This window comes from Hymenobacter edaphi (assembly GCF_003258365.1).
GTDB classification, from domain to species: Bacteria; Bacteroidota; Bacteroidia; order Cytophagales; family Hymenobacteraceae; genus Solirubrum; species Solirubrum edaphi.
Window position 1 is genome coordinate 687960 of sequence record NZ_QHKM01000001.1, and the last position, 55421, is coordinate 743380.

Annotated in this window: 54 protein-coding genes (1 of these 54 only partly in view); 23 read left to right on the forward strand and 31 right to left on the reverse strand. The window is 65.3% G+C overall.

Annotated features, from left to right (window positions below):
* Positions 1-89: 89 nt before the first annotated feature.
* The 5 genes from DLM85_RS02745 to DLM85_RS02765 form a co-directional block, all read right to left on the reverse strand.
* On the reverse strand, positions 90-1277 hold the full coding sequence (locus tag DLM85_RS02745; RefSeq protein ID WP_243635850.1) for a 3-deoxy-D-manno-octulosonic acid transferase: 1188 nt from the start codon (positions 1275-1277) through the stop codon (positions 90-92).
* A 274-nt stretch (positions 1278-1551) separates the two neighbouring features.
* On the reverse strand, positions 1552-2184 hold the full coding sequence (locus DLM85_RS02750) for a peroxiredoxin (protein WP_111476527.1): 633 nt from the start codon (positions 2182-2184) through the stop codon (positions 1552-1554).
* Positions 2185-2327: 143 nt separating this feature from the next.
* Positions 2328-2759, reverse strand: coding sequence for a Fur family transcriptional regulator (locus tag DLM85_RS02755; protein ID WP_165821984.1), 432 nt, complete (start codon positions 2757-2759; stop codon positions 2328-2330).
* Positions 2760-3082: 323 nt separating this feature from the next.
* Positions 3083-3856, reverse strand: a complete 774-nt coding sequence (locus DLM85_RS02760; RefSeq protein WP_111476529.1) for an enoyl-CoA hydratase-related protein — start codon at positions 3854-3856, stop codon at positions 3083-3085.
* Positions 3857-3937: 81 nt separating this feature from the next.
* Complete coding sequence (locus tag DLM85_RS02765) at positions 3938-5236, reverse strand: aspartate kinase (protein WP_111476530.1); 1299 nt, start codon at positions 5234-5236, stop codon at positions 3938-3940.
* Positions 5237-5316: 80 nt separating this feature from the next.
* Here DLM85_RS02765 and fbp point away from each other — a divergent pair, with 80 nt between their 5' ends.
* Positions 5317-6351, forward strand: a complete 1035-nt coding sequence (gene fbp / locus DLM85_RS02770; RefSeq protein WP_111476531.1) for a class 1 fructose-bisphosphatase — start codon at positions 5317-5319, stop codon at positions 6349-6351.
* A 123-nt stretch (positions 6352-6474) separates the two neighbouring features.
* On the opposite strand, the gene DLM85_RS02775 is transcribed toward fbp, so the two are convergent.
* From DLM85_RS02775 to yihA, 3 genes are all read right to left on the reverse strand, one after another.
* Entirely contained in the window at positions 6475-7023 is a 549-nt protein-coding gene (locus DLM85_RS02775; RefSeq protein ID WP_111476532.1) for a DUF5606 family protein, read from the reverse strand.
* Between the two features lie 36 nt (positions 7024-7059).
* Positions 7060-7536 (reverse strand): energy transducer TonB, encoded by a 477-nt coding sequence (locus tag DLM85_RS02780; protein ID WP_111476533.1) that lies wholly within the window; start codon positions 7534-7536, stop codon positions 7060-7062.
* A 78-nt stretch (positions 7537-7614) separates the two neighbouring features.
* Positions 7615-8232 (reverse strand): ribosome biogenesis GTP-binding protein YihA/YsxC, encoded by a 618-nt coding sequence (gene yihA / locus DLM85_RS02785; RefSeq protein ID WP_111476534.1) that lies wholly within the window; start codon positions 8230-8232, stop codon positions 7615-7617.
* Between the two features lie 484 nt (positions 8233-8716).
* Here yihA and DLM85_RS02790 point away from each other — a divergent pair, with 484 nt between their 5' ends.
* From DLM85_RS02790 to DLM85_RS02805, 4 genes are all read left to right on the forward strand, one after another.
* A complete protein-coding gene (locus DLM85_RS02790; RefSeq protein WP_165821985.1) occupies positions 8717-10993 on the forward strand; it encodes an OmpA family protein in 2277 nt (758 codons plus the stop codon).
* A gap of 133 nt (positions 10994-11126) precedes the next feature.
* Entirely contained in the window at positions 11127-11852 is a 726-nt protein-coding gene (gene ubiE / locus DLM85_RS02795; protein ID WP_111476535.1) for a bifunctional demethylmenaquinone methyltransferase/2-methoxy-6-polyprenyl-1,4-benzoquinol methylase UbiE, read from the forward strand.
* The gene (gene porT, locus DLM85_RS02800) at positions 11801-12601 is read left to right on the forward strand and encodes a type IX secretion/gliding motility protein PorT/SprT (protein WP_111476536.1); all 801 of its coding nucleotides are present in this window, start codon (positions 11801-11803) and stop codon (positions 12599-12601) included. The genes ubiE and porT overlap by 52 nt, the downstream gene beginning before the upstream one ends.
* Positions 12602-12698: 97 nt before the next feature.
* Entirely contained in the window at positions 12699-13451 is a 753-nt protein-coding gene (locus tag DLM85_RS02805) for an SDR family NAD(P)-dependent oxidoreductase (RefSeq protein WP_111476537.1), read from the forward strand.
* Between the two features lie 144 nt (positions 13452-13595).
* Here DLM85_RS02805 and DLM85_RS02810 read toward each other — a convergent pair whose 3' ends face one another.
* Positions 13596-14252, reverse strand: a complete 657-nt coding sequence (locus tag DLM85_RS02810; RefSeq protein WP_111476538.1) for an alpha/beta hydrolase — start codon at positions 14250-14252, stop codon at positions 13596-13598.
* Positions 14253-14300: 48 nt separating this feature from the next.
* Complete coding sequence (locus DLM85_RS02815) at positions 14301-14801, reverse strand: cytidine deaminase (protein ID WP_243635851.1); 501 nt, start codon at positions 14799-14801, stop codon at positions 14301-14303.
* Positions 14802-14994: 193 nt separating this feature from the next.
* On the opposite strand from DLM85_RS02815, the gene DLM85_RS02820 reads away from it, so the two are divergent.
* From DLM85_RS02820 to DLM85_RS02830, 3 genes are read left to right on the forward strand one after another with little or no spacing between them, the layout of a single operon-like run.
* Entirely contained in the window at positions 14995-16350 is a 1356-nt protein-coding gene (locus DLM85_RS02820; protein WP_111476540.1) for a saccharopine dehydrogenase family protein, read from the forward strand.
* Between the two features lie 23 nt (positions 16351-16373).
* Positions 16374-17315: a hypothetical protein gene (locus tag DLM85_RS24875; RefSeq protein ID WP_133256855.1), complete on the forward strand. Its 942-nt coding sequence runs from the start codon at positions 16374-16376 to the stop codon at positions 17313-17315.
* On the forward strand, positions 17308-18009 hold the full coding sequence (locus DLM85_RS02830; RefSeq protein WP_111476542.1) for an ATP-binding cassette domain-containing protein: 702 nt from the start codon (positions 17308-17310) through the stop codon (positions 18007-18009). Before DLM85_RS24875 ends, DLM85_RS02830 begins: the two co-directional genes overlap by 8 nt.
* Positions 18010-18390: 381 nt before the next feature.
* Here the strand turns inward: DLM85_RS02830 and DLM85_RS02835 are convergent, their stop codons facing one another.
* From DLM85_RS02835 to DLM85_RS02870, 8 genes are all read right to left on the reverse strand, one after another.
* Complete coding sequence (locus tag DLM85_RS02835; RefSeq protein ID WP_111476543.1) at positions 18391-18711, reverse strand: DUF6686 family protein; 321 nt, start codon at positions 18709-18711, stop codon at positions 18391-18393.
* 156 nt (positions 18712-18867) lie between these two features.
* Positions 18868-19911 carry a hemin-degrading factor gene (locus DLM85_RS02840; protein WP_111476544.1) on the reverse strand — a complete coding sequence of 348 codons (1044 nt, stop codon included), beginning with the start codon at positions 19909-19911 and terminating at the stop codon, positions 18868-18870.
* A 21-nt stretch (positions 19912-19932) separates the two neighbouring features.
* The gene (locus DLM85_RS02845) at positions 19933-20751 is read right to left on the reverse strand and encodes a heme ABC transporter ATP-binding protein (protein ID WP_111476545.1); all 819 of its coding nucleotides are present in this window, start codon (positions 20749-20751) and stop codon (positions 19933-19935) included.
* A 191-nt stretch (positions 20752-20942) separates the two neighbouring features.
* The gene (locus DLM85_RS02850) at positions 20943-21293 is read right to left on the reverse strand and encodes a VOC family protein (protein ID WP_207890946.1); all 351 of its coding nucleotides are present in this window, start codon (positions 21291-21293) and stop codon (positions 20943-20945) included.
* 103 nt (positions 21294-21396) lie between these two features.
* On the reverse strand, positions 21397-22500 hold the full coding sequence (locus tag DLM85_RS02855; RefSeq protein WP_111476546.1) for a FecCD family ABC transporter permease: 1104 nt from the start codon (positions 22498-22500) through the stop codon (positions 21397-21399).
* Between the two features lie 82 nt (positions 22501-22582).
* Positions 22583-23422, reverse strand: a complete 840-nt coding sequence (locus tag DLM85_RS02860; RefSeq protein WP_111476547.1) for a heme/hemin ABC transporter substrate-binding protein — start codon at positions 23420-23422, stop codon at positions 22583-22585.
* Positions 23423-23581: 159 nt separating this feature from the next.
* A complete protein-coding gene (locus DLM85_RS02865; RefSeq protein ID WP_111476548.1) occupies positions 23582-24220 on the reverse strand; it encodes an HmuY family protein in 639 nt (212 codons plus the stop codon).
* Between the two features lie 53 nt (positions 24221-24273).
* Positions 24274-26406 (reverse strand): TonB-dependent receptor plug domain-containing protein, encoded by a 2133-nt coding sequence (locus DLM85_RS02870; RefSeq protein WP_111476549.1) that lies wholly within the window; start codon positions 26404-26406, stop codon positions 24274-24276.
* A 281-nt stretch (positions 26407-26687) separates the two neighbouring features.
* Between DLM85_RS02870 and DLM85_RS02875 the strand changes: the two genes are divergently transcribed.
* Entirely contained in the window at positions 26688-27209 is a 522-nt protein-coding gene (locus DLM85_RS02875; protein ID WP_243635852.1) for a hypothetical protein, read from the forward strand.
* Between the two features lie 98 nt (positions 27210-27307).
* Here DLM85_RS02875 and DLM85_RS02880 read toward each other — a convergent pair whose 3' ends face one another.
* The 6 genes from DLM85_RS02880 to aroQ form a co-directional block, all read right to left on the reverse strand.
* Entirely contained in the window at positions 27308-28030 is a 723-nt protein-coding gene (locus tag DLM85_RS02880; RefSeq protein ID WP_243635853.1) for a tRNA1(Val) (adenine(37)-N6)-methyltransferase, read from the reverse strand.
* Positions 27970-29127 carry an acyltransferase family protein gene (locus tag DLM85_RS02885; protein ID WP_111476552.1) on the reverse strand — a complete coding sequence of 386 codons (1158 nt, stop codon included), beginning with the start codon at positions 29125-29127 and terminating at the stop codon, positions 27970-27972. The genes DLM85_RS02880 and DLM85_RS02885 overlap by 61 nt, the downstream gene beginning before the upstream one ends.
* A 174-nt stretch (positions 29128-29301) precedes the next feature.
* Positions 29302-29769, reverse strand: a complete 468-nt coding sequence (gene rnhA / locus DLM85_RS02890; protein WP_111476553.1) for a ribonuclease HI — start codon at positions 29767-29769, stop codon at positions 29302-29304.
* Between the two features lie 151 nt (positions 29770-29920).
* Positions 29921-30484: a MarC family protein gene (locus DLM85_RS02895; protein WP_111477483.1), complete on the reverse strand. Its 564-nt coding sequence runs from the start codon at positions 30482-30484 to the stop codon at positions 29921-29923.
* Positions 30485-30727: 243 nt separating this feature from the next.
* Positions 30728-31792 carry an aminotransferase class V-fold PLP-dependent enzyme gene (locus tag DLM85_RS02900; protein ID WP_111476554.1) on the reverse strand — a complete coding sequence of 355 codons (1065 nt, stop codon included), beginning with the start codon at positions 31790-31792 and terminating at the stop codon, positions 30728-30730.
* A gap of 128 nt (positions 31793-31920) precedes the next feature.
* Positions 31921-32373, reverse strand: a complete 453-nt coding sequence (gene aroQ, locus DLM85_RS02905) for a type II 3-dehydroquinate dehydratase (RefSeq protein ID WP_111476555.1) — start codon at positions 32371-32373, stop codon at positions 31921-31923.
* Positions 32374-32601: 228 nt separating this feature from the next.
* Between aroQ and DLM85_RS02910 the strand changes: the two genes are divergently transcribed.
* The 3 genes from DLM85_RS02910 (at position 32602) to DLM85_RS02920 (ending at position 34956) form a co-directional block, all read left to right on the forward strand.
* Positions 32602-33192: a Riean_0653 family protein gene (locus DLM85_RS02910; RefSeq protein ID WP_111476556.1), complete on the forward strand. Its 591-nt coding sequence runs from the start codon at positions 32602-32604 to the stop codon at positions 33190-33192.
* Between the two features lie 216 nt (positions 33193-33408).
* The gene (gene xerD / locus DLM85_RS02915; protein ID WP_111476557.1) at positions 33409-34314 is read left to right on the forward strand and encodes a site-specific tyrosine recombinase XerD; all 906 of its coding nucleotides are present in this window, start codon (positions 33409-33411) and stop codon (positions 34312-34314) included.
* 138 nt (positions 34315-34452) lie between these two features.
* On the forward strand, positions 34453-34956 hold the full coding sequence (locus DLM85_RS02920; RefSeq protein WP_133256856.1) for a hypothetical protein: 504 nt from the start codon (positions 34453-34455) through the stop codon (positions 34954-34956).
* 123 nt (positions 34957-35079) lie between these two features.
* On the opposite strand, the gene DLM85_RS02925 is transcribed toward DLM85_RS02920, so the two are convergent.
* On the reverse strand, positions 35080-35502 hold the full coding sequence (locus tag DLM85_RS02925) for an STAS/SEC14 domain-containing protein (RefSeq protein WP_111476559.1): 423 nt from the start codon (positions 35500-35502) through the stop codon (positions 35080-35082).
* Between the two features lie 101 nt (positions 35503-35603).
* Between DLM85_RS02925 and DLM85_RS02930 the strand changes: the two genes are divergently transcribed.
* The 9 genes from DLM85_RS02930 (at position 35604) to DLM85_RS02970 (ending at position 47387) form a co-directional block, all read left to right on the forward strand.
* The gene (locus DLM85_RS02930; RefSeq protein WP_133256857.1) at positions 35604-37328 is read left to right on the forward strand and encodes a DUF6044 family protein; all 1725 of its coding nucleotides are present in this window, start codon (positions 35604-35606) and stop codon (positions 37326-37328) included.
* A gap of 199 nt (positions 37329-37527) precedes the next feature.
* A complete protein-coding gene (locus DLM85_RS02935) occupies positions 37528-40536 on the forward strand; it encodes an FtsK/SpoIIIE family DNA translocase (RefSeq protein ID WP_111476561.1) in 3009 nt (1002 codons plus the stop codon).
* Between the two features lie 114 nt (positions 40537-40650).
* Positions 40651-41298 carry an outer membrane lipoprotein periplasmic chaperone LolA1 gene (lolA1, locus tag DLM85_RS02940; protein ID WP_111476562.1) on the forward strand — a complete coding sequence of 216 codons (648 nt, stop codon included), beginning with the start codon at positions 40651-40653 and terminating at the stop codon, positions 41296-41298.
* Positions 41299-41414: 116 nt separating this feature from the next.
* Positions 41415-41954 (forward strand): hypothetical protein, encoded by a 540-nt coding sequence (locus DLM85_RS02945; RefSeq protein WP_111476563.1) that lies wholly within the window; start codon positions 41415-41417, stop codon positions 41952-41954.
* A gap of 34 nt (positions 41955-41988) precedes the next feature.
* Entirely contained in the window at positions 41989-43296 is a 1308-nt protein-coding gene (locus DLM85_RS02950) for a DUF2851 family protein (RefSeq protein WP_111476564.1), read from the forward strand.
* A complete protein-coding gene (locus DLM85_RS02955; RefSeq protein WP_111476565.1) occupies positions 43293-44573 on the forward strand; it encodes a hypothetical protein in 1281 nt (426 codons plus the stop codon). The genes DLM85_RS02950 and DLM85_RS02955 overlap by 4 nt, the downstream gene beginning before the upstream one ends.
* An 87-nt stretch (positions 44574-44660) precedes the next feature.
* Entirely contained in the window at positions 44661-45293 is a 633-nt protein-coding gene (locus DLM85_RS02960; RefSeq protein WP_111476566.1) for a NeuD/PglB/VioB family sugar acetyltransferase, read from the forward strand.
* Positions 45294-45406: 113 nt separating this feature from the next.
* Positions 45407-46363 carry an oxygen-dependent tRNA uridine(34) hydroxylase TrhO gene (gene trhO, locus DLM85_RS02965; RefSeq protein WP_111476567.1) on the forward strand — a complete coding sequence of 319 codons (957 nt, stop codon included), beginning with the start codon at positions 45407-45409 and terminating at the stop codon, positions 46361-46363.
* Positions 46364-46514: 151 nt separating this feature from the next.
* Positions 46515-47387 carry a nucleoside phosphorylase gene (locus tag DLM85_RS02970; protein WP_111476568.1) on the forward strand — a complete coding sequence of 291 codons (873 nt, stop codon included), beginning with the start codon at positions 46515-46517 and terminating at the stop codon, positions 47385-47387.
* Between the two features lie 248 nt (positions 47388-47635).
* Here the strand turns inward: DLM85_RS02970 and DLM85_RS02975 are convergent, their stop codons facing one another.
* Entirely contained in the window at positions 47636-47935 is a 300-nt protein-coding gene (locus tag DLM85_RS02975; protein WP_111476569.1) for a hypothetical protein, read from the reverse strand.
* A gap of 111 nt (positions 47936-48046) precedes the next feature.
* A complete protein-coding gene (locus DLM85_RS02980) occupies positions 48047-49063 on the reverse strand; it encodes an aldehyde dehydrogenase family protein (RefSeq protein WP_111476570.1) in 1017 nt (338 codons plus the stop codon).
* Between the two features lie 175 nt (positions 49064-49238).
* Between DLM85_RS02980 and DLM85_RS02985 the strand changes: the two genes are divergently transcribed.
* Positions 49239-49589 carry a 4Fe-4S dicluster domain-containing protein gene (locus DLM85_RS02985; RefSeq protein WP_111476571.1) on the forward strand — a complete coding sequence of 117 codons (351 nt, stop codon included), beginning with the start codon at positions 49239-49241 and terminating at the stop codon, positions 49587-49589.
* A 244-nt stretch (positions 49590-49833) separates the two neighbouring features.
* Here DLM85_RS02985 and DLM85_RS02990 read toward each other — a convergent pair whose 3' ends face one another.
* Complete coding sequence (locus DLM85_RS02990) at positions 49834-51054, reverse strand: adenine nucleotide alpha hydrolase family protein (protein ID WP_133256858.1); 1221 nt, start codon at positions 51052-51054, stop codon at positions 49834-49836.
* 61 nt (positions 51055-51115) lie between these two features.
* Positions 51116-52078, reverse strand: coding sequence for a carbon-nitrogen hydrolase family protein (locus tag DLM85_RS02995; protein ID WP_111476573.1), 963 nt, complete (start codon positions 52076-52078; stop codon positions 51116-51118).
* 234 nt (positions 52079-52312) lie between these two features.
* Between DLM85_RS02995 and DLM85_RS03000 the strand changes: the two genes are divergently transcribed.
* A complete protein-coding gene (locus DLM85_RS03000) occupies positions 52313-54943 on the forward strand; it encodes a valine--tRNA ligase (RefSeq protein ID WP_111476574.1) in 2631 nt (876 codons plus the stop codon).
* Between the two features lie 77 nt (positions 54944-55020).
* On the opposite strand, the gene DLM85_RS03005 is transcribed toward DLM85_RS03000, so the two are convergent.
* Both DLM85_RS03005 and DLM85_RS03010 read right to left on the reverse strand, forming a co-directional pair.
* A complete protein-coding gene (locus tag DLM85_RS03005) occupies positions 55021-55239 on the reverse strand; it encodes a hypothetical protein (RefSeq protein WP_111476575.1) in 219 nt (72 codons plus the stop codon).
* 143 nt (positions 55240-55382) lie between these two features.
* Positions 55383-55421: the final stretch of a dihydrolipoamide acetyltransferase family protein gene (locus tag DLM85_RS03010; protein WP_111476576.1), read on the reverse strand. It continues 1341 nt past the right edge of the window; the window shows 39 of its 1380 coding nt (coding positions 1342-1380); its start codon lies off the right edge, out of view; the stop codon is at positions 55383-55385.

Below are 55421 nucleotides of genomic sequence, written 5' to 3' on the forward strand. Positions count from 1 at the left end.
AGTGAGTTGGTGAGGTGGTGAATTGGTGAAATGGTGAGTTTGATGGTCGGGAGGTGCGGAGCTGCACAGTCAGAAAGACACTCACCATCTCACCAATTCACCAGCTCGCCGAGGATGCGCCCGGTGGCCCCGGCTTCGTGCTGTACGTAGGCGCGGGCCCGCTGGCCCAGCTCGGCGCGCCGGGCGGCATCCGTCAGCAGCGGCGCCAGCCGGGCTTCGGCTTCGGCGGCCGTGGTTACTACGAAGGCGCTGCCGCCAGCCACCAGGTCGCGGGCTTCGCGAAACTTCGCGTAGCGCGGGCCGAAGAGCAGGGGCAGGCCGAAGGCGGCGGCTTCCAGGGTGTTGTGCAGGCCCTTGCCGAAGGCCCCGCCCACGTAGGCCAGGTCGCCGGCGCGGTATAGCTCGCGCAGCAGGCCGATGTTGTCGATGAGCAGCACGCGGGCCTGGGCCACGGTGGCCGCATCGGCGCGGGAGTAGCGCACCACCCGGCCGGGCAGGGCGGCTTCCACCTGCGCCAGGTGCGCCTCGCTGATTTCGTGGGGCGCCACGATGACGCGCAGCTTGTCGGCGTGGCGCTGCAGGCTGGGGGTAAGCACGTCCACGTCGGGCGGCCACACCGAGCCGGCCACCAGCACCGGGGCTGCATCGGCCGTGAAAGCCGCCACGATGGGCAGCTCGCGGGCCGGAGCGGCAGCCGTGGCCGCCACCGTATCGAAGCGGGTGTCGCCGGCCACCGTCACCTGCGAAATACCAATGCCGCGCAGCAGCCGGGCCGAGGCCTCGTCCTGGGTGAAGATGTGCGTCAGCTGGCGTAGCACCCGGCGGAAAAAGCCGCCCCAGGGCTTGAAAAACGCTTGCTCGGGCCGGAAGATGGCCGACACGCAGACGGTCGGCACCTGCTGGCGCTTCAGCTCGGCCAGGTAGTGGTACCAAAACTCGTACTTAACGAAAATGGCCAGCTCGGGCCGGACCGCCGCCACGAAGGCGCGGGCGTTGCGGGCCGTGTCGAGCGGGAGGTAGAACACGTAGTCGGCGCCGGGCCAGTCCTTGCGTACCTCGTAGCCCGAGGGCGAGAAGAACGTCAGCACCAGCCGGTGGCCGGGGTACTGCTGGCGCAGGGCCTCCAGCAGCGGCCGGCCTTGCTCAAACTCGCCCAGCGAGGCGCAGTGCAGCCAGAGGCGCGGGGCGGCATCGTTGGCCAGGCGGGCCTGCAGGCGCGGCAGCCAGTCGCGGCGGCCGTTCACCCACTGCCGGGCTTTGGGCACGAAGGGCGCCACGAGCCGCAGTAGCAGACCGTAAAGGTGAAGGGCGAGGGAATAAAGGAAAACCAATGTGTGTAGGGCCTGGGCGAACGGGTGACGGACAATCAGACCGCGAAATTAGCAGGTACGCGCGGCCGATGTGTAGCGCGGGCTTCAGCCCGCGTCCGTTCGCGCCTCTGGGGCGGCATTTAAATGCAATAGCGCGGGCAAATGCGGGCCGAAGCCCGCGCTACAGCAAAAAAGCTCCGGCCGCAACGACCGGAGCTTTTCAACGTGTATCAGCTTATTACTAAGCGTGCTTGGCCAGGTAGCTGGCTACGCCTTCGCGGGTGGCCGACATGGCGTCTTTGCCTTCTTCCCAGTTGGCGGGGCACACTTCGCCGTTTTTCTCGAAGTACTGCAGGGCATCCACCAGGCGCATGGCCTCGTCGATGCTGCGGCCCAGCGGACCGTCGTTCACCAGCTGGTGGCGCACGATGCCGTCCTTGTCGATCAGGAACAGGCCGCGGTAGGCTACGGGCGAGCCCACGAAGGTCATTTCGCCGGCTTCGTTGTAGTCGTAGTGGCCGCCGAGCACGTCGTAGTTGGCCGCAATGGTCTTGGTTGCGTCAGCCACCAGCGGGTAGGTGACGCCTTCGATGCCGCCCTTGTCGCGCGGGGTGCTCAGCCAGGCGAAGTGCGAGAAATGCGAGTCGGTGGAGCAGCCCACGATGGCTACGCCTTTGGCCTCAAACTCGGCCAGACGGTCTTCGAACGCAATGATTTCGGTGGGGCAAACGAACGTGAAGTCGGCCGGGTAGAAGTAGAAGATAACGTGCTTCTTGCCCAGGTAACGGTCGAGCGAGAACTCCTCTTCGAATTCGCCGTCGATAACGGCGGTAGCTTTGAACGAGGGGGCACGCTTGCCTACGAGAACTGCCATGATTATGGGGTTGAGTGAAAAAGGGTTGTTTGCGGTTGGTTGGTGGGACAGTTATTCGGGTGCAGTCGGTTGCGGGGTATACGCAGCGAAGGGCGCGCCGGCCATGCCGGTGGGGCGCCCAGCCGGTGGGGCGGCCAGCGGGGTTACTTGCGCACCCCGGTGATGTGCAGCGAGAAGGACTGGGGCTGGAAATGCTCGAAGCCCTTGGTGGCGAAAAACTCCTGCAGCAGCTGGTCCAGCTTCGGGTCGCAGTAATCGATGATTTCCTGCGTGTCCTGGCAGACGAGGTGGTGGTGATTGGTGCAGTCCGTGTCGTAGCGGCGGCGGGTACCGTCGGCGTCGGCCACGCGCTTGAGCAGCCCGGCTGCCACAAACGAGTCCAGCGCCTTGTACACCGTGCCCAGCGAAATGGTGGGGTTGGCCGGCCGCACCGAGCGGAACACCTGCTCGGCCGTGGGGTGGCCCGGCAAGGTCAGCAGGGCTTCCAGAATGCCCAGGCGCTGCTGCGTGGCCCGCAGCCCGGCCTGGGTCAGGCGCAGGTACAGCTGGTCACGGTCGGGAACGGGCAGATTCAAAGGCGTACTCACAGATAGGAATGATTCTCCGCAGCAAAAGTACGCCTATAAGCCGAACCGGCCCAAAAAGGTTTGACAGATGGAAGAAGAGCGGTGCCGGTGGCCGTCATAGTGAGCCTAGCGCGGCAGTCGGTTCTGGACAACGCGCTGCCCCAAAATGAGCCCCGCCCGAAACCAGCATCAGCGGTTTCGGGCGGGGCCGTTTTAGGTTGGGCGTGCTGCGGCGGCGGTGCTACTGAAGGAAGGATTGCCGCCGCTTGATGCACGCAACGTCGTGCCTACCCGCAATGACGGCCGGTGAGCCGCCTGCCGGTACTGCCGTGCTACCGCCCCTTAAACTGCGGCTTGCGCTTTTCTACGAAGGCCGCCATGCCTTCCTTCTGGTCCTCGGAGGCGAAGGTGAGGTAGAAGTTCTTGCGCTCGAAGTGCAGGCCTTCGTCCAGGTGCGTTTCAAACGCCCGGTTCACCGATTCCTTGGCCAGGCGCGCCGCTACCGGCGACATTTCGGCAATGCTGGCGGCGAGGCGGAAGGCTTCTTCCAGAAACTGGCCCACCGGCACCACGCGGTTGACCAGGCCCGCCCGCTCGGCTTCCAGCGCCGAAATCGGCCGGCCGGTCAGCACCATTTCCATGGCGCGGGCCTTGCCCACGGCGCGGGTCAGGCGCTGGGTGCCGCCGGCCCCCGGCATCACCCCGATTTTGATTTCAGGCTGGCCGAACTGGGCCGTTTCCGAGGCCACAATCATGTCGCAGGTCATGGCCAGCTCGCAGCCGCCGCCCAGCGCAAAGCCCGATACGGCCGCAATGAGCGGCTTTTTGGTTTTGCGGATCTGGTCCCACACCGTGAACTGGTCCACGATGAGCATGTCGATGGCCGTGCGGCCGGCCATCTGCTTGATGTCGGCCCCGGCGGCAAAGGCGCGCTCCGAGCCTGTCAGCACGATGGCGCGCACCGACTCGTCGTCGTCCAGCGCCTTGAGGGCCGCGGCTACTTCCTGCATCAGCTGCAGGTTCAGCGCGTTCAGCTCTTTGGGGCGGTTCAGCTCAATCAGGGCCACCTGGGGCCGGGCGTTGGGAGTTACGCGGATAAATTCCATCGGGAAAGGGGAGGAGTGGGAGAATCGAAGAGGCCAGGCGACAAAGAACGGCAGCGGACGCGCCGCCGCTGCCAGGCCGCGCTATTTGGCCGGCGTGCGGGCCACAAACTGAAACGTCTGCCGGGTGCGCTGCTCCAGCAGCAGGTCGCGCCCCCGCGTCAGCTCGCTGATGGCCTCGGGCGTGTAGTTCTTGATGGTGTACAGCTCCAGGCCGGTGTTGTAGTAGATGGTAAACTGCTCGCGCAGCTGCTTCAGCAGCTTGCGCAGCCGGTACTCGTGCCAGTCGGTGCACACCGAAAAGCTGATGGCCGAGTTCTGCATCAGGTTGATTTTCAGCCGCACCTGGGCCAGCGTGCCGAAGATAACCTCCAGGTTTTCCTCGGAAATGAATGTGAGGTCCTTCGACTCAAAGGAAATCAGGCATTGATCGGTCTTGCGGATCAGCGCCGGGGCCAGCAGGCCGTGCTTGCAGTCGTGAATCTTGGTGCCCTCGGCCGCGGGGTCCACAAACGACTTCACGTACAGCGGAATGCGCCGCACGGCCAGGGGCTTGATGGTTTTGGGGTGAATCACCGAGGCCCCGTAGTACGCCATTTCGATGGTTTCCTGATAGCTGATTTCGGGGTAGCGCACCGTGTCGGGGAAGATTTTTGGGTCGGCATTGAGCAGCCCGGCCACGTCCTTCCAGATGGTCACCGACTCGGCCCCGAGGCAGTAGGCGAGGATGGCGGCCGTATAGTCGCTGCCCTCGCGGCCCAGCGTGGTCGTCTGCCCGCTGGCGGTGCCGCCCAGGAAGCCCTGCGTGAGCACCACCCCGCGCTGCAGCATGGGTAGCACCTGCTCGCGCAGGTTGCGCTCGGTGGTGGCCCAGTCCACGCGGGCCTCGCGCCAGGCGTGGTCGGTGCGGATGAGCGGGCGTACGTCCAGCCACTGGGCGCCCACGGCCGCCGCCACAATGCAGGTAGCCAGCAGCTCGCCGAAGCTCACCACCTGATCGTACTGCCGGTCGTACTCGCCCTTCGCGAGCGTGGCCAGCCGGTCGCCCAGCTCCTGCAGCAGGTGATGCAGGGCGCCGCTGCCTTCGCCGCAGGCCGGCACGCCGCCGGCGTTCAGCGCAGCGTCGGGCAGCAGGCCCTGGGCTACCTCCAGGTGGAAGCGGCGCAGCTCGGCCAGCGGGGCGGAATAGTCCTCGCCCGAGTGCGCCAGATGGAAAATGTGCTCCAGCGCGTTGGTGGTTTTGCCCATGGCCGAAACCACCACCAGAAGCGGTTGGCCGTCAGGATTCTGTCCCAGGATATGTTGCAGATTTTTTATCGCGGCGGCGTCCTTGACGGAGGCGCCACCGAACTTATACACGCGGAGCGGGTGCGAAGATTGCATGCGTCAAAAGTAGAAAGCGGGTCGAAAAGGCGTAGTTTTGTTACCCCCTGTTCCCGCTTTTTTCTCACTTTCCCACTGCTATGGATCATAATCAGGACCGCCTCGCGCTGCCGGTCGGCACCACCCTCGACCGGTTTATCATGCGCAAGCAGGAGGACTTTCCCTACGCTACCGGCGAGCTGTCCCAGCTGCTGCGCGACATTGCGCTGGCGGCCAAAATCGTCAACCGCGAAATCAACCGCTCCGGCCTGATTGACATCACCGGCGCCTACGGCCAGCAAAACGTGCAGGGCGAAGAGCAGCAGAAGCTCGACGTCATTGCCAACATCCGCTTCATCCGCGCCCTGCGCAACGGCGGCGAGGTCTGCACGGTCATTTCCGAGGAAGACGAGGACATGATTCAGACCGGCAAAAACCAGGGCAAGTACGTGGTGGCCATCGACCCGCTGGACGGCTCCTCGAACATCGACGTGAACGTGAGCATCGGCACCATCTTCTCGATTTACCGCCGTCAGTCGGCCATCGGGCAGGAGGGCACCCAGGAAGACTGCCTGCAGAAGGGCGTGCACCAGGTGGCCGCCGGCTACGTGATTTACGGTTCGAGCACCATGCTGGTGTACACCACCGGCAACGGCGTCAACGGCTTCACCTACGAAGCTTCGCTGGGCGAATTTTTCCTCTCGCACCCCAACATCACCACGCCGCCGTCGGGCAACATCTACTCCATCAACGAGGGCAGCGCCAACTCCTTCCCCGAGGGCGTGAAGCAGTTTGTGCAGTACTGCAAGGACAGCAGCTTCTCGGCCCGCTACATCGGCTCCCTGGTGGCCGATTTTCACCGCAACCTGCTCAAGGGCGGCATCTACATCTACCCGGCCACGGCCAAAAACACCAACGGCAAGCTGCGCCTGATGTACGAGTGCAACGCCCTGGCCTTCATCGTGGAGCAGGCCGGCGGCAAGGCCAGCAACGGCCAGAAGCGCCTGATGGAAATTGAGCCGACCTCGCTGCACCAGCGCTGCCCGCTCTACATCGGCTCGACGGAACTGGTCGACAAGGCCGAATCCTTCCTCTCGCCCGAGCCCGCCGAAGCCGTGGCCGCCCGCGAAGCGTAGAACGGCAACAGCGCAATCAGCCCGCCAGGACAAGCTTGTGCCCGACCTGACGTTCCGGAATAAGCCACAACTAAAAAGCCCCGCTGAGCAATCAGCGGGGCTTTTTCGTGCGAATCAGGCCGATTACTCCGCCTTCTTGCTTTTGCGCTTGGGCTTGTCTTCCGTAGCGGCTTCGGGGCTGCCGGCAGCATCATCAACCTCGGTCGTTTGCGCGGGCACGGCGCCGCCGGTGCTCAGCTCATCCGTCGAGGCAGCAGCGGCTTCGGCTTCCTCCGCGGCCTGGTAGGGCAGGCGGCTGCTCACGGCTGCGTACCACGATACCAGTTTCTTGATATCGGAGAGGTACACGCGCTGGCGGTCGAAGTCGGGAATGATGTCGCCTAGGAAGCCGGTCAGCTCCTTGTCGGTCGACTTGTTGGTCACGGGCAGCTGCTCCCCGTGCTTCTGGTAGATGCGGTCAAACACCTCCGTCAGCGGCACCGTGTAGTCCGGGTCTTCGGTGTAGATGCTGATTTCGTGCAGCAGCGAAACTTTGTTGCGGGCCGAAGCTACGGAGCGGCGGGCCTGCGGGTCCAGGGTTTCCACCAGCACACCGTTGTTGGCGGGGCGCACGAGGCGGTAGAGGCCGGGCATACCGCTGATGGCGGCAATTTCCCTCAGGTCGTAGGGCATAAAGAGCGGGGAATGGGAAGTGAGAAAAAAGCGGGGTTATTCGGCCACCGTGTTGGCGCCGGCCGCGCCCAGCTTGAAGCTGATGGGCAGGCTGGTCAGGATGGGGTACTCGGGCTTCTTGAATTGCAGCAGCTTCACCAGGCGCAGGGCCTCCTCGCCGGTGCCGCCGCCTACCTGCTTTACGAGCTTCACGCCGCTCATGGTGCCGTCCGGCGTCAGGGTGAAGCTCACGATGCAGGTACCCTGAATGCGGTTGCGGCGGGCCAGCAGCGGGTACTTCATTTCCTTGTAGATGAAGTCGTACATGGCCTGCTGCCCGCCTTCGTAGTACTCGGCCACGGGAATGGATTTCGGGGCCGCCGTGGCAATTTTGGTAACCGGGTCCTGCGCCGGGGCCACTTCGGGAGCCGGCGCGGTGCCTTCGGTTTTCACTTTCACTTTCTGCTGGGCCAGGGCGGGCAGCGCAACCAGCGCCGACAGGGCCAGGGCCAGCGTGAAGGTGGTCTTTTTCATGGAGAGGAGGGGTGGAAAAGAGAAGGAAACAAAACGAGTGCGCAGCGCGCGTTCCGGCATGGCAATTACGCTGCCAATCTACGCATTCCCTTCCGTTTCGTGCATCTGCCCGTTCACCTCGTCGATGAAGGCCAGCACCGCGTCGCGCCCTTCCCGGGCCGAGGCCGAGGTGATAAACCAGCGCGGCAGTTCGTCCCAGGTTTCGCTCATCTTGGCCAGGAACCCGTCCACGTTCTGCTGGGTTTTGCCGGCCGACTGCTTATCGGCCTTGGTGAAGGCCAGCACGAACGGCACGCCCCGCTCCCCCAATTCGCTAATAAACTCCAGGTCAACGGGCTGCGGCGGCAGACGCGAGTCGATGAGCACAAATACGCAGGTCAGATTTTCGCGCTTCGACAAATAAGCCCAAATCATTTTGCGCCATTTAGCGCGCGACTCCTTGCTCACGCGGGCGTAGCCGTAGCCCGGCAAATCAACCAGGTACCACTGGTCGTTAATAATGAAATGGTTGATCAGCTGCGTTTTGCCCGGCAACGACGACGTTTTGGCCAGCCCGGTACGGTTGGTCAGCATATTGATCAGCGAGGATTTGCCCACGTTGGAGCGCCCGATAAAGGCATATTCGGGCAGCGCAGCCGGCGGGCACTTGGCCACCTCGGTGTTGCTGGTCAGAAAACGGGCGTCACGAATGTGCATATTTACCGGGCCTTGAATGGAGTGAATTACGCCCGCAAAAGTACGGGGCTGCGGATTAGGGATTAGAAGTCCTATTTTTTCTAGGTTCGTATTAAATTTTCGGCCAGTCCCCTTGCTATTATTATTGTGCGTCTATATTTGTGCGGCTCCTAGTGGGTTTTTCACACTTTTTTGCAAGCGGCAAAATCACGAAACTCTTGGGTGTCAGCTTGCCAGCGGATTGGATACGGCGAAGGTCGTATTATAAAATTTTTATCTTTGCCCGTAGCAAACCCGTTTTCGGGCGTTTCTGCGGGGGTTAGAAAGAAATCAGCTCTGAACTGAAGAGCGGGCTTCTGCGCAAAATTACCCGGCGGCAAACTAACCTTAAGGCAGCTTTTGAGTATATAGGGACGCTTTTGCTAACCCTAGCCCCGTTTTTCGGGAGTACGCAAAGCACCGCACAACCCTTCTCTGCAACTCCATATTCCAAACTCCCCTTCCAATGGACAACTTCGTCAGAAGGTTACTACAGGCTTCGGTGGCCATGGCCCTGACTGCTGCGGTGGCTCAGCCTTCGATGGCCCAAGGCACCCGAAAGCAACTCAAGACCGCCAATAAGTTCTTTGACCAGGAGAACTACCGTGCCGCCATTCCCTACTACGAGCAAGTACTGGCCAAGGACCCCAACAACGCGCTGGCGCTGTTCCGGGCGGGCATCTCGTACATGTCGTTCGACAAAGAAAAGGCCAGCGACTACATCTACAAGGCGCAGAAGCTGAAGCCGAAAGTCTCGAAAGACGTAGAGTACTGGCTCGGCCGCGTCGACCACCTGAACTATAACTTTGACGAGGCCATTGCCCACTTCCAAGCGTACAACGCCACGCTGAAGAAGAAGGACACCCGCAAAGCCCAGCTGGCCCAGCTGATTCAGCACGCCAAAAACGCCAAGATCCAGTTCAACTCGCCCAAGGATATCTTCGTCAAGAACCTCGGGCCGACGGTGAATACCTCGTATTCGGAGCACAGCCCGGTAATTTCGGCCGACGACAAAGTGCTGCTGTTCACTTCGCGCTCGGGCGAAGCCCGCGGTGCCGACCCGAACAACACCACCCCCAGCGGCAAGCAGAAAGTAGCCGCCGACGGCGAGTACTACGAGGACATCTACGAGTCGAAGCGCCTGGGCGAAGACGAGTGGGAAAAGCCCCGCTCGCTGTCGGGCGCGCTCAACGGCAAGGGGCACGACGCCTCGATTCAGGTGTTCGACAACGACACCAAGCTGCTGATGTACCGCAACGACGAGAACGGCGACATCTTCTACTCGGAGAAGACGGGCGCCGACTGGTCGGAGCCGAAGAAGCTGAACGGCAACATCAACTCGAAAGCTTTCGAGTCGGATGCCTACATCACCCCGGACGGGCTGACCATCTACTTCTCGACCAGCAAGTACTCGGAGGATAACACCCTCGACATCTACTACGCTACCCGTCAGCCCGGCGGCGACTGGGGCCCGGCCAAGAGCATCGGTAACCAGATCAACACCAAGTACGACGACGACAGCCCCTACATCAGCCGCGACGGCAAGACGATGTACTTCGCCTCGCGTGGCCACAACACGATGGGCGGCTACGACATCTTCAAGTCGAGCTGGGACGAGGCGGCCCGCGCCTGGGGCCGCCCCGAGAACATGGGCTACCCGGTGAACACGCCGGACGATGACACCTACTACCGCCTCTCGCCCGACGGTTCGTACGCCTACCTCTCGTCTTACCGCATCGGCGGCTACGGCGAGAAGGACATCTACACCATCAACTACATCAAGAACGTCAACATCAAGGGCAAGGTCTTCTCCTCCCGCGACTCGACGACGGTCATTCCCGGGGTAGAGCTGGTGTTCAACGGGCAGACGGCTTCGAAAGAGGTTATCAGCTTCCGCGACGTGACCAAGCCCGACTCGGGCAACTACCAGGTGAATGTGCTGTCGGGCCGTTCGTACCAAGTGGCCTTGTCGAAAGACGGTAAGAACATTACGACGGAGGAGTTTGCCGTGCCGGTGGTAACGAACGATTCGACCACCATCACCAAGAATTTCTACATCCCGTACGTAGACACGACCTCCCTGGCGGGCGTGAACATGAAGCCGATCTACTTCGATACGGACAAGTACAACCTGCGTCCGGAATCGGTGAAGCAGCTGAATAATGTGGCCGGCATCATGAAGTCGAACCCCGGGCTGAACATCTCCATCGAGGGCCACTGCGACTCGCGTAACACCGACGAGTACAACATGGTGCTCGGGCAGAACCGCGCCAACTCGGCCTTCAACTACCTGAAGAAGAATGGTGTGGGCGATACCCGCATGGTGACGGTTAGCTACGGTGAGCGTCGCCCGGCCGCCCCGAACGATTCGCCGGAGAACATGCAGCTCAACCGCCGCGTGGAATTCAAGCCGATTCTGAAGGAAGGCCAGACCATCAACGATGTGATGACGGCCCCCGGCGGCGGTGCCAGCACCAACACCACCACGACCGGTACGACCACGACGACCACCGGCACTTCGACCCGCACCACGGCCCCGCTGCAGCCCGGCAAAACCAAGGCTAAAACGGCCGACGGTACCAAGGTGAAAACCAAGGTGGACGAGGACAGCGACAAAGTGAAGGTGAAAACCAAAGGCGCCGACGACTCGAAAACCAAGACCACGACCAAAAACGGGGAATTGGACGGCAAAGCCAAGGACGCCGCCGGCGACAAGACCAAAGTGAAAACCAAAACCGAGTAGTACCCCCGGTTTTGGCACCCTGAAAAGCGGGTCGGACCAGTGGTCCGACCCGCTTTTTTTTAACAATATGCGGGCGGCTCCGTTCTAATTGGGCAATTTGCGGCCCCTTTGGCCGTTTGTACGCCCACCGCCCATGACCGTAGTACCCTACAAAGACGACCCCACCGGCAAGAAGACGCAGGTCGCGCAGATGTTCAACAGCATCGCGGGGAAGTATGACTTCCTGAACCACTTCCTGAGCGCCGGCACCGACATCTACTGGCGCCGCAAGGCCGTGGGCGAACTGAAAGCCCTGCACCCGAGCCGTATTCTGGACATTGCCACCGGCACCGGCGACTTCGCCTTCGAAACCCTGAAGCTGGGCGAGCAGGCCCACGTGACGGGCGTCGACATCTCGGAGGGCATGCTGGAAGTGGGCCGCCGCAAGGTGCGCGACCGGGGCCTGGGCCACCGGGTGGAGCTGCAGCTGGGCGACTCCGAGAACCTGCCCTTCGAGGACAACACCTTCGACGCGGTGACGGCTTCGTTCGGGGTGCGTAACTTTGAAAACCTGCGGCAAGGGCTGGCCGAGATGCAGCGCGTGCTGCGGCCGGGCGGCAAAGTGGTGATTCTGGAGTTTTCCAAGCCCCGCAAGTTTCCCTTCAAGCAGGCCTACAACTTCTACTTCCGGCACATCCTGCCGGTATTCGGCAAACTGATTTCCAAGGACCGCGCGGCCTATACTTACCTGCCCGAATCGGTGCAGGCCTTCCCCGACGGTCCGGATTTTCTGACCATCCTGCGCGAGGTCGGATTTACTTCTCCCCAATGGCAACCGCTCACCTTCGGCATCAGCTCCATCTACACCGCCACCAAGTAACGCTGCGCCTGCTGGCGCTGCTGCTGCTGGCCCTGCCCACGGCGGCCCTGGCCCAGAATAAAAGCTACACCAAAGCCAAGCGCGGCAAGAACGGACAGGTGAAATCGGTGACGGTGAACAACCTGCCGGGCTACGACGAGCGGTGGTACCGCCCGGGCTTCTGCATCGGGCTGAACATGTCGCGCTACCGGCTGGAACACTCGCAGTACTACGTGGACCGCATCAAGGGTGGCACCGGCATTGCGGCCAACGCCAAGGTGAGCCCCGGCTTCGCGGTGGGCTTCGTCAACGACGTGCGCCTGGCCGACCACTGGAACCTGCGCTTTATTCCCGGCGTGTCGTTTCTGACGCGGCAGGTGGAGTTTACGCCCGTCGGGAGCGTGTCGGAGGAAATCAACGACCAGGAAATCGGCTCGACGCAGCTGGACGTGCCGCTGCTGATCAAGTTCAAGTCGGACCGGCGGCGCAACACGCGCGTGTACATGGTGGGCGGCGTGCGGCAGAGCTTCAACATCGGCAACCGCCGCCGCGACCCGGAGCGCAACCAGATGCAGGTGGGCACCTCGGACTTTGCCATCGAGTACGGGGTAGGGCTGGACCTGTTCTACCCGTTCTTCAAGTTCGCGCCCGAGCTGCGCTTTTCGCACGGCCTGACCAACCTGGCCCAGCCGGGCGCCCCCGACCTGTACTCGCGCAGCTTTCAGCGCATCCGCAGCAACACGGTGACGCTGTACTTCACGTTTGAATAAGTTTTGATTGCTCGATTGCTGCATTGCTTAATTGTTGACTGTTCTCATCCGAACGACCAACAATTAAGCAATGCAGCAATTTAACAATGCAAGAAAGATGAAAACAGCACTTGTAACCGGCGCTTCGTCGGGTATCGGGCGGGCTACGGCGGTGGCGCTGGCGCAGGCGGGCTTTCGGCTGGTGATTACGGGGCGGCGGCGGGAGCGGCTGCAGGAGCTGGCCGCCGAGCTGGCCCCCGCGCCGGTGCACATTCTGACCTTCGACGTGCGCGACCGGGCCGCCGCCATTGCGGCCGTCAAGAGCCTGCCGGAGGCGTTTCGGCAGATTGACGTGCTCATCAACAACGCCGGCAATGCCCACGGGCTGGCCCCGATCCAGGAGGGCGACCCGAACGACTGGGACCTGATGCTGGACAGCAACGTGCGCGGCCTGCTGAACGTGACCCACGCGGTGCTGCCGCTGATGCAGGAGCGGCGCAGCGGCTTTATCGTCAACATCGGCTCCATTGCCGGGCACGAGGCCTACGCCAACGGCAACGTGTACTGCGCCTCCAAGGCGGCCGTGGCCTCGCTCAGCAAGGGCATGCGCCTGGACCTGATCAGCCTGGGCATCCGGGTGGCGGAGGTAAACCCCGGGGCCGTGGAAACCGAGTTTTCGGCGGTGCGCTTCAAGGGCGACGCGGAGCGCGCGGCCAAGGTGTACCAGGGTTTTGAGCCGCTCAAGCCCGAGGATGTGGCGGAGGTTATCCAATTCATGGTGACGCGCCCGCCGCACGTGACGATTTCGGAAGTCACCATTCTGGCCGGGGCCCAGGCCGCCGCTACGACCATCGTCAAGCAGCCGGTGTAGCGTCGACTTTAGCTACGGTTGGTTCAGCTCGCGTGTGGGTGCGCGGTTGACGGGTAGACGTATATTGTTCTGGTAGACGCGAACTGAAAGTCTGCGCTGCAACGCAACGGCCCGCTGAGTAGCGGGCCGTTTGCTTTTCCGTGCTTACTGCTGCGCCAGCTGATGCAGAATGGGCGGCTTCATTTCGTGGCGGCCCTCAAACCAGATCATGTGCGGCTGAGCCCCCAGCTGGCGCAGCAGGGCCAGTTGCTCGTTGACGCGCTCCTCGGGCAGGTAGCTGTCGGAGTCGCCGCAGACGACGGTGAGGCGAGGAATGCGGGCCAGCAGGGCAGCGGCTGCGGCCGGGTCGACGTCGTTGGGGAAGGTGCCGGCCCAGAGGACCAGATGGACCGGCGTGAAGCGGCTGCGCAGCAGCCAGCGGCTGACGGTGGTGGCACCCTGCGAAAAGCCCAGCACCGTTACTTCCACATCGGCAGGGCAGGCGGCCCGCAGCTGGTGCAGCAGGGTGTCGAGGTAGGCCGAGAAGTCCTCGATTTCGGTGAGGCGGTCCTCGCTCGTCATCCAGGTAGCGCCCACGCGGCCGCCGTTGCCCTGCAGGTAGAACCTGGAGAGGCCCTCGGGTGCTACGACCACCGTGCCGGGCACGTGGTCGACGGCCAGGCGAAAATGGCGGATGAAGTAGCTGGCCAGCTGGCCGTAGCCGTGGCAAACCACGAAGAGCTGGTGGGCGGTGGCCAGCTCGCCGAGCTGGTAGTAGCGGGCGGTGCGGGGCACCTGCAGACGGTGTTCGTGGGCTTCCATGGCGGGCAACTGAGCGGGCGGGCGAATAACCGCCGCCCGCCCGTTTGGTTAGCCGCGGGCTGGTAGCACGTCCGACATAAATTGGAAGGGCAGCAGGTCAGCCAGGCTGCGGAAGCGCCAGATGGTGCCGTTGGGGCCGGGCAGCAAGAGCGGAATCGGCTGGGCCTGCCGGCTTTCGGACTCGGCCATCACCTGACGGCAGGCGCCGCAGGAGGTGACGGCCACAAATTCGCCGTTTTGGGGACGGGCGGCCACGGCCATCAGCTTGACGGTGCGGCCGGGCTGGCCGTTCAGGCCGAAGAGCACGGTGCGCTCGGCGCAGAGGCCCGACGGGTAGGCCGCGTTTTCCTGGTTGGTGTTCCAGGCGATGCTGTCGTCGTCGAGCAGCAGGGCGGCGCCGACGTGAAAGTGGGAGTAGGGCGCGTAGGCGTGGTCGGTGGCGGCCTGGGCGGCCTGCCAGCAGCGGGCCTCGTCGGCGGAGAGTTCGGCCGGCGTCAGCACGTCGGCGGTAATGGTCAGGTTCAGGGTTTGGGCCATCAGACGGCTCAAAAACGGCGGGAAAAAGAAGGGAATGCAGCCACCTGACGGCGGCCCCCGTTGGGCCACGGGGGACGAAAATAGTACATTTCGGGCAGGAATCAGTTGTCGGTTGCCAGTTGCGAGTTGTCAGTGAATAGAAAATTCGCAACTAATCAGGCCTGACAACTGAGGCCTGACAACGGATAACCCCATTCCCACCCGCATGACCCGCATCCTCCTGCTCGGCGCCGGCCGCTCGGCTTCGTCCCTGATTCAGTACCTGCTCCGCCACCTCGCCGCCGAAGACTGGCAGCTCACCATTGCCGACGTGAACCCCGAGCCGCTGCGCGCGGTGGTGGCTGCGCACGGCGAGCGGGCCCGGGCCGTGGCCTTCGAAATCGGGCAGACGGAGCGGCTGCACGAGCTGGTGGCCGCGCACGAGGTGGTCGTGTCGATGCTGCCGGCGCTGTTTCACCCGCTGGTGGCCCAGGCCTGCCTGCACCACGGCCGGCACCTGGCCACGGCTTCGTACGCCACCGAGGAAATCCGCGGCTTCGACGCCCCGGCCCGGGCGCAGGGGCTGACGTTTCTGATGGAATGCGGGCTCGACCCGGGCCTGGACCACATGTCGGCGCTGCCGGTGATTGAGGAAATCCGGGCCCAGGGCGGGCGGCTCACGTCCTTCAAATCGTACTGCGGCGGGCTGATGGCGCCCGACTCGGAGGGCGACAATCCGTGGCGCTACAAATTCACCTGGAACCCGCGCAACGTGGTGGTGGCCGGGCAGGGCACGGCCCGCTACATCGAGGGCGGCCACCCGCGCTTTATTCCCTACCAGCAGCTGTTTCGGCGCACTGAGCGGCTGGCCGTGCCCGGCTACGGCGAGTTTGAGGGCTATGCCAACCGCGACTCGCTCAGCTACCGCCCGCTCTACGGCCTCGACGACATTCCGACCATGCTGCGCGGCACCCTGCGCCGCCCCGGCTACTGCGCCGCCTGGGCCGCCCTGGTGGCCCTGGGCCTCACCGACGACTCCTACCACCTCGGCAACGCCGCCGAGCTGCCCTGGGCCGAGCTGATTGAATCATTTCTGCCGCCGGCGGCCTCGGATGCGGCCCTGCCCGCGCGCGTGGCCGCCTGCCTCGGCCTCGACCCCGCCGGCGCGGAAATGCAGCGCCTGCGCTGGGCCGGCCTGTTCGGCCCCGCGCCGGTGGGCCTGCCCGACGCCACGCCCGCCCAGCTGCTAGAGCGCCTGCTGACGGCCAAGTGGCAGCTGCTGCCCCACGACCACGACATGATTGTGATGCAGCACCTGTTCGAGTACGAGCCGGCCGACGGCGGCCCCGCGCAGCAGCGCACGTCCTCCCTGGTGGTCATCGGCGACGACGCGGTGCACACGGCCATGGCCAAGACCGTGGGCCTGCCGCTGGGCATGGCCGTGCGGCGCCTGGCCCGGGGCGAGGTGGCCCACCGCGGCGTGGTGGTGCCCCTCCACGCCGATTTGTACCAGCCCATCCTGCAGGAGCTGGCGGCCGACTACAACATTCATTTTGTGGAGACGGCGCACGCGCTGGCCTAGCCCCGCCGCGTTACCAGGGCCTGATGAAAAACTACCTGCTCCTGCGCCTGCGCACCCAGACCCGGCAATGGGCCGAGCTGGGCTGGTGGCGGGCCGGGCTGCTGCTGCTCATCCTGGCGGGTGCCGCCTCGCAGCTGCTGCGGCTGCTGCTGCTGCACCCCGCCGCGCAGTGGGCCCTGCCGCCTGTGCTGCTGCTGAGCGTGGCCGGCGCGCACCGGCAGCGCCAGGACCTGGCATTTCTGCAGCTGACGGCCCCGCAATACCGCCGCTGGCTGGCGGGGGAGTACGCCCTGGCGGGCCTGCTGGGGGCGGCGTTTCTGCTGCCCGGTGGCTACTGGCTTAGCGCCGCTCTCTCGGTGGTGCTGCCCCCGCTGGCCGCCGCCCTGCCGGCCACCACTGAGCGCACGGCCCGCAACCGCCGCAGCCTGGTGCGGGCCGAAGCCTTCGAGTGGGTGAGCGGGCTGCGGCGGCGCCTGGGCTGGCTGCTGTGGCTGCTGCTCGTGGGCCTGACGGCGGGCCTGCGCCAGCACACGGCCGCGCCGGCGCTGGGCCTGGGCGCCTGGCTGCTGGTAACGGTCAGCTTCTACGACGTGCCCGAGCCGGTGCCCATGCTGCTGGGAGCCGCCCGCAGCCCCGGCCAGTGGCTGCGCGGCCGGCTGGGCTGGGCCGGGCTGTACTTCGGGCTGACGGCGGCTCCGTTTCTGACGCTGCTGGTCCTGGGCCCGGCCGGCTGGGGCGGCGCCGCCCTGCTGCTGGTCTGGGGCCTGACGGTGCTGACGCTGGTGGTGCTGGCCAAGTACACGTTCTACCCGCACGCCACCACCATGCGCTACGCCCAGGCCGGGGTGGTGGCGCTGGGCTTCCTTATCCTGGCCGACTCGGTGTACGCTTCGCTGCTGGCCGCTGCGCTGCTGGGCCTGGTCTGGCGCAGCCGCTACCGCCTTCGTTTCTACCGCTATGATTAGCATCCGCGACCTGCACTACCGCTACGGCTCCCACGAAGTGCTGCGCGGCGTGAGCCTGGCGCTGCGGCCGGGCGCCATTCACGGCCTGGTGGGGGCCAACGGCGCCGGCAAAACCACCCTGCTCAGCTGCCTCTACGGCCTGCTGGCCGATTACCAGGGCTCGGTGCAGGAATCCGAGGGCCGGCCCATCCGCGAGTGCGCCGGCCTGCTGCCCTACGAGCCGTTCTTCTACCCGCGCCTGACCGGCCGCGAGTACGTGGCTTTCTGCCTGCAGGCCCGGGGCATGCCCGTGCGCGGCCTCGACGGGTGGAACGAGCTGCTGGAGCTGCCCCTCGATCAGTACGCCGAAACCTACTCGGCCGGCATGAAGAAAAAGCTGGCCCTGTTGCCGCTGCTGGTGCAGCCCTTCCGCTACCTCATCCTCGACGAGCCCTTCAACGGCCTCGACCTGGGCACCAACCTGCTGCTGATGGAGATGCTGCGCCGCCTGCGCCGGCAGGGCACGGGCCTGCTGCTGACCTCGCACCTGCTGGGCTCCCTCACCGAGCTCTGCGACGAAATAACTGTGCTGGCCGACGGCCAGGTGCTGCGCCACTACGGCCAGCCCGAGTTCGGCGCCCTCGCCACCGACCTGCTCGACAACCTGCACCAGCACAAGCTGCAACGGCTGCGCACGCTGCTGCCGGAACGGTAACCGGGTGCTGAGAAAAGGCCGTGGCCAAACCCTGGCTGACCCGCTCATCGAACCGTGCGCCCCGGGCACTTGCTTCCCGCGCTACCGGCCCCTTTCGGGTAAAAAAAGCCGCAGAGCTGCCTCGCAGAACTTCGCAGGGGTACTTGGGAAACATCGAAACGCCATTTTGGGGCACAGTCCCTTGATGCTAATAACCGCTGCTAGAGTGGGTAGAAGAGGTTGAGAAATGGTAATTATGCTTCTACCTGAACGGGGTAGAAGCTGCTGTACAAACTAGATGTGCTTTCTACCTAAGCTTGGTAGCGGCTAGCAAAGAAAAGAGGGCCGGCTGCTACCTGGGAAGGTAGCAGCCGGCCGAAAAATCATCGTTGGCAAACCCGCTTACGAAGCCTCCAGAATCTGCTCCACGTCCAGCAGCAGCTTGGTGCTGGTCAGCAGGTCGTTCAGCCACACCAGCTCGTTCAGGCTAAAGAGCAGCGTGAGGTTGTCGACGGGGCTGCGCAGGCTGATGCGGCGCAGGTCGGGCTCCGCAGCCGCGGCCAGGGCGTGGCCGTTGTAGAGGCGGTGAACCGTATCGAGCCAGGGCGCCAGCTCGTGGGGCTGCAGGGCCAGGGCCACGTTGCCGAAGTACAGGTGCAGGCAGCAGCCGCCCGGGCAGCGCATGGCGCAGCCGAACTCGTTGGAATGAAGGCACCGGTGCATGGTTGGGGAAGAGGGGTTTAGTTGTCAGTTGCGAGTTGTTAGGAGCCGGTTGTCAGGTCTTTCCGCAACCTGCCGCTGATGCGTCAGCGTACTCACTGACAACTGACAACTGACAACTGACAACTGACAACTGACAACTGACAACTGACAACTGGCTTACAGCTTGCTGATTAGTTCGCGCCAAGCCTGCTGCTCGGGAATGCCGGGCTTGCGCTTGCCGAAGAACAGCAGCAGGTTGCGGCCCTGCGCGTCGTAGAGCTCCAGGCTGTGCACCACGCCGTCGGCGGTGGGCTTTTTCACCAGCCAGGTTTGGGCCACGTCCTCCAGCTTCAGGTGCAGGTTGAAGTCGGGGTCGAGCACGTTGAACCAGGGACCAGTGACCACCAGGCGCTGCACCGGGCCGGTGTGAATCTGGATGCAGCCGCGGCTGGCCACGAACAGCATGATGCTGAGCTGCGCGGCCGCCGCCGCCTGCAGACCCCGCACGATGGCGTCGTTGTCGAGGCGCTGCACCAGTTCGGGCGGGCCCAGGCGCAGGGCCTGGGTGCGGCTCACGCCGAACTGGCGCAGCAGGCCAAAGAAGTCGTGGGTGTCTTGGAGGGCGCGCCAGCCGGCGCGGAAGCCCTCCACGTCGATAGCGGCGTCGGGCGTTTCGGGCTGGGGCGCCGGGGCGGGCTGGGTGGCCAGTTCGAGGCTCTGCTCCGGGGCGCGGTAGCGGGCCAGCAGCTGGTCGTAGGCGGCGGCGTGGCTGTCCTCGGTCAGGTAGATTTTGTGCACCGCCTCGCCGTCTGGGGCGAAGAATTGCAGGCTGCGGCGGCCGTTTTCCGTTACCGCGAAGCCGAAGTGCCAGTGCTGCATAAACAGACGCAGGTCGATGTCCTCGCCCAGGGTCAGGCCCATCGGGCCCTGAAACGAGGTCTTGAGGTAGGGCCCTTTCCGCTCGTGCACCACGCTGTCGTTGCGAGTCAGGGCCATCACGCGGCCCAGGCCCGATACGTCCTTGAGGATGGCCTGGAAGTCGTTGGTCAGGCGCAGCACGGGGGCGTCGGGCTGCCCGGTGCAGCGGGTGGCCAGCAGGGCGGCTTCGCTGCTGCCGAGCTGGCGGGCGGCGTCGCGGATGCGGGTTGTGGGGTTAGTGAGCTGGAGCTGGGCCCAGCGTTCGGCCAGCGGCGCGGGGTGCAGGTCGGCAGTGACGGACATAAGCAAAAGGAAAAACGGTGGTTACAAAGCAGGAGTCGGCCAGCAGCCGGGGGCCACGGCCGCCGGGCGCGGCACGGGCACGATAAGCGGGCAGCCCAGCGTGGGGTGCGGCAGCAGCTCCACGTCGAGGTCGAAGGCGTGGCGGATGTGGGCCGGGGTGAGTACCGCGGCGGGCGGACCGCCGGCCACCACTTCGCCCTGGCGCAGCAGCAGCAGCTGGTCGGCGTACTGCGCCGCCAGGTTGAGGTCGTGGAGCACGGCCACCACCCCGAAGCCGCGGCGCACCAGGGCGCGGGCCACTTCCAGGGTGTGGTGCTGGTGGTTGAGGTCGAGGCCGGTCAGGGGCTCGTCGAGCAGCAGAAAGCCGGCTTCGGCCTCCCACACCTGGGCCAGCACCCGCGCCAGCTGCGCCCGCTGCTGCTCCCCGCCCGAGAGCGTGGGGTAGCTGCGCCCGGCCAGCGGCGCGAGGCCCACCAGCGCCAGGGCCTGCTGCACCACGGCGTGGTCGGGCGGGGCGGGCTGGCCGCGGAAGTGGGGGTAGCGGCCCATCAGCACCAGCTCGCGCACCGGGAAGGCCAGCGCCAGGGGGTGCTGCTGGGTGAGCACCGCCCGGCGCCGGGCCAGCACGGCGGGCGGAATGGAGCGCAGCGGCCGGCCCTCAAACTGCACCGTGCCGGCGCTGGGCGTCAGGTCGCCGCTGAGCAGGCGCAGCAGGGTGGACTTGCCGGCCCCGTTGGCGCCCACCACGGCCAGCAGCTCGCCCGGTCGGGCCCGCAGCGTGACGTCGCGCAGCAGGGGCCGGCGGCCGGCCAGGTAGCTCAGGTTCTGAACGTCGAACATAGGCGGTAAAGTGGAGAGGTAGTGAAACGGGGAGGGCCGGTCGGTGTGGCGCGGGCCTGGCCACGCCTTCCTGCGGGTTAGCCCGCGTCCGAACGAAATCTGCCCGACGGCGCCTGCCAAACGCGGATGCCGTTCAGCGCGGCGGGGTGGACTGGTCGGGCATTCCTGTTATCAGCGGGTTATCAGCGACGTCAGTGGTCCGTTCGCCGCGCTTGAGCAGGTTGCCGTCCGGGTCGTGGAGGTAGCACTCGGTCATGCCCCGGGAGCAGGCCCGGGGGGCGGCGCGCGGGTGCTGCCGGCTGGCCGGCAGCACCCGCGTAAAAGGCGTGCAGGCCGCTGATGCGCAGGTAGCAGGAGCTGTTCTGGCACAGGTTTCGGTCGTCGGTCAGCCAGAAATGCAGCTCGTGGCCGCTCAGCGCCAGGATCAGAAATTCAGCGAAGACGCCGACCTCGCGGAAGCCCAGCTGCTGGTAACACCGGCTGGTGCGCCCCAGGTCCAGGCTGGGCAGCTGCGCCACGATGGCGTTAAGGGGAAAAGTCATGGGGAGTTGCCGGGGGCCAGTTGCCGGTTGTTCGTACGATGAGTGTTGTCATACCAAGTGATGACGCCAGCACAAACTCACAACTCGCAACTGGCAACCGAGCTCACGCCAGCCGGCGGCGTTTCTCGCGCAGCAGAATCCAGAGAAACACCGGGGCGCCGAGCAGGGCCGTGAGGATGCCTATCGGCAGCTCGGCCGGGGCCACGGCGGTGCGGGCCAGCGTATCGGCCAGGGTGAGGACCAGCGCCCCGCCCAGGGCCGAGGCGGGCAGCACCGTGCGGTGGTCGGGGCCGGCGGCGAGGCGCATCAGGTGGGGCACCACTAGGCCCAGAAAGCCGATGCTGCCCGCCACGGCCACCGAGGTGCCCACGGCCAGGGTGGCCAGCACGATCAGCTGCCGCTTCAGCCGCGTGACGGGCAGGCCGAGGTGGGCGGCCTGGTCTTCGCCCAGGGCCAGTAGGTTCAGCGGCTTGCCCAGGCGCGGCAGTAGCAGCAGCGGCCCGGCCAGCAGCGGCAAGGCGCCGAGCACCGTGGGCCAGGAGGCGCCGCCCAGGCTGCCCAGGCCCCAGAAGGTGATGCTGCGCAGCTGCTCGTCGGTGGCGGCGTAGGTGAGCACGCCGGTCAGCGCCCCGGCCAGGGCATTGACGGCAATGCCGGCCAGCAGCATGGTGGCCACCACCGCCCGCCCGGCTTCCTTGGAGAGCTGGTACACCAGCAGCGTGGTGCCGCAGGCCCCGGCAAAAGCCGCCGCGGCCAGCGCGTAAAAGCCGAGCTGCGCGCGCACGGCCGCCAGCAGGGTGGCTTCCAGCACGATGGTCGCCACGGCCGCCAGCGAAGCCCCGGCCGACACGCCAATCAGGCCCGGATCGGCCAGGGGGTTGCGAAACAGGCCCTGCAGGCTGGCACCCGCCAGCCCCAGCGCCGCCCCGATGAGTACGCCCAGGCACACCCGCGGCAGCCGAATGGCCCAGAGCACGGCCTCGTGCTGCGGCTCGAAGCCCAGGCCGGTGGCCAGGCCCAGCCTCTGCAGCAGAATGCCCACCACCGCTGGCACCGGAATGCGCATGGCCCCGGCCCCGGCGCTCAGCAGCACCGCCCCGAGGAGCAGCGCCGCCAGCGCCGGTAGCAGCAGGCGCCGCCGCCGGTCGGCGGCCGGGGCGGCGGGCGTAATGGGCGGGGGCGAAGGCAGGTCGGCTACGGCGGGCATGGGGGCGGTAAATGAGTGATTGGGTGATGAAGGCAGACGGGAAGGAGGAGCAGGCAAGCCTTGGGCTACTTCACTCCTTCACTCACTGACTTAGCTGCCGGGCCAGCTCGGCGGTGGCCTGGCCCAGGCGCGGGCCGAAGCCCGAGAGCAGCTGCCCGTCCATTTCCACCACGCGGCCGGTGCGGCCGGCGGTGGTCTGGGCCACGCCGGGCACTTTCAGCAGGCCGGCCTTGCCGCCCAGGCTCTGCAGGCCGCTGTCGAAGAGCAGCAGCACGTCGGGGTTGGCGGCCACCAGGGCTTCGGCGGTCAGGGGCCTGAAGTCCGCGAAACCGGTGGCGGCGTTCTGCCCGCCGGCCAGCCCGATGACGTTGGCCAGCGGGGTGTTTTCGCCGGCCACCATCAGGGTGCCGGCACCGCGGGCGTAGATGAAGAGCACCTTGGGCGCCCGGGCGGGCTTGCGGGTTTTGGCCAGGTCCGCGTCGAGCTGCCGGAGCAGGGCCGGGGCTTTGGCCGAGGCCTTGAACGCGGCGGCGACCTGCTGCACCAGCTGCTTGGTGCCCGCCACCGAGTACTGCTGCTGAAACAGCTGCACCACCACGCCCGCCGATTTCAGCTGGGCCGCTACTTCGGGCTTCAAGGACTCGGTGGTGCCCACCACGATGGTCGGGGCCAGGGCCAGCACGCCTTCGGCCGAGATGTTGCGGTTGTGGCCCACCTTGGGCAGCTTGGTCAGGGCCTCGGGGAAGGTGCTGGTCACGTCGACGCCCACCAACTGGCTTTGCAGCCCCAGCTGGCAGATGATTTCGCTGACCGTGCCGCTCAAGGACACGATGCGCGCGGGTGCGGCGGCAATGCCGCGCAGGGGCCCTAGCACCAGCAGGGCCAGCAGCGCAGTCTGAAAAAAGGAAAAACGCAGGTTCATATGCTCAGAAAGGAGAAGCGGGAAATAGTGCCGACGGCGGGCTACCCGGGGTTCAACCACCCACTCACCGGGTCCGGGCGGCCCGCGTCGGGCTTAATTGGGGCGTCACCGGGCCGGGGCCGCGCCTGGGGAAAGGCTTCCCGGGCCGATGACGGCGGGTTACTGCAGGTTCTTGCTGCCGTCGGGCTGGTACACGTAGCGGAACGAGTAGTAGCCGCTGGGCTCGGTGCCGGTGGGCGTGGCCGGGGCGCCCTGGTAGTAGTTGGTAATTTCCAGCTTGGCAAATTTGCCGGTGGCGGTGCGGAGGGCCAGGACGCGGCCGGCAATGGGCGAAATCACGTGCGTGGCGGAGTTATAGGTGTACCAGCCGTTGCCCGAGCCCGTCGGAATGGCTTTGGTGGGGCCGTCCACGGCGTAGCCGTCGGCGGGGGCCGTGGTCAGCTCCCCAAACAGGCCGGTTTTCACCTGGGCGCCGCCCTGGCCGGGGCCGCTGGAGCCCCCGTTGATGAGCACGGTGGTGCCGCGGAAGGCCACGTCCCACTTGGTCGAAGCCGAGTCGGCGTAGGGCACTTCCCGGGCCTCGGCCAGGCTGTAGAAGGTGTAGTGCCGGGGCGTGCCGGGCTGGCCGGTGCCGCTCGGGGCGGCGGGCTGCGGCGCCAGGCTGCTCACCGTCCGGGTTTCCAGCGCGGGCTTCACCGGGTCTGCCTGCTGGTCGTCGTCGTTGTTGCAGGAAGAGGTCAGGCCGAGGCTCGAAAAAGCCAGCGCGGCCAGGGCGGGGCGAAGAAACAGGTGGTTCATGTTGGGTTTGGAAAAAGAAAAACGGTTGAAATCAAGGGGCCGGGCCGGCCGGCTCAGCGGAGCTTGCCCAGCGCCACCTGCAGGCTGGCGTAGTACTGCCGGCCGGGCAGGGAGCTGATGTAGAGCGGGTTGGTGTAGTCGAGCAGGTTGTCGACGCCGGCCTGCAGGGTCAGGCGCCGGCGCAGGGTTTTGGCCGCCGCCAGGTTCAGCAGCCAGTAGCCGGCCACGTACTCGTTGTCGGCGTCGAGCAGGGCGTTGCCGTTCACGTCGCCGAAGCCGTAGCGGCCCCGGTACACGCCCCGGGCGCTGGCCGACCAGCCCTTCGGCTGGTTTTCGTAGAAGGCCTTCAGGTTGAAGCTGTGGCGGGAGCGGTTGTAGAGCCCGCCGTAGTCGCGGAGCTGTACCCGCTGGGTTTCCTGGGTTTGCGGGTCTTTGCGGTACACCTCGCCGGCGGCCAGGCGCTTTTCCGCGGCCTTGTCCCGGGCGAAGAGCAGCTGGTAGCCGCCGCTCAGCGTCAGGCCCGGCAGCAGGCGGTAGCGCGCGTCGGCCTCCGCGCCCTGGGTGTAGGCCCGCGTCACGTTGCGGTAAGAGTACACCGACTGCCCGTTGCTTTTCAGCGCCACCGCGGCGGTTTCGATCAGGTTGCGCAGGTCGTTGCGGAAGCCGTTCACCGTCACTTGCAGCCTGTCCGTGGGGTCGAGCTGCAGCCCCAGGTTGTAGGCCAGGGAGCTTTCGGCCCGCAGGCTGCTGGCCTGGGCCAGCACGGCCTCGTACACCACCGGCACCCCGGTGCCGGGGTCGGTGGCCAGCTGGCCCTGCGCCGCCAGCTGAGCCACTTTGGCGCGCACCTGGCCGGTGCCAAACACGCTGTAGCCCACCACCGGGTTGGCGAAGTTCAGGTAGAGCTGGCGGAAATCGGGGGCCCGGTAGCCGCGCCCCGCCGAGCCGCGCACGGCCAGCCAGGGCCGCAGCTGGTAGCGCGCCGACAGCTTGGGGCTCAACTGCCCCGCGTACTGGCTGTGCCCGTCGAAGCGCGCCCCAAACACTAGGTTCAGCCGCGCCGTGGGCGTCCAGTCGTACTGCCCGAACAGGTAGCCGGCGCGCTGCCGCTTCCGCGCGTCGTAGCGCGTGGCCGCCACCGATTCGAGGATGTAGCCCGCGCCCGTGGTCAGCACGTGGCCGGGGCGGCGCTGCCAGTCCAGCTGCAGCTCGGGGCGGGTGTAGTACTGGTGGAAATAGGCGCGGTCGTAGGGGCGGCCGTCGGCCTGGTAGGCGTAGTCTTCGCGGGTGCGGTAGCCGCTGTGGTAGAAGCGCGCCGTGGCAAACAGCCGGTCGGAGAAGCGGTGCGTCAGCACCGGGCTCAGGTTGTAGTCCTGCTGCCGCGACTGGTACCGCACCGCCGCCGGGGTGCCGGTTTCGCCCGTCACCGTCAGCTGGCTGGCCTGGCCTTCGGTGAAGTAGCGCCCGCTCAGGCTCAGCCCGGTTTGGGCCCCGAGCCGGTAGCTGAGGCGGGTCTGCGCGGTGTAGGAGCTGAACGGGGCCACCGTCGGTCCGTCGGCCGCCGGGGTGCCGCTCAGGGTGTAGCCGGCCGAGCTGTAGCGGTTCACGAAGGCCGTCAGCCCGAGGGCGGTGCCCTGCGCGCCGAAGCTGCCGCCCAGGTCGGCAGTGCGGTTCGAGCCGTAGCGCAGGCGCAGCGTGCCGCTGGTGCCCGGCTCGGGCTTGCGGGTGATGATGTTCACCACGCCGGCCAGCGCCTCCGAGCCCCACAGGGCCGAGGCCGGGCCCTTCACCACTTCCACCCGCTCGATGTTGCCCACCGCAATGCGCGCGAGTTCCAGCGTGCCGGCCGTGCGCCCGATCAGCGGCTCGCCGTCCACCAGAATCAGGGTGTATTCGGGGTTAAGCCCTTGCAGCTGAATACCCTGCCCGTGGTTGTTGACGGTCGTCAGGCCGGTTTGCTCGCGCAGCACGTCGCCCAGGCGCAGCGCCCCCATGGCCCGGATCTGCTGCTGACTGACCACCGTCACCGGAATCGGCACGTCGGTCAGGCTGCGCGCGGTGCGCGTGGCCGTCACCACCACTTCCCCGAGCTGCTGGCGCCGCAGGGTGTCGGGGCCGGCGGCCGGGGCCTGGGCCAGCGCGGGGGCGGGCAGGCAGAGCAGAAAGCAGAACGAAGCGTGGCGCATGGCGGGGCAGCAGAGGGCAGGAGCGGGCGGGTTGGGGGCCGCCGCCGGCTCGAATGACCGGCGGTGGCCGCACCGCTGTTCCCGCAGCCTTGTTTAGATACTTTCTAAACAGTGCCCAAAAGTAAGCCGCGCTCCTGGCGCCGCAAGGCTTATTTAGAATAATTTCAAATAAACTTGCTTTTACTGGCCGGCCGCCTCTACCTTCGCCACCATAACCCTCATTCCAGCCTGGATTCGCGGTTTGTGAATTGCGAATTGCCTGCTGCCAGCCCCGTTTCTGCATGCGAAAGCACAACGGTATGCGGCCCCAGGATGTGGTAGTGCTGCTGAAGATTACGACCCTCGGCGCCTTGCCCTGGCAAGGCAAAGACCTCGCCGCCGCCCTCCTGATCAGTCCCGCCGAAATTTCCGACGCCCTGCGCCGCTGCCGCTACGCCGGCCTGCTGCTCGAGGACGGCCGCACCGTGGACCGGCGCGCCCTGCTGCGCTTGCTCGTTCACGGCTTGCCCTACGTGTTTCCGGCCCGGCCCGGGGCCCTGGCGCCCGGCGTGCCCACGGCCCACAGCGCCGTGCCCGCCCTGCAAGGGCCCGCGGCCGCGCTGCCGCCCCACGTGTGGCCCAGCCCCGGCGGCCCGCTGACCGGCGCCGCCATCGAGCCGCTGTACCCCGGCGCGCCCGCCGCGGCCCTGCTCGACGCGGCCCTGCACGAACTGCTGGCCGTGGTCGATGCGCTGCGTCTGGGGCACGCCGGGCCGCAGCAAGCTGCCCGCGACCTGCTGCGGACGCGGGTAGGGCAGCCGTAAGCCCGCGGCCCGCACTACCATTGTTGAAGCCAGGCGGCGGGCGCGTGGCCGGCAGCCTTGGGCGGCTGCCCCCGCGGTGCCCGTCGGGCAGGGGCGAATCAGAATGCCAGGTAAAACTCGCGCAGCAGCGCCCGGAACTCGGCCGAATACGACTCGTCGGCGGCGTGAATGGTCAGCGGCGTTTCCGCGGGCGCCGGGTGCGGGCCGCGGGCAAAGCCGGTGATGTGCCGCAGCGGCTTGCTGCCTGGGCGGTGCCGCAGCACCAGGCGGCTGCGCGGAAAGAGGCCGGTGCGGGCTGCTTCCTGCTCGAACTCCCGCATTTCGGGCGGGGGCAGCAGCACCGTCAGGCGGCCGGCGGGGGCGAGGTGGCCGGCGGCAAACCCGGCCAGGGCCGCGAAGCTCAGCGTATCGTCGGTCGCGTGCCGGGCGGCGGTGCGCGGCGCGTCGGGCGAGCGGAGGGAGCGGCGAAAAAACGGCGGGTTGCTCAGGATGTGGTCGAAGGGCGCGGGCTGGGTGGCGGCAAACGCGGCCAAGCTCAGGGGATGCACCCGAATCCGGGCGGCCCAGGCGCTGGCGGCCACATTCTGCGCTGCCTGGGCCGCCGCCGCCCCGTCGATTTCCACGGCCTCGATGTGCGCCCCGGGGGCGCGTTGCGCGGCCATCAGGGCCAGCAGCCCGGTGCCGGTGCCCACGTCGAGCAGGCGCCCGGCGCCGGCCACGTCGGCCGCCGCGCCCAGCACGCACGCGTCCGTGCTCACCTTCATTGCGCAGTCACCTTGCTCAATGCGGAAGTGCTTGAACTGGAAATAGGAGTTTGCCAACCTAGTCGGGCGGTAAGGGCGCGGATGGCCTTGTTTGCGGGTTCTTCAAACAGGTAGAACAGGGCAATCGAGAACATGACCAGGTTCAGGAAGATCAGCAGGGCACCCAGGGGCGTTTTGGTGTTGATCTGCTCGGCCAGCAGCGCCTGGAAAAAGCCCATGTGAACCAGGTAAAAAGCATAGGAGCTTTTGCCCAGCACCGAGAATACGTTGGTTGACAACAGGCGGGAGACGAGGGTGCGTTCCTGAATCAACCCCAGGAAAAGCGTTGCCAGCGCCAACGGCAGGTAAATGTTGTTGACCGCTACGCCCAGCGGGTGCTTGGTGCCGAAAGGAATATCGTAAATGTGCTCCAGGCGAATAAGAAAATAAACGCCCAGCGCAAAAAACGCCAGGCCGGTATAGGTGAAAAACCGAAACCGGAACTGGTATTTCTTGATCAGAATAGCCAGACCAATGCCGATAAAAAACTCGATAAAGCGGCCGAAAAACGTAAAGGAAATTACCAGCTCATTGTCCTCAAAGAAGGGCATTTCCAGGGTGTTGAACAGGTACTTCAGGGCAAAGCCGGTCAGGGGCAGCAGGACCGTGGCCGCCACCCATACCAGGATGCGCCGGGCCCGGCCGCCGCTCTGCAGGGCCAGAAAGAAGACCAGGGCAAACAGGTAGAAGCATTCCTCCACGGTCAGCGACCAGGCCTGCTGCAGGCCGGTGCCGAAATACTTCCACGAAAATCCTTTCAGAAAGGTGATGTTCATGACGTATTCAGTCAGAACTTTCGGGACCGGGTCGTGCAGGTAAAACGTGGTAAAAATAATGGTGTTCAATAAAAAATAAAGCGGGTAAATGCGGGCGAAACGATTGGTGAAATAGCGGAAAATGTATTTCGCGTTAAATTCGGCTTTGTCCAGGTAGCGCGCGGCAATCAGAAAGCCGCTCAGCGTGAAAAATACCGTCACGCCGATGTGCAGCTCGTTGAATATGTCGCGCAGCGTCGGGCTGTTGAAGACGTCCAGGCCGGGGTTGAAGTGGTGCACATACACCATATAGGCGGCAATAGCCCGAATGCCGGTTAGTGGTTTGTAATACTGCTTCATGTGACCAGAATTGGTAGAACAAAAAGGAGGCGCTGCGTCGCCCCGGCAACTGCGTATAGAACAAGGCTTCCCCCAACCCGTGCTTTAGCCGCCGCACGGGCCGTTGGGGCAACTAAACAAGCCGGTAAAACTACGGACCCGCGGCCAGACGGCAATAAGCGCCAGCGGGCCGCGTCACGCCCGCTTGGCTTCGATCAGCTCGTAGCCTTCGTCGACGAGCAGGCGGCCCTGGGTGGCGCTGCCGACGGCCAGCCGGTCGCAGCGCTCATTTTCGGCGTGGCCGTTGTGGCCGCGCACCCAGCGGAACGTCACTTTGCGCTGCCGGTACACCTTCAGGAAGCGGCGCCAGAGGTCCTCGTTGGCTTTCTTGCCGAAGTCGGGCTTTTTCTCCCAGCCGAACACCCACTTCTTGTCCACCGCGTCGACCACGTACTTGGAGTCGGTCACGACGGTGATGGGTAGTTCGGGGCGGGTAATGGCTTCCAGCCCGACGATGACGGCCAGCAGCTCCATGCGGTTGTTGGTGGTCAGGCGGAAGCCCTGGGTTAGTTCTTTTTCGTGCGGCCCGAAGCGCAGAATGGCGCCGTAGCCGCCGGGCCCGGGGTTGCCGCGCGAGGAGCCGTCGGTATACAGGTGGATCAACTTGAATGTGCGGAATGTGGTGAATGTGCAGAATGTGGAACGAATGCGTAGAATGAGAGAAATGTGCAGGATGTGAAAATGCCGTTCTGTCGGTTCGTCACATCAACTCATTATTCACATTCATCCTCATTTCCCACCTTCCGCACATTATTTAAAAATTCTGTTTGAACAGCTTGATGGCAATGGCCAGCAGGATGACGCCGAACACGCGGCGCAGGATGTCTTCGCCGGCCTGCCCGAGCTTGCGCTCAATCCAGTGGCTGCTTTTGAGCACCAGGTACACGAACACGAGGTTCACCACGATGCCCACCAGCACGTTCGGCAGCGAGTACACGGCCCGCAACGAGAGCAGCGTGGTCATGGTGCCGGCGCCCACGATGAGCGGGAAGGCCAGTGGCACGATGGAGCCGGTGCCGCTGGCGGTAGGGTTGTGGCGGAAAATCTGCACGCCCAGCACCATTTCCAGCGCGATGAAGAAGATAATCAGCGAGCCGGCCAGCGCAAACGAGGCCAGATCGACGCTGAACAGGGCCAGAATGCTCTGCCCCAGGAACAGGAACACCACCATGATAACGCCGGCCACCAGCGTGGCCACTTCCGAGTTGATGCGGCCCTCGCGCTGGCGGATCTGGATGATGATGGGAATCGAGCCCAGAATGTCGATGATGGCAAACAGGGTCAGCGTCACCGACGAAATCTGCTTCAGCGAGAACAGGGTGGCAAAGTCAGGCATAGTTGAACGACCCGTTTAGAGCGTCGTATCTGAACGTCATGTCGAGCGAAGGCGAGACATCTCGCGTGCGTCGTTGAACGACTACAAAAGAACGTCCTGCTGAGCGTAGTCAAAGCATTTCTACCGCTTCGCTGAGGGGCGCATCAGCGAGGCGGCACGCGGGATTGGCTACGCCTTGCTTCGGCCCCCCCCGACTTCGCTCGGCACGACGCCCTGGTGGAAGAATCAGGCCGCCGACACCGCGCTCAGCACCTGCAGCAGCTGGTCGAAGGCCACGTCGGGCAGGGCGGGGAAGTTGGCAATGCGGAAGGTGCTCTTGGCCCAGTGGCCGTAGCCGCTGCCCAGCGTGAGGCCGGCGGCGGCGGCGCGCTTCTTGGTCTCCTCAATGAGGGCCGGGGCGGCCTGCACGGCTACCACGGTGGTGGAGCGCGTCTCGGGGTTCTGCACCAGGGGCTGAAACTGCGGGTGCTCCTCCAGAAACTGGTACAGCCGCTGGACCCGCTCGCGCAGGTGCTGGTCGATGGCCTTGATGGGGCCGCGGTCGAGCAGCACGCGGCAGAGCAGGTAGATGGCCAGCACGTTGGGCGTGTGCGTGGTCTGGTGGTTGAGCATCTTCTCGTACATGCTCACCAGCGAGTTGTAGTGGCCCTTCTCGCCGATTTCGCGGGCGCGGGCAATGGCGCGGGGCGAGCAGATGAGCAAACCCAGGCCGGCCGGCATGCCGAAGCACTTCTGCACCGAGCCGTACCACACGTCGGCCTTGATGTGCTTGAGATGAATGCCCGCCAGCGAGGAAGTGACGTCGACGCAGAGCAGGGCGCCGGTCTGCTGGCAGCGGTTGAAGAGGTTGAGCACGGCCCCGTCGCGCAGCTGGGTGGCGGTGCTGGTTTCGTTCTGGGTGATGCAGACCAGGTCGGCGTCGGCGGGGATGAGGCTGGCGTCGGGCACTTCCTCCAGGCCGAACTGGTGGCCCGAGCTGGCCGGATGAATGGCCTGGGCGTAGTCCAGCCACTTCTCGCCGAAGCTGCCGTTGTAGAGGTGGAAGCTGCGCTGCTTGGTCAGGCTCTGGGCCAGGATTTCCCAGCACTCGGTGGCCGAGCTGGTGAAGAACACGAAGTAGTCCTGCGGGATGTTGAGCTTGGTTTTCAGCTCGGCCACCGTCTGCCGGACCAGGGCCGTAAACCGCTCCCCGCGGTGCGGGGCCGAGAGCCAGCCCTCGTCGAAGGCGGCCGTGAGGTACTGCCGAATGGCCGGGTATACCTGCGACGGGCCGGGATTGAATGTATACATAGGTGCGAAAGGCTAGGAGAGGAGCGGCAAAGGTAGACCGGGGAGTTGAACGGATAGCTAACGGATAACAGGAACGGATTCGTGCCGGCGGTAATACTAGCCGATGACAGCACCGGCCGTCGGCTCGGTCAATTCCCCGATTTAAACCCCACCCGCCGGGGGCGCTGGTTCTGGAAGTACTGCAGGGCCAGGCGGTAGCTTTCCAGCTTGAAGCCGCTGATGGAACCCACGCAGTGCCGCCCGATCAGGCTGCGCTGGCGGAACTCCTCGCGGGCCGCCAGGTTGGAGAGATGCACCTCGACGACGGGCGTGTTGATGCCCGCAATGGCGTCGGCCAGGGCCACGCTGGTGTGGGTGTAGCCGCCCGCGTTCAGCACAATGCCGTGGTAGGCGAAGCCCACCTCGTGCAGCTTGTCGATGAGGGCGCCCTCGTGGTTGCTCTGGAAATGCTCGATGGCGAAGTCGGGAAAGGCTTCCTGCAGCTCGGGCAGGTAGTCCTCGAAGGAGCGCGTGCCGTAGATGCCCGGCTCGCGGCGGCCGAGCAGGTTCAGGTTGGGGCCGTTGATAATCAGAATTTGCATGGGGCGAAGATGCAGCGCGGACGGCGGTTTAACTAACCCGCCGGCCCAACCCATCGGGCCCGTCACCGGCGCGGGCGTCGGGTCTACCCCAAACCGGCGTAAAAACTGCTTTGCAGCGCTGCCGGGCCTGATTTACTCGCGGGCCGGGCCCCCGGAAGCGGGCGTTGTAAAGTCAGACCACCCGAAGATGTGATTTGGGCCCGGCGCCGGCCGCCGTACCTTGGTGCCATGAATCTGCCCGCCCCGCGCCTGCGCCGTACGCTCCTGCTGCCCCTGCTGACCTTGGCCCTGCTGGGGAACAGTAGTTGCAAAAAAGTCGCCGACGCCATCAAGCCCAAGCTGCCCGCTGAAACCCAGGAGGGCAAGGGCACCTTCGGCTGCCTGCTCGACGACAAGGTGTGGCTGCCGCAGTCGGACCACACGCTGCTGCCCCCGCTGCACCCCGACTACAACCCCGGCAGCTTTACCCTGCGCGCCTCCGACGACCACGACGACGCCCCCGGCTGGGAGGAATTCAACCTCGCCGTCAGCGCCCCCGACATCGTGCCGGGCACCTACGCGCTGGGCAACGGCTTCACGGCCAGCTACTGGCGCCGCGACAACGACGGGGCCAACATGGAAACCTTCACCGCCGGGCCCGCCGACCAGGGCCAGCTCATCATCACCAAGGTGGAGCACCGCACCCGCACCGGCTCGCTCACCGGGCAGGTGGTGCCCTACACCATCGTGTCGGGCACCTTCGCCTTCACGGCCACCTCGGCCACCGGCGGCAAAATCCGGGTGGAGTCGGGCCGCTTCGACGTGGACCCGGCCGATTAGGCTGCCGTCCGGCTGGTGCCGGTTTAGCCGCGCCGCGGCGTAACCGGTGCCGACCATCAAGCCGGATTGCAACCTGCGTCGAACGGGCCGGCAACGAGCCGAATAGATATCCAGGTGCTGCACGCAGGCTGAAAGCCTGCCCGAAGCCAGGCGCCGGTTTCGCCACTTGGGGCGGCTAAACCGGCGCCGGCACGTTTCCGAGCTACCTTTACAGGTATGGCGCTTACCTGGAACCTTGCCCTGAAACAGTTTGAAGGCTACCTGCGGCTGGAAAAGTCGTTGTCGGGCCACTCCATCGAGGCCTACGTGCGCGACGTGGACAAGCTGCGCCAGTACCTGGAAATCCGCAAGCTGCCGGCCCGGCCCGAGCAGGTGACCAGCGGCATCGTCCGCGACTTTCTGGCCTGGCTGAGCGAGCTGGAGCTGACGGCCAATTCCCAGGCGCGCACCCTCTCGGGCCTGCGGGCCTTCTACAAGTTTCTGCTCATCGAAGACCTGGCCCAGCAGGACCCCACCGACACGGTGGAGTCGCCGAAGCTGGGGCGCAAGCTGCCCGACACGCTCAGCTACGAGGAAATCGAGCAGCTGCTGGCGGCCATCGACCTGAGCACCAACGAGGGCACCCGCAACCGGGCCATGCTGGAAGTGCTGTACTCCTCGGGCCTGCGCGTGTCGGAGCTGGTAGGGCTGCGCCTCTCGAATATGTACGTCGACCAGGGCTTTGTGCGGGTGATGGGCAAGGGCTCCAAGGAGCGCCTAGTGCCCATCGGGCGCGACGCGCTCAAGCACGTGGGCCTGTACCTGGAAGGCGTGCGCTGCCACCTCGAGGTGCAACGCGGCTCCGAGGACATCATCTTCCTGAACCGCCGCGGCGGGGCCCTCTCGCGGGTGATGGTGTTCAACATCATCAAGGACACCGCCGCTAAGGCCGGCATCGACAAGGTCATCAGCCCGCACACCTTCCGCCACTCCTTCGCCACCCACCTCATCGAGGGCGGGGCCGACCTGCGCGCCGTGCAGGAAATGCTCGGCCACGAGAGCATCACCACCACCGAAATTTACACTCACCTCGACCGCGACTACCTGCGCCAAGTCATTACCGCTTTTCACCCGCGCAGCTGAGCAGCGGCTGGTTATTGGTTTAATGGTATTTTGCTTGAAATTATTTGGATATAATATGTAGTATTTTATCTTTCCAGCCTCTAGCAGCTGTTTTGCCTGCTGGCATCTGCAGCCTGGTGTTTCCTTGTTCCAACTGCCATGAATCGTCTGTCCATCTTGCTGACTTGCCTGCTGGTACTGATGCTGACGCTGCCCGGTCTGGCCCAGAAAACCAAACGCACCACCCTAAAAGCGGGCACTCTGGTGGTGCTCGAAACCAGCAACCCGCTCTCGTCAAAGGACGCGCAGCTGGGGCAGAGCGTGACGCTGCGGGTGAAATACGACGTGATGATAAACGGCCGGGCCGTCATCAAGGCCGGCGCCCCGGGCAGCGCGCAGGTAGTAACGGCCGAGCAGCGCAAAGGGCTCGGCAAGGAAGGCAGCCTGGCCATTCGCCCCACGGTGGTGCAGGCCGTCGACGGACAGATGATACCGCTGACAGGCAGCGGCGTGGGCCAGAACGGGCAGGACACCAAGGGCGGTACCATTGCGCTGGCCGTGGTGGTCAGCCCGCTGTTTCTGCTCAAGAAGGGCAAGGACGCCACCATTCCGGCTGGCTACGAAATGCAGGCCACGGTGGCTACTGAATCGGTTATTCAGTAGCCGCGGAGGCGCGCAACGTTGCAAAGCCCGGTCAGCCGATCGGGTTTTTTTGTTGACGGCACCAATCGGGCGGTCGAGGGACACGTCGCCAGACGGCGCCCCCCTGTGCTAACGTCAGGCGTCCTATCGCAAGGTGAGCTGCTGGCTGCGCAACCAGTGCCGGGCTTGGTCCAGGTCGTCGAAAATTTGCAGCTCGAACTGTTCGCCGAAGGGCCGCCGGGCCGCCACATCGGCCGTGGCGGCGAGCAAGTACGGCGGTGTGACGTGGGCTACGTAGCGCAAGCCCAGCTGCGTAGCCGTCGGGGCCCAGATGTGCTCCAGCCACGCCGTCGAATCGAACCAGGGCCCGGACTGACGGCTGTTGTCGTTGAGCAGGCAGGGCGAGGGGAAGTGGCGCAGGGAGGATAGGTAGGCTTCGGCGCCGCGCTCGGCGTCATCGGTGGGCACGAAGCCCTCCCAGGCAGCATACAGCCACCGGTCGACCGGGTCGTGGTGAATGGAGCAGTACACTTGTTCGCTGCGGTTGTACAGGTCTTGCAGGCGCATAAGGCGAGGATAGGATGTAAAAATGGAGAATTGGCAGCTGCTTTTGTATTTAAGCGTGCTACTCGCGAAAAGGTTGGCTTCGGCTACGACCTTTGCGCCGCATGAGTGCCCCGACCCCGCCCGTTTTCCACCGTCCCGTGCTTTGGGCGCTGCTGGCCCTGCTGCTGCTGTGGCTGCCCATCCTGCTGCGCGGCGCCGATAGCTACGTCATCCTCGACGACAACCTCGACGCCGAAGTAAGCGTGCCGGTGCTGCTGCACCGCTTTGGCGTGGCCCTGGACTACCGCCCCGAGGCCACCATTCCAGCCATTATGAACGGGCTGCCGCGCAGCGCCCAGCGCCCGGGGCTGAACGTGACCGTGGGCCTTTTCAGCCTGCTGCCCCCGCTGGCCGCCTACTGGACCAACGACCTGCTGGTGCGCGCCACGGCCCTGCTGGGCCTGTACCTGCTGCTGCGCCGCTACGGCCTGCGCCGTCCGCAGGACCGCCCGCTGGCCGCCGCCCTGGCCCTGGCCTGGGCCGTGCTGCCGATGCACTCGATGTACGGCCTCTCGGCCCTGGGCACGCCCTGGCCCGCGCTGGCTTTGCTGAACCTGCGCGCCGGCCGTGGCCGGTGGCACGACTGGCTGACGCTGGCCCTGTTTCCGCTCTGGTCGATGTTGGTGCTGGCTGGCTTCTTCCTGCTGGCCGGCTTCGGCCTGCTGCTGCTGGCCGACCTGCTGCGGAGGCGCCGCCTGCCGCTGGCCGCCTGGGGTGGGGTAGGGGTGCTGGCCCTGGGCTACGTGGTGGTGGAGTGGCCCTTGCTCAGCAGCACGCTGCTACGGCCGCAGTTTGTGCCGCACCGGGTGGAGTTCCGGCTGGCCGAGCTGACGCCCAAGGGCCTGAAAGCGGGCATCCTCAGCTCCTGGCAGTACTTTATGTGGGGGCAGTACCACGCCAGCCGCTTCTTCCGGGGCATCATCCTGCTCACCCTGCCCGTGGCCGCGTGGTGGCGCTGGCGCCGCGCCGAAACCGACCGGGGCTGGGAAGCCGGCACGATGAGCGCCCTGGCGGGCCTGGTGCTGCTGGCCGTGTTCTGCGGCTTCTACCCGCAGCTGATGGGCCCGGTGCAGCGCCTGGCGCCTTCGCTCGGTGCCTTCAACCTCAGCCGCTTTCACTTCCTCACCCCGCTGCTCTGGTTTGGCCTCTGGGTGCTGGCGCTGCGGCAGCTGCCCGCCGGCGGGCTGCGCACCGGCCTGGTGACGCTGCAGCTACTGCTGGGCCTGGCGCAGAATCCCGAGTGGAGCCAGAACCTACGCCGCTGGGCCGGCCGGGCCGATGCGCACGAGCCCAGCTGGCAGCAGTTTCTGGCCCCCGAGCTGCTGACGCGGGTGCGCCAGCGCCTGGAGCAGCGCAGCGGGCAGCCCGCCGCCCGCTGGCGCGTGGCCTGCCTGGGCTTGCCGCCCGCCGTGGCCCAGCTCAGCGGCTTCTACACCCTCGACAGTTACCAGAGTACTTACCCGCTGAGCTACAAGCACCGGTTTCGCCCGCTGATTGCCGGCGAGCTGGCCCGCAGCCCCGAGCTGCAGCGCTACTTCGACGACTGGGGCAGCCGCTGCTACCTGTTCTCGGCCGAGCTGGGCCGCCACTTCCGCGTAGCCCGCCGCGACAGCCTCACGGTGCAGCACTGGCGCTTCGATGCCGCGGCTTTCCGGCGGCTGGGCGGGCGCTACGTGCTGTCGGCAGCGCGGCTGGCGCGGCCGGCGGAAGCGGGGCTGCGGTCGGTGGGCTATTTCACCGGGCCCGGGGCGTACTGGGGTTTGTATATTTATGAAATGATTGAATGAGCGAATGACTGGATGACTGCGCAACGAGCAGGCAAGACAGAGGCCGTATCAGCGTTGATGACGCAGGAGAAGCAGCCGGTGGGCTAAGAATTTTAGCCGCGCAACTGCCTGACGTTCCGGCTGAAATCAATCATGCAGTCAGTCAATCATTCCCGCATTGTCCTCCAACCCCGTAATTTCGGCCCTTTAGTGCGTCTGAATGGCAAAGAATACCTACAAACCCGCCAGCGGCCCGGCTCCCCGCGCCACGAACGAACCCCGCCCGGCGCGCAATCAACCGAAGGCTGAAGCCGCCCCGGCCCCGGCGCCCCCCCGGGAGCCGCGCCGTCCGGCCGCGCCCGCCGCGCCCAAAGCCCCGCGCAAGCCCCTGAAGCTGCCCAACTTCGGCGGCGCCCTGAGCTTTTTGCAGGACCGCCGCTTTCAGCTGTTTGCCGGCTTTTTCTGCCTGATTTTCTCGCTGTTCCTCACCATTGCCTTCTTTTCCTACCTCTTCACCGGGCACGCCGACCAGAGCGTGGTGGAGGGCATGGGCCAGACCACGGTGAAGGAAGCCGGGCAGGAAACCGGCAACTGGCTGGGCCTGATGGGCGCCTGGCTGTCCTACAAGCTGATTCAGCAGGGCTTCGGCATTGCCGCCTTCGCCCTGATTCCGGTAGCCTTTGCCGCCGGCTACAAAATCGTGTTCCGGCGCCAGGAAGTCTCGCTGAGCTTCGTGACGGCCGTGTGCCTTTTCGCCATGCTCTGGCTGAGCATGCTGCTGGGCTACCTGGTGCTGACGCTGCAAACGCCCGGCACCGACCCGCGCGCCGCCCACAGCCTTGACTTCCTCTGCGGCCGCGTGGGCTACGAGGCCGCGCTGTGGCTCGACAGCCTCATCGGCTGGGGTACGGTGCTGCTGCTGGCCTTCCTGCTGATTTCCTTCGTGGTGGGCTTCTTCAACGTCACCACCATCAACCTGCCCCGCCGCGGCGCTGGCCTGGACGACGAAGATGAGCTGGAGCCCGCCGTGGCCGCCCAGTCGGGCGTGAACCGCCCGGCCCGCCCCGTGGTGGCCGCAGCCGACGACAACGACGAGGACGAGGAGCCCGACAGTGACCTGGGCTTTACCGTGCGCAACGTTGGACCGGTGGCCGAGGTGCCCAGGCCCGCTGCTACGGCGCCCGTCGTCGAAACCCGCCCCGCCGGGAAGCCGGAGCCCGCCCCGGCGCGCCCCAGCCTGGCCCTGACGGTGGAAGGGGAGGACGACACGCCGCCCTGGGAAGTCAGCCCGGCCGCGGCGACGGGCAGCGTGGCTACGGCCGCTGCCTCGCTGGCTATGGGCGGATTGAGCACCGCCGCTACGGCTCCGGCCGTTGCCGCCACGGCCGCTACCACGACGGCCGCGGCCCTCAGCGCCGGCCCGAGCTTCTCCATCGAAGCCCCGACGACCGAACCGGTGGCGGCCCCGACGCCGCGCGTGTCCAACGTGCCCACGCCGCTGTCGTTGGCCGACCTGACCGATGATAATGCGCCGCTGCCCGCGCCCACGACTGCAGCTACGCCCGCCAAAGGCCCGGCCTTCGAGGTGGAAGTAGCGCCTGAGCCGGAGCTGCGCATCGAAAAAGCTCCCGCCGGCGAGCTGGACCCCTCGGCCGGCGCCGACATGGCCGTCATTTCGGAGGAAGACGAGGACGCCGAGCAGATGCCCAACGTGAACTACGACCCCACGCTGGACCTCTCGCGCTACCAATACCCCACGCTGGAGCTGCTCAACGACTACGGCGTGCCCAAGGCCCAGGTGAGCAAGGAGGAGCTGGAAGCCAACAAGGACCGCATCGTGGAGACGCTGGGCCACTACGGCATCAACATCGCCTCCATCAAAGCCACCATCGGCCCCACGGTCACGCTCTACGAAATCGTGCCCGACGCCGGGGTGCGCATCTCGAAAATCAAGAGCCTGGAAGACGACATTGCGCTGAGCCTCGCGGCCCTGGGCATCCGCATCATCGCCCCGATTCCGGGCAAGGGCACCATCGGCATCGAGGTGCCGAACACCAAGAAGGAAATGGTGTCGATTCGCTCGGTATTTGCCACCGAGAAGTTCGCCCACACCGAAATGGATTTGCCCATTGCCTTTGGCCGCACCATCACCAACGAGGTGTTCGTGGTCGATCTGGCGAAGATGCCCCACCTGCTGATGGCCGGGGCCACGGGCCAGGGTAAGTCGGTGGGTTTGAACGTGATTCTGGCCTCGCTGCTCTACAAGCGCCACCCCGCCCACCTGAAGTTTGTGCTGGTCGACCCGAAAAAGGTGGAACTGAGCATCTTCAACAAGATCGAGCGGCACTTCCTGGCCAAGCTGCCCGACACCGAGGAGCCCATCATCACCGACACCAAGAAGGTGGTGCACACGCTCAACTCGCTGTGCATGGAAATGGACCGGCGCTACGACCTGCTCAAGGACGCCGGCTGCCGCAACCTGAAGGAGTACAACCGCAAGTTCATCGAGCGGCGGCTGAACCCGAAGAAGGGCCACCGCTTCATGCCCTTCATCGTGCTGGTCATCGACGAGCTGGCCGACCTGATGATGACGGCCGGCAAGGAAGTCGAGACGCCGATTGCGCGCCTGGCGCAGCTGGCCCGCGCCATCGGCATTCACCTGATTGTGGCTACGCAGCGGCCTTCGGTGAACGTGATTACCGGCATCATCAAGGCCAACTTCCCCTGCCGCATCAGCTTCAAGGTGACCAGCAAAATCGACTCGCGCACCATCCTCGATGCCGGCGGCGCCGACCAGCTGGTGGGCCAGGGCGACATGCTTATCTCGCAAGGCTCCGACATCATCCGGGTGCAGTGCGCCTTTATCGACACGCCGGAGGTGGACCGCCTCTGCGACTTCGTGGGCGAGCAGCAGGGCTACCCCGATGCCTACCTGCTGCCCGAAGTAGCCGGCGCCGACGGCGACTCCGGCGGCGGTGACTCCGATTTCGACCCCACGGACCGCGACTCCATGTTCGAGGAAGCGGCCCGCGTCATCGTGCTGCACCAGCAGGGCAGTACCTCGCTCATTCAGCGCAAGCTCAAGCTGGGCTACAACCGCGCCGGCCGCCTGATCGACCAGCTGGAGCACGCCGGCATCGTGGGGCCCTTCGAGGGCAGCAAGGCGCGGGAGGTACTTATTCCGGACGAATACGCTTTGGAACAGTTGTTGAATACGCTTCCCAAGTAAGCCGCCTGCGACCTGCGAACTGACAAAATGAAGATTCCGGGAGCGTTTTTAAACAATCCCGCGTTTTGTACGTCTCATAGGCGCAGTTCCTTTCCGAACTCCCCCCATTCTCCCATGAAAAAAATTATTGCCCTGCTGGCCCTGGCCGCTTCGTTTGTACAGCCAGCCGCCGCGCAGCAGGACCCCAAAGCCGGCAAGATTCTGGACCAGATGAGCGCCAAGTACCAGGCCATGAAGGCGTTCAAGGCCTCGTTCACCCAGACGCTGGAAAACCAGACGGCCAAGGTGAAGGAAAACATGAGCGGCGACATTCTGGTAAGCGGCACCAAGTTTCGCCTCAAGGTCAACGGCCAGGAAGTCATCAACGACGGCAAGACCATGTGGGCCTACATGAAGTCGGAAAACGAGGTGAACATCTCGGAGTACGACCCCTCGGACGACCAGGAAATCAATCCCTCGCAGATTTACTCGCTCTACAAGAAGGGCTACAAGTACACCTACGCCGGCACTACCAAGGAAGGCGGCGTGACCTGCGACGTGATTGAACTCTCGCCCGAGGACCACAACAACCAAGTGTACAAAGTGCGCCTGAATGTGAGCCAGGCCGATAAGTCGGTGAAGAGCTGGAAGATGTTTAAGAAGAACGGCAACCGCTACACCTTCGCCATCAAGAAGTTTGAGCCCAACGTGCCGGTGGACGCCACCACCTTCACCTTCGACAAGGCCAAGTACAAGGGCGTGAAGGTCATTGACCTGCGCTAAGCCTTCGGCTGATGCTACCTGCGGCCCGCTTCTGCCATTTCGGCGGAGGCGGGCCGCGGTGTTTTTGTGCGGCCGAATGTGTAGCTTATCGGCAGATTTAAGCCAATATTTTACCAATGACCTATCAATCCGACCGACAGTTTGTAACTACTTCTATCTGGCTGATGCGCATCTATTTTGGCACCGCCGCTCTGTTGCTGACAACGACTGTTATTTTCCTCCTGGGTGCCGTGGTAAGTGAAAATTGGCCCGGCGCACTAGGGCTAGTGCTGTTTGGCGGGGCCGCTCTGGGCTTCGGCTGGCTCAGCACCCGGTTGGCCCAAGTCGCGCTGACCCCGGGCGGCATCGAAGTCCGGCGCCTGTTCGGGCGCGAGGTAAAGGAGCCGGGGGAATTCGACCGGGTGGAAGCATTCGGCTCACTAATCAGGATTCATTTCCAAGACGGCGGGAAAGTGTATGGTATGTCTAATTCGCTGTTCGTCAGGGAAATGATGCCGGAATTATATTACCAGGCGGCGGATGCGGAGTGGGGATTAGGGAACAGCGTGCCGGGTATGCGCGACCAGGCGGCCGCCCTTGTGCTGTTGCGCGAGCGGGACGATATAGCGCTGATAAACCAGAAAATTCGTGCGTGGGTGCCGGCCCGGCAACAGTAACTGAAGCAGTTGTATTCTATTATCCTTATCCGCTATGCAGGAAGATTTTCTCCACTACGTCTGGCAGCACCAGTATTTCGACAAAGCCAGCCTGCGCACCGAACAGGGCGAACCTATCGTAGTGCTTAAGCCCGGTTTTCGCAACGCCGACGCCGGCCCCGACTTCCTCGGCGCCCGCCTGATGATCGGGGAGGTGGAGTGGAACGGCGCCGTGGAAATTCACCTGCGCGCCTCCGACTGGCACCGCCACCAGCACCAGACCGACCGGAAGTACGACCAGGTAATCCTGCACGTGGTGCACGTGGCCGATCAGCCCGTGCGCCGCACCGACGGCAGCGAGGTGCCCGCCCTGGCCCTGCAGCCGCGCTTGGTGCCCAGCCTGCTCTACGCCTACGAAGCGCTGATGGCGGCCGACAACCCGCAGCTGCTGCCCTGCGCCGGCGCCCTGCCCACCGTGCCCGAGGTGACGCGCCTGATGATGGTGGAGCGGGTGCTGCTGGAGCGCGTGGAGCAGAAAGCGGCCGCGGTGCAGGAGCTACACGAGCGAAGCGGCCACGACTGGGAAACCACGGCCTGGCAGGTGCTGGCCGCGGGCTTCGGCTTCAAGAAGAACACCGAGCCGCTGACCCGCTTGGCCCAGGCCCTGCCGCTGCCCGTGCTGCGCCGCCACCGCCACGAGCCGCGCCAGACCGAGGCGCTGCTGTTCGGGCAGGCCGGGCTGCTGCCGGCAGCGGCCGAGGCTCCGGATGCGTATTGCGCCGAGCTGCGCCGCGAGTACGATTTCCTGGCCCACAAGTACGGCCTGCACCGCACCGCCCTGGCCCCGCACGAGTGGAATTTCCTGCGCCTGCGGCCCGCCAACTTTCCCACGGTGCGGCTGGCCCAGCTCGCCGCCCTGGTTCAGGCCCAGCCCCGCCTGTTTCAGCCCCTGCTCGATGCGCCCGACGTGCCCACGCTGGAGCGCATGCTACTGGCGCCGGTGGGGGCGTATTGGCAGCGGCACTACCGGCCTGGGGTGGCGGCGGCCAAGGTGCCGGCGCTGGGCCGCAGCAGCGCCCACCTGCTCATCAGCAATGCCGTGGTGCCCCTGCGCGTGGCCCACGCCCAGAGCCTCGGCGACCGGGAAGGCGTGGAGGCGGCCGTGGAGCTGCTTACCCAGCTGCCGCGCGAGCAAAACAGCGTGCTGGCGCCCTACGAAGCTCTGCGCTTCCAGCACCGCAGCGCGGCCGACTCGCAGGGGCTGCTAGCTTTGCAGCGCGGCTACTGCCAGCCGCGCCGCTGCCTGCAATGCGCCATCGGCAGCCGCATCCTCCAACGCAACGTGCCCCCGTCCGCTTCGTGAAGCTTCTGCTCCTGCTCGTTGCCAATGCTGCCGTGCTCGGGGGGCTGTACCGCTGGCTGCGGGCCCAGCGCCGTCTGCCGGGCTTAGGCTACCTGGTGGTGCCTACGCTGGCGCTGCGGCTGCTGGCCGGCGCGGTCAGCACCATCCGCCCCACCGACGACGCGTGGTACTACCACCTCTGGTCGGGACAAATGGCCGCGCAGCTCTGGGCAGCGCCGGACCAGTGGCTGCAGATGCTGACCACCGACGAGTTTCATTTCGGCGAGCGGCACCTGGTCTTTCACGGCTATTCCAACACCTTCTTCTTCATGAAGCTGCTGTCGGCCTTCGGCTGGCTGACGGGCGACTCGTTGCTGCTGCAGGCGCTGTACCTCTCGCTGGCGGCCTTCGGGGCGTGCTGGACGCTGGTGCGCGTGCTGAGCCAGCTGTTTCCGGGCACCCGCGGCGCGGCCGTGGTAAGCCTGCTGCTCTGGCCCTCGGCGCTGTACTGGTCGAGCGGGGTGACCAAGGAAAGCCTGCTGCTGGCGGGCAGTGCCCTGCTGCTGGCCGCGGTGCTGCTGCTGCTCTACGGCCCGGTGGGCACCCGGCGCTGGGGGTGGGCCGCGGGGGCGCTGCTGGGCACCTGGCTGAGTTTTAAGATGCGCTTTTTCTTCGGCGGGGCGCTGCTGGCCCTGCTGCTGGCCCTGGCGGCGGTGCATTTCGTGAGTCAGCTGGGCGGGCCGCTGCGGCGGCGCCGCTGGCAGGCGCTGCTGCTGATTGGGCTGCTGGCTGCGGGGGCCTGGGGCGCGGGCGAAGTCAGCCCGGTGTTTCGCTTCAACAAGTTCGCCAGCCAGCTCACGCGCACCTATTCGGCCCTGCGGCAAAAGTCGCTGGGGCGGCCGCACGTGGCGCTGCCCGAGCTGGCCCCCACGGCCGAAAGCATCCTGCGGCACACGCCCAAGGCCATTGCCAGTACCTTGTTCCGGCCCTTCGCCTGGGAGGGCGACACCGTGTTTTACGGCTTCGCGGCCCTCGAAAACCTGGGGCTGCTGCTGCTGGCCGGCCTGGCCGCCGCGGACTGGGCGCGCCGCCGCGGGGCGCCGCTGCCCTTTTTGGTGGCGCTGGTACTGGTGCTGTATTGTCTGCTGATGGCCGCGCTGGTGGGCCTGAGCACTCCGAACCTCGGCACGCTCAGCCGCTACCGGGCGCCGTGGCTGCCGCTGCTGGTGTACCTGCTGCTGGCCCAGCCCACCGCCGCCGGGCTGCTGCGGCGCCTGCGCATCCTCACACCGGCTTAAGGCCGGACCACGTTTTTCCGCCCCCGGTGCCGTATCTTTGCGGCTTAGCGCGCCCCGCCGCGGGTGCCATTTCCCGAAGATTCGCGCATGGAAAATCCCGTAATCATCCTTGGTGCCCAGACCGTCGGCACCGCCGCCCTCGACGCCTTCACCAGCAACGACGTGGTGGTGTACTGCCTACTCGACGACAACCCCAAGCTCAAGGACACCGACCTGCACGACGTGCCCATCATGGGCGCCACCGACGACGAGGAGATGCTCAAGCTGCTCGGCAAGAAGTGCGAGGTGTTCGTGGCCACCGAAGACACGGCCTCGCGCAAGGCCCTGACCAGCATGCTGCGCCAAGAGTACGAGCAGGTGCCCGTCAACGCCATTCACCGGGCCGCCAGCGTCTCGGAGCACGCCTGGCTGGGCCACGGCAACCTGATTTCGGCCGGCGCCGTCGTCGCCTCCGATGCCAAAGTGGGCAACGGCTGCCTGCTCGGCGTACGCTCCGTGGTCGACGTGCGCGCCCAGCTGGCCGACTACGTGGTGGTGGGTGCCGGCGCCATCATCAACGGCGACGCTGAAATCGGGGAGCAGGCCTTCATCGGCTCGGGCGCCGTGGTGGTGTCGGGCGTCAAAATCGGCGCCAAGGCCCGCGTGGGCGCCGGTGCCGTGGTGGTGGCCGATGTGCCCGCGAACCAAACGGTATTCGGCAACCCGGCGACGAAGGTTTAAGACCTAGTTCTGGATTATGAATGCTGAATTATTTCAGCGCCCGCAGTGTAGCAAAACGACTGCCCAAACGGCCAATTCATAATTCAGAATTCATCATTCAGAATTAAGAGAGAATGGATTTCCGCGTCCTGCTGTACTACTGCTACACGCACCTGCAAGACCCCGAGGCCTTCCGCGAGGAGCACCACCGCCTGTGCCTCAGCCTGAACCTGCGCGGCCGCATCATCGTGGCCGAAGAGGGGCTGAACGGCACCGTGTCGGGCACCGTGGCCGACTGCGCGGCCTACATGCAGGCGGTGAAGGCCGATCCGCGCTTCGCGGCCTTGGAGTTTAAGGTGGAGGAGGCGCCGGCGCACACGTTCCAGAAGCTGCACGTGCGCGTCAAGCCCGAAATCGTGCACGTGGGCCTGCCCGCCATCAAGCCCTACGAGCGGACCGGCGTGCACCTCTCGCCCGAGGAGTTTCGGCAGATGAAAGACCAGGACGACGTCATCGTGCTCGACGTGCGTTCCGACTACGAGCACCACCTCGGCCGCTTTAAAAACGCCGTGACGCTCGACATCGGCAACTTCCGCGAGTTTCCGGACAAGGTGGAGGAGCTGCGCCAGTACCAGGACAAGAAAATCCTGACCTACTGCACCGGCGGCATCAAGTGCGAAAAAGCCTCGGCCTTCCTGCTGGAGCAGGGCTTCGAAAACGTGTACCAGCTGCACGGCGGCATCATCAAGTACGGCCTCGAAGCCGGCGGCGAGGATTTTGAGGGGAAGTGCTACGTCTTCGATGGCCGCGTGGCCGTCGATGTCAACACTGTCAATCCCACGGTGGTGGCCCAATGCATCAGCTGCGGCCGGCCCGATGAGCGCATGGTCAACTGCGCCAACCCGCACTGCAACGCCCACGTGGTGCTCTGCCAGACCTGCGCCGAGCAGCGCGAAGGCGCCTGCTCCGACGCCTGCCAGCAGCACCCCGACAAGCGCCCCTACGACGGCACCGGCAACTACCCGAAAGCCAGCAACCACTACAACCCCGAGCAGGGCCTCTCGTCGTACCGCGCGCCGGTGCGCTCCTAAGCGCCGCGCGTCGAAGTCTGTTACCGGAATGTTACCAAAAAGCCCGGCCGCGGCCGGGCTTTTTTCGTTTTTTACCCGACGTTTGTCGGGCCGCCGTACAAGTTGCGGCCTTGTTCTTTCCCCACTTTCTCTCACCCGAACCCCTACTGCCATGCCGATACCTTCGTCGGAGCTCATCCTGAACCGCGACGGCAGCATCTATCACCTGAACCTGCTGCCCGACCACATTTCCGACACCATCATCACCGTCGGCGACCCGGACCGCGTGGCGCTGGTCAGCCAGCACTTCGATTCCATCGAGACGCAGGTCAGCAAGCGCGAATTCGTGACCCACGTGGGCTACTACCGCGGCAAGCGCCTCACCGTGGTGTCCACCGGCATCGGCACCGACAACCTCGACATCGTGCTCAACGAGCTGGACGCGCTGGTCAACGTGGACTTCGTCACCCGTGAAGTGTGCCCCATTGAGGAGCGCATCAACCTGCGCATCATTCGCGTGGGCACCAGCGGCGCGCTGCAGGCCGATATTCCCGTCGGCTCGCACCTGGTGTCGGAGCACGCCGTGGGCCTGGAGTCCTTGATGCAATTTTACCCGCTGGTGGAAACCGGCGCCGAAATCGAGTTTGCCACCGCCGTGCAGAAAGCCGTGGGCCTCGACTACCGCCCGTACTGCGTGCTCGGCTCCGACCTGCTGCGCGAGCAGCTGGGCGAGGGCATGATTACCGGCAACACCGTCACCTGCCCCGGCTTCTACGGCCCGCAGGGCCGCGCCCTGCGCCTGCAGCCGCGCTTCCCCGACCTGATTGAGCGCCTCGGTCAGGTGCAGTACAGCAACGCCGAGGGCACCTTCCGCCTAACCAACTTCGAGATGGAAACGGCCGGCTACTACGCCCTGGGCCGCATGCTGGGCCACGAAGTGGTGTCGCTGAACGCCATTGTGGCCAACCGCGTCACCGGCGAATTCGCCGACAACGCCGACCAGGTCGTCAACGACCTGATTGCAAAGACGCTGGAACGGCTGTAAACCGAGTAACGGCCGCGCTGGCCGTCATTGCGAGCGAAGCGAAGCACCCGTAGGAAGGCGTAGCCAATCTTCCTTCTCGCGGCACGACGGTACAAGAAGCACTAACCCGAAACAGCACCGCCCGAAACCAAGTAACTCTGGTTTCGGGCGGTGCTGTTTTCGGCTTCTGCCAGTTGTGGCGGCGGTGCTAATAGAGGAAAGGTTGCTTCGCTTCGCTCGCAATGACGGCCGGTGCTACCGTCGGCCACCTAATAGAAATCAAACCCGATGATGGCGTGAATCGGGAGGGTGACGCCGGCTTTGAGGGTGAGGTAGCTTTCGTGCACGCCCCAGACGGTGGTTTGCACGCGCTTGGTCAGACCGTCGACGGTTTTGAAGTAGATGTCGAGCTTGCCGTGGTCGTTGTTGCCGAGGGCGCAGGCGCGGTCGGCATCGAAGCGGCGCAGCTTCTGCTCTTCGGGGGTGGAGAGGACGTCTTCGTGCGGGAAGTGGAGGGTCGGAATCGTTTCCTTGGCAACGGTTTCGGCCGATTCGGTGACGACTAGCATGGGTGTCAAATCGGAAGGTTCGGTAAGCGGGGAACAAACAACCGTGCCAAAAACGGCGCGGCCAGTGAAGACCGCGTGAACGTCGACATAATGCGGACGCGGCTGAGCTTTCTACGCCAACGACGCCAAAAAGGCCATGGTATCCACCCTGTCGGCGTACTCGCCCACGCCCGGCTGCTGGGCCTGCCCGGCCGGCACGCTGCCCGGGTACCAGCCGTGCACCGACACCACAACCTGCGTTTTATCGGCCACGTCGGCCAGCTGCTGGCGCAGGTCCTGCTCGTCCTGGTACTCGCTGAAGTGCAGCACCGAAATGGGGGAGACGAGCTGCATGCTCTCGGTCAGCAGCATAAAGCCGTTGTCGAGGTGGGGCACGCGGTTGACCAGCAGCAGGCTTTTCTGGTAGTCGTAGTTGTTGTGGTAGCGGTTGTGGTTGTCCACCGCCTCCCAGCTCTGCATCGAATCGAGGAAGGGCGTAAAGTCGTAGCCGGCGGGCACCAGCAGCTTGGCCACGTTGCGGCAGCCCAGGCCGTAGTAGCGAAATATATCGGGCCCGAACTGCGCCAGCTCCTCGCGCGGCTCCAGCCCGGCCAGCACCCCGATGCTGGAGCGGTTGCGGCGGATCAGGTGGGGCTTTTTGCTGAAGTAGTATTCGAAGTAGCGGGCGGTGTTGTCGGAGCCGGTGGCAATGAAGGCATCGGCCTCGCGCAGCATGTCCACGAACCGCAGCTGCGCCTCGAAGCGCGGCTCGATGTCGAGCAGCTGCTGGCCCACCCAGCGCAGCAGGATGTTGTCGTCCGAGGAGAGCTTGGCCAGCAGGATGTGGCCGCTGAGCAGCACGCAGAGCAGGTCGTGGAAGCCCACCAGCGGAATGTTGCCGGCCATGACCACGCCCACGCGGCGCGGCTCATGCTGGGGCTCGGGCGGGTACCGGGCGGCCCAGGCGGTGAGCGGCTCGGCGTCGAGCAGGGCGGCCACGCCTTGGAAGGCGGCGCGCACGTTGGCTTCGTCGAACCAGGGGTTGTGGTTGCGGGCGCGGGAAGCCAGCGAGTACAGCTCGTCGTCGGAGAGGGTGCGCAGGCGCTGGCCCAGGCGGATAAAGGCGGCGAGTCGTTCGGGGTGAGTCATAGAAGAGGAAAAGCGGGAAAGCGGGGCGAAAGTTCGCAAGAAAGCGCCGCCGGTACTACTTTTGCCCGGCTATACGCACCCCAGCGGCGCCGGCCGCCGCCGACTTAAGTTAACCTGCGGCCCCCGCCCCTGCGTATCAGGCTACACACGACCTCTCAACTGACGACCTACGGCCATGGCCATCATGATTACCGACGAGTGCATCAACTGCGGTGCCTGCGAACCGGAATGCCCCAATAACGCCATTTACGAGGGCGGCGCCAACTGGCGCTGGGCCGACGGCACCACCCTGAAAGGCACCGTCGACGTCGACGGCGGCAAGCAGGTGGACGCCACCGCGCCCCAGACGCCCGTGTCGGACGAGTACTACTACATCGTGTCGGACAAGTGCACCGAGTGCGTGGGCTTCCACGAAGAGCCCCAGTGCGCCGCCGTCTGCCCCGTCGACTGCTGCGTGGACGACCCCGACTACCGCGAAACCCAGGAGCGCCTGCACCAGAAGAAAGACTGGCTGCACGTCGCCTGAGCACGGCGGCTTACCCCGCACGCACTGCGAGGCGTAGCCATTCCGCGCAGCAAGCGGCGTCAATCGGTCCTGGCCAGCGTGCCGACCAAAAAGAAGCACCGCCCGAAACTGCAGATGCGAGTTTCGGGCGGTGCTGTTTTCGGCTTCTGCCAGCGGTATCGGCTGACCTGAAACTAGGACCGATTGACGCCGCCTGCTGCGCGGACTATCCTTTGTCCTCGCAATGATTGCGGAGTGGAACGTCTTACGTGCCGCAGTTGAAGTACTTGTCGTAGGCCGATTCGGGCAGCAGGCGCAGCCGGCTGGCCAGCTTGATGGGCCAGCGCAGCAGCCGGATCAGCCCGTAGTTGTTGGGGTAGTCGCGGAAGGTCTTCACCGGGGCCGCCACAATCTGCTCAAACTCCTCCCGGCTCAGGCCCAGGCGCTTGATGCAGAGGTTGATGACCTTCTCGTCCTCGATGGCGTTGACGTGCCGGCAGCGCTCCAGTGCCTGCGCGCGCGACATCTGTCCCGAGCGCACCAGGGCGGAGTAGTTGAACAGGCGCCGGTCGATGTTGAACTTGACGCGGTTCAGGTAGTAAATGACGCTCTGGTAGAGGTCGTCGAAGTAGTGCGCGCCGGGGTTCACCCAGTCCAGTTCCCGCTCCAGCAGCGCGTCGACTTCCGCCCGCACGTAGGGCAGGTGGTAGAGCAGCGTGACGGTCTTGATGCCGCGCAGCACCGTGTAGTAGAACATTTCCTTCACGTCCAGGTGAAAGCCCGGGTCGTTGGGCGCCCACTTGCGCAGGGGTACCGTACCGAACTGCCGGTGCACCGCCTTCAGGTACTTCCCGTCGAGGAAGTTCCACGACAGAGGCGCAATGCCCTCGGTGCGAAACGACTGCCCGATGATGATGCGCTGCACGCCTTCCTTGGCCGCCACCCCGTACAGGGCCGTGGCAATGCCGATGTCGGTGCCTTCCTCGATGTCGGGCGTGGAGGCCTTCAGGAAGGCAATCTTGAGGTCTTTCGACTCGCGCCAGTCCGAGGTGATGGTGCGCAGCTCCACGCCCAGCTTGCGGCAGGCCTTCACCATGTTTTCGCCGGCCACGGGGTTGCCGAAGCCGTCGTTGAAGTGCACGGCCAGGGGGCGCAGGCCCAGCTGCACCACGCAGTACCAGAGCGTGTAGCTGCTGTCGCGCCCGCCGCTTACGCCCAGCACGCAGTCGTATTTGCGGCCGCGGCCGAGGCGCTTCATGTCCTCGGCGGCGCTGCGCACGTAGGCCTCGCCCGCGGGCCCCAGCGGGTTGTCGCGGTCCAGCTTGTCGTGCAGCTCGCAGAAGTTACACTCCCCGGTGTGGGGGCGAAAGCGGATGCCTGGCACCGTGGTATCCATTATGCACCGCGTGCAGCACTGGTAGCCCGGGTGGGGGGCCGGCTGGTCGATGGGTGAGTCGACGGTGGCGTTAACGGGGGAAGTGGGCATTGAGTACTGCTGTGGCAATAGGCGAGGGGTGAGGGCGGCGGGTGGGAGGAGAAAGGAGGAGTTAGGCGGGGTTGGGAAGCTCATCGAAGCGGTAGCCGAGGCGCTGCAGCCGGGCCGTAATGGCCGTGCCGCGCTCGGGGCGCTGGGGGCGGGGCAGGTCGGCCACAATCAGCTCGCCGGCAAACTCGTTGAATTTGCCCTGGGCCTTGATGCCGTCGGCCGCCACGGCCAGCGAGCAGCCGACGCTCTTCTTGCCCTCGTAGGGCCCGCCCACGATGTAGCCCACCGAGGTGGTGCCCACCACCACCACGTTGTAGTAGGAAGCCAGAATCTGGTAGGGCTTGATCCACTTTTCGCGGTACGGGTCGTCTTCTTCCGTGACGGAGTAGTCTACCGTCCACGACGAGGGCGAGAGGATGATTTCGGCGCCCATGCGGGCCAGGGTGTGCCCGATGGGTAGCCCGTCGATGTAGTTGTCGGCGCAGATGTTGAGGCCCAGCCGGCCCAGCGGCGTGTCGATGACGTTGAGCGTGGTGCCGACTTCGTAGAACGGCTGCTCAACGGTGAGCAGGTTGATTTTGTGGTACTTGAGCAAAATGTCGCCCGCCGGGCTGATGAGCACCGCCGCGTTGTAGACGCGGCCGTCGGCGGCGCGCTCCGTCAGGCCGGCGCACACGTAGATGCCGTGGCGGGCGGCTTCCTGGCAAAGGATATCGGAGAAGCGGCCCGGAATGGGCTGGGCTTCGGTGAGGGCGCTGGGGTGCGTCCAGGCAAAGTCCAGGGTTTCGGGCAGCAGCACCAAGTCGCAGCCCTGCTCGGCGGCTTCGGCTATCATGCGGGCGGCGCGCTCCAGGTTGCGCAGCGGCTCACCGCCCTCCACCAGCAGCTGCCCCATGCCGACGCGGATGGAACCCGAATGGGCGGTGTTGGGGGGAAGTATGGGCTGGGGCGGGGGGGCCGGGGCGGCCACGGCAGCGGCCGGCGCCGGGTCTGTTTTCTTCCAGCGGCTGAACAAAGGCGGCATCAGGTAATGGAAGGAAGTTGGCGAATGGGCAGGTTTTGCTACCTAAAAGTACGCCACCGCCGTCAAATCTAAACCAGCTTTGAGTGGGGCAGGTTGGCAAAACTACTATTCTTAGGAGCGTTCAATATTAAAGCTGGATTAAATGCAAGGGCCCGGCACATGATTAACGTCAGGAGTTCCGGCGCCGCCCCGAAATGCCTATTTTTGCCGATTCCGAACCGATTTCCCCTCACTATGTCCATTCCAAAGACCTACCAGCCCGCCGAGGTAGAAGACAAGTGGTACCAGCGCTGGCAGGAGCAAGGCTTTTTCACCTCGAAGCCCAACCCGCGCAAACCGGCTTACTCGGTGGTCATTCCGCCCCCGAACGTGACCGGCGTGCTGCACATGGGCCACATGCTGAACAACACCATTCAGGACGTGCTGGTGCGCCGCGCCCGCATGCAGGGCAAGGAAGCCTGCTGGGTGCCCGGCACCGACCACGCCTCCATCGCCACCGAAGCCAAGGTGGTGCAGATGCTCAAGGAGCGCGGCATCGAGAAAAAGGACCTCACCCGCGAGGAATTCCTGAAGTACGCCTGGGAGTGGAAGGAGAAGTACGGCGGCATCATCCTGGACCAGCTCAAAAAGCTTGGCGCCAGCTGCGATTGGTCGCGCACGCGCTTCACCATGGAGCCCGAGCTGACCGAGGCCGTGCTGCGCGTGTTCGTGGACCTGTACCGCAAGGGCCTGATTTACCGCGGCATCCGCATGGTAAACTGGGACCCGCTGGGCCGCACCGCCATTTCCGATGAGGAAGTAATTCCGAAGGACACCATGGCCAAGATGTACCACCTGCGCTACCCGATTGTAGGCCGCGAAGGGGAGTTCATCACCGTGGCCACCTCGCGCCCCGAAACCATCATGGCCGACGTGGCCGTGGCCGTGAACCCCCTCGACGAGCGGTACCGGCACCTGCACGGCGCCAAGGTGCAGATTCCGCTGCTGGGCCGCGAAATTCCGGTGATTCTGGACGAGTACGTGACCATCGAGTTCGGAACCGGCGCGCTGAAGGTGACCCCGGCGCACGACCTGAACGACTACGAGCTGGGCGTCAAGCACAACCTGCCGGTTATCGACATCCTCGACGACGCGGGCTTCCTCAACGAGAAGGCCGTGCTCTACGTGGGGCAGGACCGCTTTGCCGCCCGCCGCACCATCGTGAAGGACCTCGACGAAGCGGGCCTGCTCGCCAAAGTGGAAGAGTACGCCAGCATCGTGCAGACCTCGGAGCGCACCGGGGCCGTTATCGAGCCGCGCCTGTCGATGCAGTGGTTCCTGAAGATGGCCGACATGGCCGGCCCCGCCCTGGCCGTGGTGGAGGATGACCGCGTGAAGCTGCACCCGCCCAAGTTCAAGAACATGTACCGCTCGTGGATGGAGAACGTGCGCGACTGGTGCATCTCGCGGCAACTGTGGTGGGGGCAGCGCATCCCCGCCTACTACCTGCCCGACGGCACCTTCGTAGTGGCGCTCAGCGACGAGGAAGCTCTTCAACTGGCACGTGAACAGAGCGGCAACAGCGGGCTGCAGCTTAGTGACTTGCGCCAGGATGAAGACGTGCTCGATACCTGGTTTTCGTCGTGGCTGTGGCCCATCTCGGTGTTCGACGGCTTCAAGGACCCGGACAACGCCGACGTCAACTATTACTACCCCACCGACGACCTGGTCACGGCCCCGGAAATCCTGTTTTTCTGGGTGGCCCGCATGATCATGGCTGGCTTGGAGTACCGCCAGGACGTGCCCTTCCGCAACGTGTACCTCACGGGCATCGTGCGCGACGCCCAGGGCCGCAAGATGAGCAAGAGCCTGGGCAACTCGCCCGACCCGCTCGACCTCATTGCCCAGTACGGCGCCGACGGCGTGCGCACCGGCATGCTGTTTTCCTCGCCCGCCGGCAACGACCTGCTGTTCGACATCAAGCTGGTGGAGCAGGGCCGCAACTTCACCAACAAGCTCTGGAACGCCTTCCGCCTCACCCAGGGCTGGGAGGTGGACGCGGCGCTGCCCTTCGCCAACGAGCGAGCCACCGAGTGGTTCCAGGCCAAGCTGCAGGCCGCCCTGGCCGAGCTGGACGAGCACTTCGCCAAGTTCCGCATGTCGGACGCGCTGATGACCGTCTACAAGCTGGTGTGGGACGACTTCTGCTCGGTGTACCTGGAGATGATCAAGCCCGCCTACCTGGCGCCCATCGACGCGGAAACGCTGCGCCGCACCACCGGCTTCTTCGAGCAGCTGCTGAAGCTGCTGCACCCCTTCATGCCCTTCATCACGGAGGAAATCTGGCATCACCTGGCCGAGCGCGGGCCCAAGGACTACCTCTGCGTGGCGCCCTGGCCCAAGCAGCAGCCCGTGGCCAATGGCGCCGAGCTGCTGAGCCGCATGGAAAAGGCGCTGGACGTTGTGGGCGGCGTGCGCACCATCCGCAACCAGAAGGGCCTGGGCCCGAACAAGCCGCTGACCCTGGCCGCCAAAACCGACGACGCCCAGCTGCTGACGGACTACGAGGGCATCCTACGCAAGCTGGCCGGCCTGACGGAAATCAGCGTGGTGGACGCCGCGCCGGCCGCTGCCGTGGGCTTCGTGTCCGGCGGCGGCGAGTTCTTCGTGCCGATGGAAGGCCAGATTGACCTCGGCGCCGAAAAGGAGCGCCTGAGCAAGGAGCTGGAGTACGCCCAGGGCTTCCGCGGCTCGGTGCTGCAGAAGCTCGGCAATGAGAAGTTCGTGCAGAACGCCAAGCCCGAGCTGGTAGAGAAGGAGCGCCAGAAGCTGGCCGACGCCGAAGCCAAAATCACGGCCCTGGAGCAAAGCCTGGCTGCGCTGTAAGCTGCCGACTCGCCGCTACAAGCAAAACCGGCTGCCTTCCGCAAGGAGGGCAGCCGGTTTTGCTTTTGTGGCGCGGGCTACTCCTGCTCGCCCGGAATCGGCTGGCCGGCGGCGGCGGCCTTCTCGCGGGCTTGCTCCGTCAGCTTGTTCTGCAGCTGAAAGGTGACCTGCCCGCAGTCCTCCAGGCGCTGCTTGGTCAGGGTCAGCTCCCGCTCGGTGGCGGAAAGGCGGATGTAGAGGTAAACAATCAGCGCCAGGGAAATAACCAGGGCGCCGAGCGTGATGAAGTTCTTCATAACCAGTTGTAAAACAAAAAGAAAAGCCCGTCGGGTTGACGGGCTTGTTCAGGTAGCGCGAACGTTCAGTTCGCGTAGGCTGGCACGGTAGGCGGCTGGCGAAACCGTGCGGGCATACGCGAACTGCACGTTCGCGCCACGGCTTAGATGGCCGTGTTCGGATCGAACTGCTCCAGGTAGTC

Bases quoted from the DNA above. Each gene is read 5' to 3' on its own strand.
- DLM85_RS02765 (WP_111476530.1), bottom strand. From the start codon at position 5,236: ATGCAATCTTCGCACCCGCTCCGCGTGTATAAGTTCGGTGGCGCCTCC.
- DLM85_RS02945 (WP_111476563.1), top strand. From the start codon at position 41,415: ATGACCTATCAATCCGACCGACAGTTTGTAACTACTTCTATCTGGCTG.
- DLM85_RS02855 (WP_111476546.1), bottom strand. From the start codon at position 22,500: ATGCCCGCCGTAGCCGACCTGCCTTCGCCCCCGCCCATTACGCCCGCC.
- lolA1 (WP_111476562.1), top strand. From the start codon at position 40,651: ATGAAAAAAATTATTGCCCTGCTGGCCCTGGCCGCTTCGTTTGTACAG.
- yihA (WP_111476534.1), bottom strand. From the start codon at position 8,232: ATGCACATTCGTGACGCCCGTTTTCTGACCAGCAACACCGAGGTGGCC.
- DLM85_RS02875 (WP_243635852.1), top strand. From the start codon at position 26,688: ATGCGAAAGCACAACGGTATGCGGCCCCAGGATGTGGTAGTGCTGCTG.
- aroQ (WP_111476555.1), bottom strand. From the start codon at position 32,373: ATGCAAATTCTGATTATCAACGGCCCCAACCTGAACCTGCTCGGCCGC.
- DLM85_RS02935 (WP_111476561.1), top strand. From the start codon at position 37,528: ATGGCAAAGAATACCTACAAACCCGCCAGCGGCCCGGCTCCCCGCGCC.
- DLM85_RS02900 (WP_111476554.1), bottom strand. From the start codon at position 31,792: ATGTATACATTCAATCCCGGCCCGTCGCAGGTATACCCGGCCATTCGG.
- DLM85_RS02790 (WP_165821985.1), top strand. From the start codon at position 8,717: ATGGACAACTTCGTCAGAAGGTTACTACAGGCTTCGGTGGCCATGGCC.
- DLM85_RS02810 (WP_111476538.1), bottom strand. From the start codon at position 14,252: ATGGAAGCCCACGAACACCGTCTGCAGGTGCCCCGCACCGCCCGCTAC.
- DLM85_RS02750 (WP_111476527.1), bottom strand. From the start codon at position 2,184: ATGGCAGTTCTCGTAGGCAAGCGTGCCCCCTCGTTCAAAGCTACCGCC.
- DLM85_RS02960 (WP_111476566.1), top strand. From the start codon at position 44,661: ATGGAAAATCCCGTAATCATCCTTGGTGCCCAGACCGTCGGCACCGCC.
- trhO (WP_111476567.1), top strand. From the start codon at position 45,407: ATGGATTTCCGCGTCCTGCTGTACTACTGCTACACGCACCTGCAAGAC.
- DLM85_RS02780 (WP_111476533.1), bottom strand. From the start codon at position 7,536: ATGAAAAAGACCACCTTCACGCTGGCCCTGGCCCTGTCGGCGCTGGTT.
- fbp (WP_111476531.1), top strand. From the start codon at position 5,317: ATGGATCATAATCAGGACCGCCTCGCGCTGCCGGTCGGCACCACCCTC.
- DLM85_RS02805 (WP_111476537.1), top strand. From the start codon at position 12,699: ATGAAAACAGCACTTGTAACCGGCGCTTCGTCGGGTATCGGGCGGGCT.
- DLM85_RS02990 (WP_133256858.1), bottom strand. From the start codon at position 51,054: ATGCCCACTTCCCCCGTTAACGCCACCGTCGACTCACCCATCGACCAG.
- DLM85_RS02950 (WP_111476564.1), top strand. From the start codon at position 41,989: ATGCAGGAAGATTTTCTCCACTACGTCTGGCAGCACCAGTATTTCGAC.
- DLM85_RS03005 (WP_111476575.1), bottom strand. From the start codon at position 55,239: ATGAAGAACTTCATCACGCTCGGCGCCCTGGTTATTTCCCTGGCGCTG.
- ubiE (WP_111476535.1), top strand. From the start codon at position 11,127: ATGACCGTAGTACCCTACAAAGACGACCCCACCGGCAAGAAGACGCAG.
- DLM85_RS02845 (WP_111476545.1), bottom strand. From the start codon at position 20,751: ATGTTCGACGTTCAGAACCTGAGCTACCTGGCCGGCCGCCGGCCCCTG.
- porT (WP_111476536.1), top strand. From the start codon at position 11,801: ATGGCAACCGCTCACCTTCGGCATCAGCTCCATCTACACCGCCACCAA.
- DLM85_RS02995 (WP_111476573.1), bottom strand. From the start codon at position 52,078: ATGCCGCCTTTGTTCAGCCGCTGGAAGAAAACAGACCCGGCGCCGGCC.
- DLM85_RS02930 (WP_133256857.1), top strand. From the start codon at position 35,604: ATGAGTGCCCCGACCCCGCCCGTTTTCCACCGTCCCGTGCTTTGGGCG.
- DLM85_RS02775 (WP_111476532.1), bottom strand. From the start codon at position 7,023: ATGCCCTACGACCTGAGGGAAATTGCCGCCATCAGCGGTATGCCCGGC.
- DLM85_RS02920 (WP_133256856.1), top strand. From the start codon at position 34,453: ATGAATCGTCTGTCCATCTTGCTGACTTGCCTGCTGGTACTGATGCTG.
- DLM85_RS02970 (WP_111476568.1), top strand. From the start codon at position 46,515: ATGCCGATACCTTCGTCGGAGCTCATCCTGAACCGCGACGGCAGCATC.
- DLM85_RS02840 (WP_111476544.1), bottom strand. From the start codon at position 19,911: ATGTCCGTCACTGCCGACCTGCACCCCGCGCCGCTGGCCGAACGCTGG.
- DLM85_RS02885 (WP_111476552.1), bottom strand. From the start codon at position 29,127: ATGAAGCAGTATTACAAACCACTAACCGGCATTCGGGCTATTGCCGCC.
- DLM85_RS03000 (WP_111476574.1), top strand. From the start codon at position 52,313: ATGTCCATTCCAAAGACCTACCAGCCCGCCGAGGTAGAAGACAAGTGG.
- DLM85_RS02850 (WP_207890946.1), bottom strand. From the start codon at position 21,293: ATGACTTTTCCCCTTAACGCCATCGTGGCGCAGCTGCCCAGCCTGGAC.
- DLM85_RS02830 (WP_111476542.1), top strand. From the start codon at position 17,308: ATGATTAGCATCCGCGACCTGCACTACCGCTACGGCTCCCACGAAGTG.
- DLM85_RS02820 (WP_111476540.1), top strand. From the start codon at position 14,995: ATGACCCGCATCCTCCTGCTCGGCGCCGGCCGCTCGGCTTCGTCCCTG.
- DLM85_RS24875 (WP_133256855.1), top strand. From the start codon at position 16,374: ATGAAAAACTACCTGCTCCTGCGCCTGCGCACCCAGACCCGGCAATGG.
- DLM85_RS02870 (WP_111476549.1), bottom strand. From the start codon at position 26,406: ATGCGCCACGCTTCGTTCTGCTTTCTGCTCTGCCTGCCCGCCCCCGCG.
- DLM85_RS02980 (WP_111476570.1), bottom strand. From the start codon at position 49,063: ATGACTCACCCCGAACGACTCGCCGCCTTTATCCGCCTGGGCCAGCGC.
- DLM85_RS02975 (WP_111476569.1), bottom strand. From the start codon at position 47,935: ATGCTAGTCGTCACCGAATCGGCCGAAACCGTTGCCAAGGAAACGATT.
- DLM85_RS02985 (WP_111476571.1), top strand. From the start codon at position 49,239: ATGGCCATCATGATTACCGACGAGTGCATCAACTGCGGTGCCTGCGAA.
- DLM85_RS02760 (WP_111476529.1), bottom strand. From the start codon at position 3,856: ATGGAATTTATCCGCGTAACTCCCAACGCCCGGCCCCAGGTGGCCCTG.
- DLM85_RS02865 (WP_111476548.1), bottom strand. From the start codon at position 24,220: ATGAACCACCTGTTTCTTCGCCCCGCCCTGGCCGCGCTGGCTTTTTCG.
- xerD (WP_111476557.1), top strand. From the start codon at position 33,409: ATGGCGCTTACCTGGAACCTTGCCCTGAAACAGTTTGAAGGCTACCTG.
- DLM85_RS02835 (WP_111476543.1), bottom strand. From the start codon at position 18,711: ATGCACCGGTGCCTTCATTCCAACGAGTTCGGCTGCGCCATGCGCTGC.
- DLM85_RS02925 (WP_111476559.1), bottom strand. From the start codon at position 35,502: ATGCGCCTGCAAGACCTGTACAACCGCAGCGAACAAGTGTACTGCTCC.
- DLM85_RS02910 (WP_111476556.1), top strand. From the start codon at position 32,602: ATGAATCTGCCCGCCCCGCGCCTGCGCCGTACGCTCCTGCTGCCCCTG.
- DLM85_RS02860 (WP_111476547.1), bottom strand. From the start codon at position 23,422: ATGAACCTGCGTTTTTCCTTTTTTCAGACTGCGCTGCTGGCCCTGCTG.